56 protein-coding genes, 2 tRNA genes and 1 pseudogene are annotated in these 51,393 nt (G+C 63.4%); 36 read left to right on the top strand and 23 right to left on the bottom strand.

The features are described from left to right. The 6 genes from OXS49_RS13790 to OXS49_RS13765 form a co-directional block, all read left to right on the top strand. A partial coding sequence (locus OXS49_RS13790) for an adenylate/guanylate cyclase domain-containing protein (RefSeq protein WP_346016945.1) occupies positions 1–1,778 on the top strand: 1,778 nt, incomplete at its 5' end. A 291-nt stretch (positions 1,779–2,069) separates the two neighbouring features. After that, on the top strand, positions 2,070–2,780 hold the full coding sequence (locus OXS49_RS13785; RefSeq protein ID WP_267424945.1) for a hypothetical protein: 711 nt from the start codon (positions 2,070–2,072) through the stop codon (positions 2,778–2,780). A 212-nt stretch (positions 2,781–2,992) separates the two neighbouring features. Continuing rightward, complete coding sequence (locus OXS49_RS13780) at positions 2,993–4,105, top strand: MBL fold metallo-hydrolase (RefSeq protein ID WP_267424943.1); 1,113 nt, start codon at positions 2,993–2,995, stop codon at positions 4,103–4,105. Beyond that, complete coding sequence (locus OXS49_RS13775) at positions 4,102–4,767, top strand: hypothetical protein (RefSeq protein ID WP_267424941.1); 666 nt, start codon at positions 4,102–4,104, stop codon at positions 4,765–4,767. The genes OXS49_RS13780 and OXS49_RS13775 overlap by 4 nt, the downstream gene beginning before the upstream one ends. A 1,942-nt stretch (positions 4,768–6,709) precedes the next feature. Further along, positions 6,710–8,326: an SUMF1/EgtB/PvdO family nonheme iron enzyme gene (locus OXS49_RS13770; protein WP_267424939.1), complete on the top strand. Its 1,617-nt coding sequence runs from the start codon at positions 6,710–6,712 to the stop codon at positions 8,324–8,326. A 17-nt stretch (positions 8,327–8,343) separates the two neighbouring features. Then, positions 8,344–8,769 (top strand): DUF4399 domain-containing protein, encoded by a 426-nt coding sequence (locus tag OXS49_RS13765; RefSeq protein WP_267424952.1) that lies wholly within the window; start codon positions 8,344–8,346, stop codon positions 8,767–8,769. Positions 8,770–9,199: 430 nt separating this feature from the next. Here OXS49_RS13765 and OXS49_RS13760 read toward each other — a convergent pair whose 3' ends face one another. After that, positions 9,200–9,595 (bottom strand): acyl-CoA thioesterase, encoded by a 396-nt coding sequence (locus tag OXS49_RS13760; protein WP_267424937.1) that lies wholly within the window; start codon positions 9,593–9,595, stop codon positions 9,200–9,202. Positions 9,596–10,601: 1,006 nt separating this feature from the next. Between OXS49_RS13760 and OXS49_RS13755 the strand changes: the two genes are divergently transcribed. Beyond that, positions 10,602–12,338 carry an AIPR family protein gene (locus tag OXS49_RS13755; protein WP_267424935.1) on the top strand — a complete coding sequence of 579 codons (1,737 nt, stop codon included), beginning with the start codon at positions 10,602–10,604 and terminating at the stop codon, positions 12,336–12,338. A gap of 483 nt (positions 12,339–12,821) precedes the next feature. On the opposite strand, the gene OXS49_RS33635 is transcribed toward OXS49_RS13755, so the two are convergent. Then, the gene (locus OXS49_RS33635) at positions 12,822–13,997 is read right to left on the bottom strand and encodes a tyrosine-type recombinase/integrase (protein ID WP_267424933.1); all 1,176 of its coding nucleotides are present in this window, start codon (positions 13,995–13,997) and stop codon (positions 12,822–12,824) included. Between the two features lie 128 nt (positions 13,998–14,125). On the opposite strand from OXS49_RS33635, the gene OXS49_RS13745 reads away from it, so the two are divergent. From OXS49_RS13745 to OXS49_RS13710, 8 genes are all read left to right on the top strand, one after another. Continuing rightward, positions 14,126–14,202 (top strand) — tRNA-His (locus tag OXS49_RS13745). A gap of 187 nt (positions 14,203–14,389) precedes the next feature. Then, a complete protein-coding gene (hpt, locus tag OXS49_RS13740; protein ID WP_244001855.1) occupies positions 14,390–14,956 on the top strand; it encodes a hypoxanthine phosphoribosyltransferase in 567 nt (188 codons plus the stop codon). Between the two features lie 165 nt (positions 14,957–15,121). Further along, positions 15,122–15,487 carry a response regulator gene (locus tag OXS49_RS13735; protein WP_147940768.1) on the top strand — a complete coding sequence of 122 codons (366 nt, stop codon included), beginning with the start codon at positions 15,122–15,124 and terminating at the stop codon, positions 15,485–15,487. A 30-nt stretch (positions 15,488–15,517) separates the two neighbouring features. Then, positions 15,518–15,817 (top strand): hypothetical protein, encoded by a 300-nt coding sequence (locus OXS49_RS13730; RefSeq protein ID WP_244001853.1) that lies wholly within the window; start codon positions 15,518–15,520, stop codon positions 15,815–15,817. A 315-nt stretch (positions 15,818–16,132) separates the two neighbouring features. After that, positions 16,133–16,387 carry a PilZ domain-containing protein gene (locus OXS49_RS13725; protein ID WP_244001851.1) on the top strand — a complete coding sequence of 85 codons (255 nt, stop codon included), beginning with the start codon at positions 16,133–16,135 and terminating at the stop codon, positions 16,385–16,387. 284 nt (positions 16,388–16,671) lie between these two features. Further along, complete coding sequence (locus tag OXS49_RS13720) at positions 16,672–17,046, top strand: hypothetical protein (RefSeq protein WP_267424929.1); 375 nt, start codon at positions 16,672–16,674, stop codon at positions 17,044–17,046. A 182-nt stretch (positions 17,047–17,228) separates the two neighbouring features. Further along, positions 17,229–17,303 (top strand) — tRNA-Thr (locus OXS49_RS13715). A gap of 172 nt (positions 17,304–17,475) precedes the next feature. Beyond that, complete coding sequence (locus tag OXS49_RS13710) at positions 17,476–17,646, top strand: hypothetical protein (RefSeq protein ID WP_267424954.1); 171 nt, start codon at positions 17,476–17,478, stop codon at positions 17,644–17,646. Positions 17,647–18,012: 366 nt separating this feature from the next. Here OXS49_RS13710 and OXS49_RS13705 read toward each other — a convergent pair whose 3' ends face one another. Genes OXS49_RS13705 through OXS49_RS13695 form a run of 3 tightly spaced genes read right to left on the bottom strand, consistent with a single transcriptional unit; the run spans position 18,013 to position 19,132 of the window. Further along, positions 18,013–18,462, bottom strand: coding sequence for a hypothetical protein (locus OXS49_RS13705; protein ID WP_267424927.1), 450 nt, complete (start codon positions 18,460–18,462; stop codon positions 18,013–18,015). Then, on the bottom strand, positions 18,459–18,698 hold the full coding sequence (locus tag OXS49_RS13700; RefSeq protein ID WP_267424925.1) for a hypothetical protein: 240 nt from the start codon (positions 18,696–18,698) through the stop codon (positions 18,459–18,461). The genes OXS49_RS13705 and OXS49_RS13700 overlap by 4 nt, the downstream gene beginning before the upstream one ends. Then, entirely contained in the window at positions 18,695–19,132 is a 438-nt protein-coding gene (locus tag OXS49_RS13695) for a hypothetical protein (protein WP_267424923.1), read from the bottom strand. Before OXS49_RS13695 ends, OXS49_RS13700 begins: the two co-directional genes overlap by 4 nt. A 112-nt stretch (positions 19,133–19,244) precedes the next feature. Here OXS49_RS13695 and OXS49_RS13690 point away from each other — a divergent pair, with 112 nt between their 5' ends. The 4 genes from OXS49_RS13690 (at position 19,245) to OXS49_RS13675 (ending at position 22,173) form a co-directional block, all read left to right on the top strand. Next, positions 19,245–19,430 (top strand): hypothetical protein, encoded by a 186-nt coding sequence (locus OXS49_RS13690; protein WP_267424922.1) that lies wholly within the window; start codon positions 19,245–19,247, stop codon positions 19,428–19,430. Continuing rightward, a complete protein-coding gene (locus tag OXS49_RS13685; RefSeq protein WP_267424921.1) occupies positions 19,427–19,720 on the top strand; it encodes a hypothetical protein in 294 nt (97 codons plus the stop codon). Before OXS49_RS13690 ends, OXS49_RS13685 begins: the two co-directional genes overlap by 4 nt. An 838-nt stretch (positions 19,721–20,558) precedes the next feature. Further along, positions 20,559–21,059 carry an ImmA/IrrE family metallo-endopeptidase gene (locus OXS49_RS13680; protein WP_267424919.1) on the top strand — a complete coding sequence of 167 codons (501 nt, stop codon included), beginning with the start codon at positions 20,559–20,561 and terminating at the stop codon, positions 21,057–21,059. A 136-nt stretch (positions 21,060–21,195) separates the two neighbouring features. Next, positions 21,196–22,173, top strand: coding sequence for a hypothetical protein (locus tag OXS49_RS13675; protein ID WP_267424918.1), 978 nt, complete (start codon positions 21,196–21,198; stop codon positions 22,171–22,173). 523 nt (positions 22,174–22,696) lie between these two features. Here the strand turns inward: OXS49_RS13675 and OXS49_RS13670 are convergent. The 9 genes from OXS49_RS13670 to OXS49_RS13630 form a co-directional block, all read right to left on the bottom strand. Continuing rightward, positions 22,697–22,975, bottom strand: coding sequence for a hypothetical protein (locus OXS49_RS13670; RefSeq protein ID WP_267424917.1), 279 nt, complete (start codon positions 22,973–22,975; stop codon positions 22,697–22,699). 161 nt (positions 22,976–23,136) lie between these two features. Continuing rightward, a complete protein-coding gene (locus tag OXS49_RS13665) occupies positions 23,137–25,503 on the bottom strand; it encodes a phage tail tip lysozyme (RefSeq protein ID WP_267424916.1) in 2,367 nt (788 codons plus the stop codon). A gap of 162 nt (positions 25,504–25,665) precedes the next feature. Then, positions 25,666–25,896 (bottom strand): hypothetical protein, encoded by a 231-nt coding sequence (locus OXS49_RS13660; RefSeq protein WP_267424914.1) that lies wholly within the window; start codon positions 25,894–25,896, stop codon positions 25,666–25,668. 2 nt (positions 25,897–25,898) lie between these two features. After that, complete coding sequence (locus OXS49_RS13655; protein WP_267424912.1) at positions 25,899–26,231, bottom strand: hypothetical protein; 333 nt, start codon at positions 26,229–26,231, stop codon at positions 25,899–25,901. Beyond that, positions 26,221–27,030, bottom strand: a complete 810-nt coding sequence (locus OXS49_RS13650) for a hypothetical protein (protein ID WP_267424909.1) — start codon at positions 27,028–27,030, stop codon at positions 26,221–26,223. The genes OXS49_RS13655 and OXS49_RS13650 overlap by 11 nt, the downstream gene beginning before the upstream one ends. A gap of 206 nt (positions 27,031–27,236) precedes the next feature. Further along, positions 27,237–27,584 (bottom strand): hypothetical protein, encoded by a 348-nt coding sequence (locus tag OXS49_RS13645; RefSeq protein ID WP_267424907.1) that lies wholly within the window; start codon positions 27,582–27,584, stop codon positions 27,237–27,239. After that, positions 27,584–27,787 (bottom strand): hypothetical protein, encoded by a 204-nt coding sequence (locus tag OXS49_RS13640; RefSeq protein WP_267424905.1) that lies wholly within the window; start codon positions 27,785–27,787, stop codon positions 27,584–27,586. Before OXS49_RS13640 ends, OXS49_RS13645 begins: the two co-directional genes overlap by 1 nt. Positions 27,788–27,791: 4 nt before the next feature. Continuing rightward, a complete protein-coding gene (locus OXS49_RS13635; protein WP_267424902.1) occupies positions 27,792–28,457 on the bottom strand; it encodes a hypothetical protein in 666 nt (221 codons plus the stop codon). A gap of 444 nt (positions 28,458–28,901) precedes the next feature. Beyond that, positions 28,902–29,126: a hypothetical protein gene (locus tag OXS49_RS13630; RefSeq protein ID WP_267424899.1), complete on the bottom strand. Its 225-nt coding sequence runs from the start codon at positions 29,124–29,126 to the stop codon at positions 28,902–28,904. A gap of 380 nt (positions 29,127–29,506) precedes the next feature. Between OXS49_RS13630 and OXS49_RS13625 the strand changes: the two genes are divergently transcribed. Beyond that, complete coding sequence (locus tag OXS49_RS13625) at positions 29,507–29,695, top strand: hypothetical protein (RefSeq protein WP_267424897.1); 189 nt, start codon at positions 29,507–29,509, stop codon at positions 29,693–29,695. Positions 29,696–30,062: 367 nt separating this feature from the next. Here the strand turns inward: OXS49_RS13625 and OXS49_RS13620 are convergent, their stop codons facing one another. The 7 genes from OXS49_RS13620 to OXS49_RS13590 form a co-directional block, all read right to left on the bottom strand. Further along, complete coding sequence (locus tag OXS49_RS13620) at positions 30,063–30,437, bottom strand: hypothetical protein (RefSeq protein WP_267424895.1); 375 nt, start codon at positions 30,435–30,437, stop codon at positions 30,063–30,065. Positions 30,438–30,568: 131 nt separating this feature from the next. After that, positions 30,569–31,831 carry an AAA family ATPase gene (locus OXS49_RS13615; RefSeq protein WP_267424894.1) on the bottom strand — a complete coding sequence of 421 codons (1,263 nt, stop codon included), beginning with the start codon at positions 31,829–31,831 and terminating at the stop codon, positions 30,569–30,571. Further along, a complete protein-coding gene (locus OXS49_RS13610; protein ID WP_267424892.1) occupies positions 31,831–32,064 on the bottom strand; it encodes a hypothetical protein in 234 nt (77 codons plus the stop codon). Before OXS49_RS13610 ends, OXS49_RS13615 begins: the two co-directional genes overlap by 1 nt. Further along, complete coding sequence (locus OXS49_RS13605; protein ID WP_267424889.1) at positions 32,061–32,972, bottom strand: hypothetical protein; 912 nt, start codon at positions 32,970–32,972, stop codon at positions 32,061–32,063. The genes OXS49_RS13610 and OXS49_RS13605 overlap by 4 nt, the downstream gene beginning before the upstream one ends. Before the next feature lie 206 nt (positions 32,973–33,178). After that, positions 33,179–33,394, bottom strand: a complete 216-nt coding sequence (locus OXS49_RS13600; protein ID WP_267424887.1) for a DNA-binding protein — start codon at positions 33,392–33,394, stop codon at positions 33,179–33,181. Positions 33,395–33,480: 86 nt separating this feature from the next. After that, on the bottom strand, positions 33,481–34,104 hold the full coding sequence (locus tag OXS49_RS13595; RefSeq protein WP_267424885.1) for a hypothetical protein: 624 nt from the start codon (positions 34,102–34,104) through the stop codon (positions 33,481–33,483). Continuing rightward, positions 34,101–35,309 (bottom strand): site-specific integrase, encoded by a 1,209-nt coding sequence (locus OXS49_RS13590; RefSeq protein WP_267424883.1) that lies wholly within the window; start codon positions 35,307–35,309, stop codon positions 34,101–34,103. The genes OXS49_RS13595 and OXS49_RS13590 overlap by 4 nt, the downstream gene beginning before the upstream one ends. 683 nt (positions 35,310–35,992) lie before the next feature. On the opposite strand from OXS49_RS13590, the gene OXS49_RS13585 reads away from it, so the two are divergent. The 8 genes from OXS49_RS13585 to OXS49_RS13550 are packed head-to-tail and all read left to right on the top strand — an operon-like array spanning position 35,993 to position 43,325. After that, positions 35,993–37,015, top strand: coding sequence for an ABC transporter substrate-binding protein (locus OXS49_RS13585; protein WP_267424880.1), 1,023 nt, complete (start codon positions 35,993–35,995; stop codon positions 37,013–37,015). Beyond that, the gene (locus tag OXS49_RS13580) at positions 37,012–37,767 is read left to right on the top strand and encodes a 2Fe-2S iron-sulfur cluster-binding protein (protein ID WP_267424878.1); all 756 of its coding nucleotides are present in this window, start codon (positions 37,012–37,014) and stop codon (positions 37,765–37,767) included. Before OXS49_RS13585 ends, OXS49_RS13580 begins: the two co-directional genes overlap by 4 nt. Beyond that, positions 37,764–38,093, top strand: a complete 330-nt coding sequence (locus tag OXS49_RS13575) for a succinate dehydrogenase (RefSeq protein ID WP_244001821.1) — start codon at positions 37,764–37,766, stop codon at positions 38,091–38,093. The genes OXS49_RS13580 and OXS49_RS13575 overlap by 4 nt, the downstream gene beginning before the upstream one ends. A gap of 8 nt (positions 38,094–38,101) precedes the next feature. Beyond that, positions 38,102–38,443 (top strand): succinate dehydrogenase, encoded by a 342-nt coding sequence (locus OXS49_RS13570; RefSeq protein WP_244001819.1) that lies wholly within the window; start codon positions 38,102–38,104, stop codon positions 38,441–38,443. Positions 38,444–38,473: 30 nt separating this feature from the next. Then, on the top strand, positions 38,474–39,346 hold the full coding sequence (locus OXS49_RS13565; protein WP_244001817.1) for a fumarate hydratase: 873 nt from the start codon (positions 38,474–38,476) through the stop codon (positions 39,344–39,346). Positions 39,347–39,356: 10 nt separating this feature from the next. Beyond that, a complete protein-coding gene (locus OXS49_RS13560; RefSeq protein ID WP_267424872.1) occupies positions 39,357–39,968 on the top strand; it encodes a fumarate hydratase C-terminal domain-containing protein in 612 nt (203 codons plus the stop codon). Then, the gene (locus OXS49_RS13555) at positions 39,965–41,689 is read left to right on the top strand and encodes an FAD-binding protein (RefSeq protein ID WP_267424869.1); all 1,725 of its coding nucleotides are present in this window, start codon (positions 39,965–39,967) and stop codon (positions 41,687–41,689) included. The genes OXS49_RS13560 and OXS49_RS13555 overlap by 4 nt, the downstream gene beginning before the upstream one ends. Before the next feature lie 13 nt (positions 41,690–41,702). Further along, on the top strand, positions 41,703–43,325 hold the full coding sequence (locus OXS49_RS13550) for a thiamine pyrophosphate-binding protein (RefSeq protein WP_267424866.1): 1,623 nt from the start codon (positions 41,703–41,705) through the stop codon (positions 43,323–43,325). Positions 43,326–43,608: 283 nt separating this feature from the next. Here OXS49_RS13550 and OXS49_RS13545 read toward each other — a convergent pair whose 3' ends face one another. Next, positions 43,609–44,184: a TetR/AcrR family transcriptional regulator gene (locus tag OXS49_RS13545; RefSeq protein ID WP_267424862.1), complete on the bottom strand. Its 576-nt coding sequence runs from the start codon at positions 44,182–44,184 to the stop codon at positions 43,609–43,611. A 113-nt stretch (positions 44,185–44,297) separates the two neighbouring features. Between OXS49_RS13545 and OXS49_RS13540 the strand changes: the two genes are divergently transcribed. The 3 genes and pseudogenes from OXS49_RS13540 to OXS49_RS13530 all read left to right on the top strand — a co-directional run. Beyond that, positions 44,298–44,996, top strand: a complete 699-nt coding sequence (locus OXS49_RS13540; protein ID WP_244001807.1) for a glutathione S-transferase C-terminal domain-containing protein — start codon at positions 44,298–44,300, stop codon at positions 44,994–44,996. Between the two features lie 58 nt (positions 44,997–45,054). Further along, on the top strand, positions 45,055–45,213 hold the full coding sequence (locus OXS49_RS13535; protein WP_244001805.1) for a tautomerase family protein: 159 nt from the start codon (positions 45,055–45,057) through the stop codon (positions 45,211–45,213). A 12-nt stretch (positions 45,214–45,225) separates the two neighbouring features. After that, positions 45,226–45,429: pseudogene (locus OXS49_RS13530) on the top strand (tautomerase family protein); the annotation flags it as partial. Positions 45,430–45,608: 179 nt separating this feature from the next. Here the strand turns inward: OXS49_RS13530 and OXS49_RS13525 are convergent. Next, on the bottom strand, positions 45,609–46,355 hold the full coding sequence (locus tag OXS49_RS13525; protein ID WP_267424857.1) for a sulfite exporter TauE/SafE family protein: 747 nt from the start codon (positions 46,353–46,355) through the stop codon (positions 45,609–45,611). 474 nt (positions 46,356–46,829) lie between these two features. Between OXS49_RS13525 and OXS49_RS13520 the strand changes: the two genes are divergently transcribed. The 5 genes from OXS49_RS13520 to OXS49_RS13500 are packed head-to-tail and all read left to right on the top strand — an operon-like array spanning position 46,830 to position 51,296. After that, complete coding sequence (locus OXS49_RS13520) at positions 46,830–47,147, top strand: UxaA family hydrolase (RefSeq protein ID WP_267424854.1); 318 nt, start codon at positions 46,830–46,832, stop codon at positions 47,145–47,147. Between the two features lie 7 nt (positions 47,148–47,154). Beyond that, complete coding sequence (locus tag OXS49_RS13515; protein WP_276081773.1) at positions 47,155–48,435, top strand: UxaA family hydrolase; 1,281 nt, start codon at positions 47,155–47,157, stop codon at positions 48,433–48,435. A 58-nt stretch (positions 48,436–48,493) separates the two neighbouring features. Then, positions 48,494–49,435, top strand: coding sequence for a hydroxyacid dehydrogenase (locus OXS49_RS13510; protein WP_267424851.1), 942 nt, complete (start codon positions 48,494–48,496; stop codon positions 49,433–49,435). Between the two features lie 4 nt (positions 49,436–49,439). Further along, on the top strand, positions 49,440–50,429 hold the full coding sequence (locus OXS49_RS13505; protein ID WP_244001795.1) for an Ldh family oxidoreductase: 990 nt from the start codon (positions 49,440–49,442) through the stop codon (positions 50,427–50,429). Positions 50,430–50,486: 57 nt separating this feature from the next. Beyond that, the gene (locus tag OXS49_RS13500) at positions 50,487–51,296 is read left to right on the top strand and encodes a GntR family transcriptional regulator (protein WP_267424847.1); all 810 of its coding nucleotides are present in this window, start codon (positions 50,487–50,489) and stop codon (positions 51,294–51,296) included. The last annotated feature ends 97 nt before the right edge of the window (positions 51,297–51,393 follow it).

Here is a 51,393-nt window from a genome sequence, read left to right as displayed (position 1 = left end):
CTGCAATTCTCGTTGCCGATATCGTTGGTTACAGCCGTATCATGGGCTTAGATGAGGCTGGCACCATCAAGCGCCTGAAAGCACTCCGTCGCGATCTCATTGACCCCGCTACCAAGACGGCTCAGGGCCGGATTGTGAAGACCATGGGCGACGGTCTGCTGGTCGAATTCCCTAGCCCGCTGAGAGCCGTTTCCTGCGCCGTTCGCATCCAACGCGCTATGGCCAACTGGGAGCCGGCCTTGTCCGAGGGCCGACGCTTCAAGCTCCGCTTCGGCATCAACGTGGGCGACGTTGTTGCTCAACCCGACGGTGACCTTTTCGGTGACGGCGTAAACGTAGCCGCTCGGCTCGAACCGCTAGCGGAGCCTGGGGGTCTGTGTGTGTCACGGTCCGTCCATGAACAAGTCCGGGACAAGCTGGCCTACCGTTTCGAGGACAAGGGCAAGCTGGAACTCAAAAATATCGCTCGGCCGATCGGCGTGTTCGCCTTGTCTGCCGATGCCGTCCGCTCTTTGACACTAGCCGACGATGAGGAAGAGGATGAGGAAGCCTCTGAGCCAAGCCAGGGGCAGACACTCGCATCAACGTCCCAATTTCCGCGCCGTCGCGGTCTGGTCCCGATTGCCCTAGCTGCAACGGTCGTCGTAGCCGTTGCGGGCTCCTATGGTTGGTCGGTCACACGTGCAAAAGCGCCTTCTCTTGAGAACACGCTTGCCGTCCAAAACGGCTTACCGCCGAAGCCCCTGCCACCCCTTTCCCTAGTGGTGCTTCCTTTCGCCAATCTCAGCAACGATCCCGACCAGGAATATTTCGCCGACGGTTTGACCGAGGACCTTACCACCGACCTGTCACATCTCGCCGGAAGTTTCGTGATCGCACGTAACACGGCCTTCACCTACAAGGGTAAGGCCGTTGATGTGAAACAGGTCGGGCGAGACCTGGGGGTTCGCTACGCTCTTGAAGGAAGTGTTAGAAGAACCGGTGAACACGTGGTTCTTAATGCGCAGCTAATCTCGACAGAAACCGGAGCACATATATGGGCCGATAGATGTGACGGCGAGCGCAGCCGATTGGGAGAAATCCAGGCCGAGTTTGTAGCGAGACTAGCAAGATCTTTAGACGTTCAACTTAGTCAAGCAGAGGGACTTCGAGTCCTCAGGGATGGAGCTATAAATCCCACGGCTGCCGACCTTAACATGCTTGGCTGGGCTGCTATGAATCGGGCAAGAACGCCCGCGAATACATTAGAGGCTCGCAGTAAGTTCGAGCAGAGTCTGAGCATAGATGTAAATAACCCTCAAGCGAAGATTGGACTTGCGCGAGCCATCTCTCAAGCCGTCAATACAAAAGTAAGCAAGGACACTGTTGCTGATAGTCAGATTGCATTAAAACTAGCAAACGAAGGTTTGGCAGCAAACCCGCAAAGTCCTATGGCCCATTACGCGAAAGCAGAAGCACTTCGAGCAACGAAAGATTTTGAGCTAGGATTGTGTGAAATTGCCGTTGCCGTGGAATATAACCCAAATATGGCAATTGCTCACGCACTCGCGGGAATAACAGAACTTTGGAATGGAAAGGCTGCTAATACCTTCGGGCATGTCGATAAGGCAATCAGACTTAGTCCGAAAGACCCGCTAATTAATGCGTGGGAATATTATATTTGTCATGCCCACACCCATCTAAAGCACTGGGACGATGCTATAAATTGGTGTAACAAATCGGTAGGCCATGTGCCTTACTATTTCTCATATATTGATCTTGCGGTGGCACATGCCTAGTTGGGGCATAAAGAAGAAGCGAAGGAAGCAATTGATAATGTGCTTAAATTGATGCCTGGACTGACATTATCTGCTCTTGCAAAGGCTGATTATTCTCGAAATCCTACTTTCCTGAAAGAATATCAGCATATCGTCGAGGGCGCTCGACTGGCGGGACTTCCTGAAGGCCCGACCGATTAAATTCGGCCCTACACCCCGACGGAGGAGCTTCTCTCTCGACGTGTCTTGAAGCGCGCTAACTACGAAACGATCCGGGCTGCGGTCACTGCCCGGTAGCTCGGAGGTCCCCCTATGGCTCCAATCCCAGAAGCATCAGCAGCCCAGCTTCCGTTCACGGGGCTGGAGATGCGGAATCTTCGTTTAGACCCATGTGCAGCCTACAAAGCGGCGAAGCGGTCGATTCATGAGACCATCAGGGATGGCAAAACGGGTCTAGATCTCTCCGGCTACGGCCTCACTGAGCTGCCCGAGGAAATTGCACAGCTCTACGAATTGAACGTAAGTTTTGATTTCAGGGGCTGCGCACGCCTGACAAAGCTCCCCGCTGGCTTTCGAGCCAAGGGAAGTGTTCTACTCGACAACTGCACTGGTTTGACCGCACTGCCTGAAAGGATGTCCGTCGGAGGCGGCTTATGGCTGACTAATTGCTTGAGCTTAAGTGCGTTGCCCAGTCACTTGTCGGTTGGAAGCCGCCTTCATTTGATTGGCTGCAGAGGGCTGAGGGCCGTTGGGGACGGCCTTTCCGTCGGTGGCGAGCTTGACGCGGCGGTCTGTGAAGCCTTGAGCATGCTACCGGAAAACTTGTCGGTTGGTGGCGGCCTCCATCTCGAAGGTTGCATAAATTTGGCGGCGCTGCCGAATAAGTTATCTGTCGGGGGAGACCTCTGGCTGATGGACTGCGAAGCTCTAACGACATTACCGACAAGCTTATCCGTCGGCGGCTACATCCATTTGGAAGGATGCACGGGTCTGGAAGCTATACGGGCGCGATTTGAGGGCTGACTACGAAACCATCCGGGCGACGGTAACCAACCGATAGCCCTCTAAAATAGCCTGGCGGCGCCTCACGAGGCCGGCCTGGGCTCCCGCAGGGTCGTTGCCAGTGCATCGGCGTGCAGCCGACGGAACGGCGTTACCTTCCGAGGAACGAAAAGCGAACCTCCGGCTTGTCAAAGCTAGACGTCTTCATAGTTGGTCTCAAGGAAACGAGGGCCATGCACTGTGAAATTGAATTCTTGCCGGTAGGGGCAGGTTCGAAGGCTGGCGACGCTATCGTGGTGCGCTACGGCTACGATCATGATTTTAAGCTGATGCTGATCGACGGCGGCCATGCCAGTACGGGCGAGGAAATCATTGAGCATCTGCACGCTAATTTCGGCAAGGATGCATCTCTGGAACACGTGTTGCTGACGCATTCGGACGCCGATCATGCCTCCGGTTTGCGAACGGTGCTTGAGAGGGTCAGTGTCTCAAACCTGTGGCTGCACATCCCTTGGTTGTTGGCTGAAGAGGTCCGACATCTGTTCAAGAACAAGCAGTGGACCGAGGATGGGCTGAGGACGGCCATCAAAGCCGAATACGATATCATCAGCGAGGTCGTAGACCTTGCGCGCACTCAGGGCACGACGCTGCACTACCCGTTCCAAGGCAAGGACATCGGACCCTTTCGGGTCTGCTCGCCCACTTGGCACGCCTACAAGCATCTGCTGCCGCAATTCGAGAAGACGCCCGACCCCGACCAGGCCGCGATCGAAGCGGCCGGCATGTGGATCCGGAAGGAGTCTGCGATCACCAAGATGGTCGAGGCGGCGCGAGCGGCCATTCAGAGTTGGACCACGGAGAGTTGGGACAACGAGCGCCTGCGGGACGGCGGCGTAACGAGCGCCAGCAATGAATCGAGCGTCGTGCTGTATGGCGCTTTCGAGAACGCCAACACGGTGCTGCTGACGGGCGATGCTGGCCTGAACGGCCTAAGGTGGTCGGCTGACTATGCAGATAAGGCGGGGCTGCCCCTCCAACTGTTTAGCTTTGTGCAGATCCCGCATCACGGCAGCCGCCGCAACAGCGGGCCGACCGTGCTCAATCGCCTCATCGGCCCGAAGCTGCCGCAGGGGACAGGTGAGCGGTACTCGGCTTACGTCTCGGCGCCGGTCAACGACGACCAGCACCCGCGGCGTATCGTGCTCAACGCCTTCAAGCGCCGCGGTGGACGCATCTACGCGACGCAGGGCGGAAAGAAGGTTTATTGGGGCGGCTTTGCCCCCCGCCCCGGATATTCGACGGCTACCGGACTGCCGTTTTACACCGAGGTTGAAGAGTATACGTGAGCGGTGAATCGCCCCCAAAATCTCTCAAGGATCAGAATCGCTGGCCACTTTGGCTAACGATCGCAGCCAATTTCGCGCTGTTCTACGTCATCTCCCAATCCGATGCCCTGGCGTCGGTGGGATGGCAGGGCCTTCTTACGGGGGCAGTGAACCTCCTGCCGGTCGGGTTGGCGCTTATCGTCACCTCTGTGGCAAACGGGCTGCTCAGCGCCGCCGTGAAAGCGCGCCTCGTGTTCTTGCGGTGGCATCACGCGCTGCCGGGCAACCGCGCCTTTAGCGCGCACGCGCCGGCCGACCCGCGCATCGACCTCGAACGCCTGAAGAAGGCACTTGGCAAAAAATGGCCGGAGAGCCCCGCGGACCAGAACCGCGCATGGTACCGCATCTACAAGGAGATGGAGGGCGAAGCCGCCATCATCCAGGTTCACCGCGAGTTCTTGTTCACGCGAGATTATGCAGCGTTCGCGCTCCTGTTCCTGCTGGGTTTCGGCACGGCGGCCGTGTTCCTCATCAGCGCCAGGACGGTCCAGATAGGCTACTGCTTATTTCTACTGGGGCAGTTCGTTGTCGTGCGCCAGGCTGCGGCGACATACGGGACTAGGCTGGTAACGACCGTATTGGCACGGAAGGCGGCCAAACCCTCACGCGCCGCACGGAAGTAGCGGAAAATCAATCAACCGGAGGAAGGCGATTCGCTGTCCTTGGACAGGGAGCTAGGAGGTTGACGAATTCCCCCCCCTATCCGACCCACCCCTTCTGATCCTGGCAACGCCCGGAACCAGTCAAACAGATCATCAGACGACAGGCTGTCCTCGTCGCCCTCGGGGTCCGGTGCGGCCGCCTCGTCCTCAACCCTAACCTGGGGATCGGCACTCGAACTAACCCCACCTCTAAGATTTACGCAAATCACGCATACCGCATGATTTCTCGAACTAGAGGTGGATGCTGATTCAGCGCCGATTGGCTTTCAATCGTAGTCTGCCTCCGTGGTTGATAGACCAGACAACAGATGAAGTTTGGGGTGACAAATAGGTGGGTTCGCCCTCAACGCCGATCCATAGACTGCCCGAAAGCAGACGTCTCCGATGTCCGCAACGGGTCATTTTCGTAGTTTGAACGGACCCAAGCCTACCTCCGGTTTTGGGCAGCCCTCGTAGCAGTTTGTACGACTAGGTTGGGTCGGAAGAGGACCCTTAGGGAAGTAGCTTCTGTCAGATCAGCCAGCTATTTTTCTGCCGGCACATGCCACGCCTCGGGGAGAGCAGCGCCGACCTGCGCTGCCTGCTTTGCGCTCGCACCCCACACCACAACCGCAGACGGAAATGGCGCCGGCATGGCGCCGTCTCCAAACTTCAACCGTCCCCGAAGCATGAACACGTCTGCTGGGCCAGCTACGTTCATATGCCACCAACGGGTATCAGTGCGGGCCGGCACAAGGCCAACTACCACAGCACCGCCAGACGCCTCGGCGGCACATTTTGCCACCCATTTGCCGAGTTGGCGTCCATAGGGTGGATTCACGAAGACCTGGCCCCGCCACGGCATCGAGAGACCGTCGTCACTCACAGTCAGCCGAACCCGGGCTTTCACCCGCGCCCGACTAACGTCGGTCGAGGCTGCACATGGGTCCAAGTCAAACCGGCCAAACACGCTTTCCAAGGCTGCTATCAGCTCGCGAGGTGTCTCCCAGCCGTGAAAGATAGAACTGTTGCCGGTCCCGGTGTAGAACCCAGCCGTCGTGCCGATCGGCGCTAAATAAAAGCCGGCACCGACTGTGGCACCGTAGGCTTCCAGCGTCTCCAAGCGACCGGGACCACCTGCTTCCAGCACGGCCAATGTGGTGCGCGATACGTCAAGCATGCGAGCGAGCGCCCGCCGGCTCAATCCGCGACGGCGCCGTAAGGTGGCAAGCGCGGTTCCTGTGGGACCAGCGACAAGGCTGCGACCTCGCAGTTCGTGCTCGACCGACCGCAACACCGTCGACCAGCTTGTGAGCGTGCCCCGCCCCCGTTCCAAATTGCGAACGGTCGCAACGCTGATCCCGGCCGCGTCAGCAAGTTGAAGTTGGGTCATGCATGGGCGCCGCGTCGCCTTAAGTGCCGCCCCAAGCGAGGAAAGTTGGGCCACACGGCGCCTCGCTCCACCCTGAAATGCCTAGATAGTTGGGCCAACGGACACGCTTGAGTCAACTGACCCCACCGGTTGAATACTAATTCCGGTTGCCGAGAGCTCATTCGCATAATTCGCATCCCCGTCCAACCAACTGGTGAGCGATCGTTCGGTCGCAGGCGCCGAGCTGCTCTCCGCTTACCCTTCAGCCAGCAGTATCAAGGCCTGAGTTTATGAACCTACTTACGTTTATTGAACAAATGAGTAGATAGACTATCAATTCTATCTAAACTTCATAGTCGCTAAGTTTCAAGCGGCATTCGACAATCATCAAACAGTCATATTGGATTTAAAAGGCGTAATGAATATATTAATGGCATTCGCCCAGTAGCGTTCGGCATCAAAAACTGATATGTTCGGCTCAAATGAATTTCAATAGCGCAAAATAGGATTTGACACATCTGCGAAATCTGGTGGTCCAGAAAGTCCATCCACATGATCAAAGAAACATCATCTCACCCTTTCGCCAGCACGCGCCGTCTTGCTGCTATCATGTCCGCTGACATCGCAGGCTATAGTCGCTTGATGGGGCATGACGAGGAAGGGACCCATGCTCGATTGACACGCTACAAACGCGACATCGTTGATCCAACCATTACGGAGCACAGCGGATCAATCGTTAAACACATGGGTGATGGTTTTTTAGCCGTCTTCGATAGCCCGCTTGAAGCGACCCGTTGCGCGATTGTGATTCAACAAACGATAGCTGCGCGAAACTCGACAGTATCGGACAAAAATCAATGGTTGCAATATCGAATCGGCATTAATCTTGGCGATATCATTTTCGAAGCTGACGATGTATTTGGGGATGGTGTAAATATTGCCGCAAGGTTGCAAACCGCAGCTAAGCCGGGGGATGTGAACATTTCCGGGGGCGTATACGAGCAAATCAAGAATAAGCTTGTCTGCGGATATCAATCTCTTGGCGATGAGCGGCTTAAGAATATCACTGATCCAGTTCGAATCTACCGAGTTCTGCCTGATCCGTCTGCTGTCGGACAAGCAGAGCCCCGCTTGAAGCGATTAATTCGAACGGCCGTTCCACTCGTTGGTGCTTGCGCACTGACTTTTGGTGGGGGCGCCTGGTATGCCAACCGCAACACTAATACTGATCCAGTGGTCGCATCCGTCACGACTCGCCAAACTGAAATTCCTTTAGCGAATGTTCCGCCGCGGCCTCCGTCGGCTAAAGTCATCGAAGCTGTTTCGTCGGAAGCGCGAGCGGATACCGCTAGCCCCGCCCAAGTGGTTCCACCCCCTCTCATATCGCTTTCAGAACCTCGGATGGTGGCTGCGATCACGCCACCACCCCTACAAAAAGCGAAGCCGTCCTCGCAAACTAAGGGGTCTCGCGAATGTTCCGACTGTCCAGATATGCTCAATCTCCCCGGCGGTGAGTTTCGAATGGGAAGTTCGTCGGACTTCACCGAAAAACCAATTCACCTCGCTGTTGTTGCACCTTTTGCCTTGAGCCGTATACCTATAACATATGCTCAATGGCAGTCGTGCATTGCGGCAAACGAATGCAAATATCGGCCGGAAGGCGGAAGTGATCTTCCAGTCACAAATATCAGTTGGAATGATGCCCAGCAATACGTTGGCTGGTTATCGAAATCAACATCGAGGCCGTATCGTTTGCCAACAGAAGCGGAGTGGGAATTCGCAGCGCGTGCCGGAACTGTCACTGCCTTCTGGTGGGGTGCGCAGATGACGCCTGGCTACGCCAATTGCCGAGGATGCGGAACGCCACACGATCCCGAGAGGCCGATACAGATCGAGTCGCTGCCACCAAATGCCTTCGGCTTACAAGGCATGGGCGGCGGGGTTTCCGAATGGGTCTCGGACTGTTGGCACAGTAGCTACCATGGGGCGCCACGGACTGGGTCTTGGGAGACTCCGAATTGTCGAGAGCACGTCTTACGGGGCGGGTCCTGGCTCAGTGACCCAGACGATGTGAGAGTCAGCAGCCGTGAACACTACGATAGCGGTGTCCGCTATCCCACCCATGGGTTCCGAGTGGCGATCAGCGGAACCGGGGAGAAAAACCGATGAATAATCTGAGTGGTTACATGTGCTTCACTGGAATGATGCTGTTATGCAGCCCAGGCTATGCGCAAACGCCAGCCCCCGCTGATGCGGAACTATACCTCATTTCACCGAGAGACGGCGCAAAGCTTAGGAGTCCGATAACTGTGCGGTTCGGTCTAAAAAATATGGGCGTGACTCACGCCGGCGATACGGCATCAAATATGGGACATCATCATCTTCTTATAGATGTGACAGACCCCATCAATCCCACCGAGGCTTTGCCCGCAAACAAAAAATATCTCCATTTTGGAGCCGGCCAAACAGAAACAAAGATAGAACTTCCTCCAGGGAATCATACTCTTCAGTTAGTGCTTGGCGATGCTAACCACAAACCTTTCAAGCCTGTTGTTTTTAGCAAGATTATTCACATCCGGGTCCTGCGTTCTAACGCAGATGCTGCCTTTTGAAGATTGTTTCAGCATACAAAGTTCTAAACGTGAAAGAACTTCAGACACGCTCTAACTCGTCTGCTAAATCTGAAAGGTAGTTCAGGATGCGGTCGCCGGCCGGACCATCTAAGCACTCAATTTCGATGGTGACGGCCTGAGTTCTTCCCCTGGAAAGCCGCAAGATAGCTTCCGCAGCCTCCCCCGCTTTCCGTTCAGTGTCAGACTCGATTTTGACCGTGCACTCCGGCGCACTGATCACGATGCGACAGAAAACGTGTTCCATGAGATGCAAACGTTGGGGAACGGCTCCGGTTCGCCTGGCCACCTGCGACGTAGGCACTCTCAATACCTTGTTGCCTAACGACATCTGTGTCGGTGCCCGACTGAGGTCAGAGACCTTCGTGATGCGAGTGTTACCTCGCTCAGAGCCAACCTACGTTCTGGCCAATCAGAAATCACGACCGTCCAAAGCGCGAGGCTTTCCGTCCTCGTCTAGAGCCACGTAGGTGAACACGCCCTCAGTCACCTTCTCCGGGTTAGTGCCGGATCGATCCCGCACCCAGGTCTCGACCTTGACCGCTATAGACGTGTCGCCTTCCTCCTGAAGGGTGCAGTAGACACTTACCTCGTCCCCAACCGAGATCGGCCTTAGGAAGCGCATGGCCTCGATGCTCACAGTCACGAACCGGCCCGGGGCGCGTTGAGCGACGAAGGTCCCGCCGGCAAGATCCATCTGAGAGACGGTCCAACCTCCGAAAATGGCTCCGCTTGCGTTGGTGTCGCGTGGCATCGCCACGGTGCGTAAATGAGGACCACCAGGGACGTTCGGGATCTCGTCAGTCATATCTCCCTACTCCGTCCCACGGTGCCGTCCAGGAACCCGCCTTGGCTAGCAGTGCGCCCCGTAATGGACGAACAGGTCAGCAGGGTCTTAGTTCGCGGAGACTCACGCCCGGTGTGCGGTCCAGCTACCGCTGCAGGTCAGCAAACTGCCATCCTGGGTCCGCCACGTGCCCCGGCCGATCTCATCCCCCTCGACCCTTCCCATCACAAGCGCCGTCGTTGCCGCTGTCGAAATCGTCCCTCTCACAGCTCCAGCCTGTGAGATCCCGCCACTGACTGAATACAGGATGCTTGAGGATACGGTCGCCTCACCGCTCGCGACATTCATCTCGAGGCTCAGGGTGGCAGGACATGACCCACTCATAGTGGTGGCGTTGATGGTCCATCGCCCATCATACTTGGCTGGCACAGACACCGGATTGCCCGCCGCTAACGCCAGCGGAGCGCCAGCGAGCCATACCAGGACTGCCGCTGAAAACGCTGTTCGATGCATCATGTGAACCGCTGTCTGTTCCCCCGGGAGACACCTACGTCGGGTAGGTCGCGTAGCAAGGGCACCAAGGGCCGCGATGGGGCGGTCGATAAGCCTCAGACTCGCTCATGCCGGTCAGACATCGGCCCGATAATCGTTTCCAGTTCGGTCCAGCCCTCCAGCTTGGTCCCAGCGCGGCCGTCGGTTCGAATCACATCACAACCTGAAGCACGCAACGCCTCTTGCTGAATGGCCAAGCTCCGTGTTGAACTGCTCACCCGAGCGTAACCGTAGGTAGCGATGAATGCCCCCATCTTGTCAGCTTCAAGATCCGCCCGCCATGCCGTCTCATGAAGCAAATGCGGATCCTAAAAGGACACGCGCCACGGGCCGGAGCGTCTCATTGCTCTGTCTCGAATAAACTTACTCCAACAAGTCACTCAGCAAGCGACCTCGACCTGAATAAGAAGTTGTAGGCAACCTTCCTAGAAATTGCCGTGCAAAGTTGAGATTGAGCCCTTTTAGGAGGCTGTCGGTGGATCCAATCAGCACCGCATTGATGCGAGAGTTTGTCGCTCAGAACGGCCTTGATGAACTCGACGAAGCCAAGCAGTTTGAGCACTTTTCAACATTCGCCGTTATTTCTTCTCGGTTCAGCGATGACTTCGACACGGAAGACTTGGTAACGGGTGGAATATCAGATCTCGGCATTGACGCGTTTGCTGTTATAGTCAACGGTCGTATTATCGACGATGCGGATGGAGTGACAGACCTGCTCAATCTTAATGGCTATCTGGATGTTGAGTTCGTTTTCATTCAGGCCAAGAGAAGTTCTCGTTTCGAGGGATCGGCACTTCTCGCTCTAGGCGACAATTTGCGTAACGCGATCTTTAACGATGAGCCGGCGCTTCCTGTGAGCGACGATATCAAACGACTGGTTGAAATTAGAAGACGGGTTTACGAGTCTGCGGCCCGTTTGAAAGGCAATCCTGAGTGTCGCATTTTCTATGTCACTACGGGTCATTGGAGCAATGACGAATATTTAGTTTCCATCATAAATCGCAAGGTGCGCGAGTTAATGGAAACAAATCTTTTCAAAGACGTGAAATATACGCCGATCGGCGCGCAGCAGCTTCATGAGTTATACAGGAACACAAAAAGTAGCGTCAGCCGGGATATTACGTTCGGTAGATTTGTGGTCCTCCCGACAATTAAGAGTGTTCGGGCCTCCTATCTTGGAGTTCTGCCTGCAACCGAATACATCAAGTTGATTACGGATGAGGACGGCAATATACTGAAGTCCGTGTTTATCGACAATGTAAGAGATTTTCAAGGCGAGAACCCGGTAAACATTGGTATTACTAGCACCATCACAGGCGGTTCTCTGGATCAATTCGCGTTAAGAAATAACGGTGTTACGATTGTGTCCCGCGAGATTTCAACAACCGGAGACGTTTTTACATTGCGCGATTATCAAGTGGTCAATGGATGTCAGACAAGTCACGTTTTGTATGCGCAACAGCAAAGCCTTACAGATGCCTTGCTCATACCTGTTAAATTGATACACACCGATGACGAAGAAATAACGCAGGAAGTTATTAAATCAACTAATAGGCAAACACCGATTGATGAAAATGACCTACTTGCCCTGACACAATTTCAGCGCAATTTGGAAGATTATTATGGTGGTTTTCCGCAAGATCAAAAACTATACTATGAGCGACGGTCAAAACAATATGCGGGACAGCTAGACGTCGAGAAGTCGCGTATTGTTCCCGTAGGGATGCAACTAAAATACTTCGCTTCTATGTTTCTTGATGCCGCGTACCAAGCGGGGCGCTATCAAGGAACGCTTTTGGCCTCTGTCAAGGACCGTGTGTTCAAAAGCGAGCATCGGCCAGAGCCTTACTACACGGCCTCGTTGGCTTTCTATCGATTCGATGCGCTTTTGAAACGACTCGTCGGCGAAGAACGTAAGCTTCGGTCCTTCAAATTTCATCTCCTGAATGCATTTAGGTATCGATATGAGCCATCTGCGCTCCCGCCTGTCGCTGACAAGCGGATTGCGGCATATTGTGCGCACTTGAATGAAATCTTGTGGGATCAGGAACGTTGCCGGGCGGCATTCGAGGTCTGCGCAGACATCATACGCGAGTCTGCAGCAAGTCGCTCTATTCCTCTTGCTCGCGATGCCGCAAAGACAAGGGATCTATCTGAAGAAGTGAAAACACGGGCGATGGCCCAAAATCCGCGCAACGTTGTAAGTGGATGACACTTCTCTTAGAAGTATGTCCTGTCATCTCGGAAATATCGAATCAGGCTTTCGACATTATCGGCTTGCCATTGATCCCTCGCGGTCCTTCAAAGCTTTGGGTTCGGCCCTATCTGCCATCGGGAGGTGATCGTTTTTTTGGGACCCCGGCTATGGTCATCGACCTGATCCTGGCCCTGGAGGGTGACAGATCATCCCCGGCGTTCCGACTAAGTGGGACAGTGATCGCTTCGACGTGGTGCTTCGGTTTGATAGGGCGGTGCCGGACGCTCCCTGGTCCTTTCGCCAACTCGCTACGTCTCTTTATGTGGGGACGGCGACGCCCCATTCTCCGAGCTTGGAGGTTTGAGAGCGGGATATCGGCGGGCGATCCGCCACGGCTCCGGCCTGGCGATGGCTGACACTACTAGACGAACTGCGGGAGGCGCTCAGAACCCGTTAAGGCTTGCAGGTCTGGCCTGTGGGGAGCATCAACAGTGTCGCTCATCCCGGCGAGGCAAGCGCCAGAACGTGTGTGGCCCATAGGTCTAGGGCATCCCGCTTTTCCCGAGCGTAGGTCGCCCGGTTGTAGACCCCAGCGACCCCGGCTTTTGCACCGGATACGTGATTCAGCACAGCTTCTATGACGTGTGGCAATACCCGAAGGTTGGCCATGCCGGTGGCCGCCGTCCTTCGAAGATCGTGAAGTCGCCAGGGTGTCATCGCGATCCCGGATGCGGTGATCCGCCTATCAAGGCGCTCTTTCGAGTTCGACCACCCGCTGAACGCCCCTACACCATGACCGAACATCGGGCGGCGGCCCTCAACCCGTGGCTGAGTCGCCAGGATCTCAAGCACCGGACGGGACAGTGGAACCTCATGCGCTAGACCATTCTTCGTTCGTTCCGAGTGAATGGTCCAGACGGCGGCGCTAAAATTTAGCTCGGCCCTCGCCATCGATCCAACCTCGTCACGACGTTGGCCAGTGAGCAGGAGTAGGCGCACGATCCGCCCGTAAGTGTCATCCCGACACGCCTGCCAAATGGCGCGCAACTCTTCCTCATTCAGCACACGGTCCCGCGCCCTCTCGTCCGCCGGCCGGTTGGTTCCTACGACTGGGTTGCCCTCTGCGAGTCCTTCACCCATGGCCCAAGTGAACATTGCCGAGAGCGCGGACCGGGCGCGAACCGCTTTGATTCGGTGGCCATCGCTTGCGATTGCATTGATTTGTGCGGCGACATGCGCTCGCCTGATCTCATTCACCGGCATGCCTGCCAACGGCTGCCAGTCACGCTTGATATGCCGCTCTACCTCTACAAAAGATCGTGATCTCAGCCGAATTTTGGCCTGTTTCAGATACGCCTCGGCGACGCTGCTGAGTGTCACCGCTACCCCCACCTTGGCAGCAATCTTCTCTGCATGAGGGTCGATGCCGACCTGAACTCCGCTCAGGAGATCGCGAGCGCGCTTTCGCGCCTCATCAAGCGTGAGAGTTCCCACTCTTCCGACGACGACCCGCCGCGTGCGTCCATCCCTGCCGCGGTATTGGATCAGGTAGTTCCGTGAGCCACCCGCGTTCAGCTTCACGCCAAAGCCTTTCAGCGTGTCGTCCCAGGCGTAGAGTTCGTTCTTGCCGATCGGTAGCGCAAGCGCCCCGATGGAGGTTTTGGTGAGCCGCACAGGATCATCTCTAGGAAGCACACAGGAAGCAGGCGCACGACGTGTTTCGCATTTCTTGCGGTTTGCGTCGACCCTTAGACAGGTGGATAATAATTCAGAACAATGACTTAGATACACCCCCCGCCAGTGCCGCCGTAGCTCAGTTGGTTAGAGCACCAGATTGTGGATCTGGGGGTCCCCCGTTCGAGCCGGGGCGGTGGTACCATCCATTCAGCCGGACAGCGCAAGGGGTTGGCGGATCGCCGGCCCCTTTTGCGTTTGGGGTTCGCTCGATGACGCTGGGGTGCCTTGGATGCGCATCCGCAGTTCCCCCCGCGACCCGGGGACGCTAAGACCGCCCCTGAGCGCGGCGGCGGATTGCGTCCCGCGACCGGGTTACCGGGACACATGAGATGAGCATTCCCGAACGGCGCGTGCGAACCCTCTTCGACGAAGCGGCCATCGCCAAGCGCAACGACGAACTCGCCGAGGAGATCCTGGCCGCACGGCCGGAGAACCTCCTGGTCGTGGCGGTGCTCAAGGGCAGCTTCATGTTCGCCGCCGATCTGCTGCGGGCGCTGCACCGGGTCGGGCTCGCCCCCCAGGTCGAGTTCGTGCACCTGTCGAGCTACCGCACCGGAACGGTCTCCAGCGGACAGGTCGAGATCCTGCGGGACGTGCAGAGCGAGGTGCGCGGGCGCGACGTGCTGCTCGTCGACGACATCCTCGAATCCGGGCGGACCGTCGTCTTCGCCAAGGATCTGCTGATGGCGCGCGGCGCCCATCGGGTGCTCACCGCGGTCCTGCTGGAGAAGCCCGGCAAGCGCGCCGTGACCATCGACGCGGATTTCGTCGGCTTCATCTGCCCCGACGTGTTCGTCGTCGGCTACGGGATGGACGCCGCCCACGCCTTCCGGCAGCTGCCCTTCGTGGGCGTGGTCGATTTCGACAGCGGCGATCCCGATCTGTTCGATCCGTAGCGTCCGTCGGGGCGACGCGGCATTTTCGCCGCAGGCGCCGTCGATATGCCTGTATTCGGTGCATGGCGTCTTGACAGGCGGCGGGCAGGTCTGCGTCTGTCGTCTGTCAAGGGCCGACGTCGTCACGACGGGGGACCCGGGAATCGAGGACGTTTACGGGACCCCATGGCGCGCATCCTCCTGGTGGATGACGAAGAGACCGTCCGGGGCTTCCTCAAGCGGGGGCTCGAGATCGACGGACACGCGGTCGTCACCGCCAACGATGGAAGCGACGGGCTCGACCGCCTCAACGAGGCCGATGGCGGCTTCGACCTGATGCTCACCGACATCCGCATGCCGCTCATGGACGGCATCGCCCTGGCGCTGGCGGCCAAGCGCGACTTCCCGAACCTGACCATCCTGCTGATGACCGGCTTCGCGGACCAGCGCGAGCGGGCGCGCGGGCTCGACGCCATCGTCACCGACGTGCTGACCAAGCCCTTCTCGCTCGCGGACCTGCGGGCCACGGTAAGGCGCGCCCTGGCCGCCTGATCACCGGCCCTCACGGCGCGCGAGCGGCCCATGGCCGAACCCCATGGGGCGACCTACGTCCGGGGGCCATCCAGCGAGAGACCGGCCATGGCCTTCCCCGATTCGAACGAACCCAGCGCACAGGCGATCGACGATCTGGAGCTGGTCAACGCCCTGATCGAGCGCAAGGAGGCCGGCGAGCCGGTCGACCCCGATATCCAGGCGCTGCTGACCGACATGGAGCGGCTGGGGCTCACCGGCACCGATGCCTACGCGACGCTCGACGCCTACCGGCCGGGTCCGGCAACCGGGGCCACCGGCGGGGACGACGCGGACGCGACTCCAGCCTGAAGAGCGGCTTACGACCGGGGTCGCGCAGGCCGACGCGTGGCCGGCTCACCTCGGCAAGCGGCACGGCCCGCTCAAGCAGCCTTTGCCGAAGCGGATGCCGGTTCGGCGTAAAGGAGCGCGCCGAGGCAAAGTCGGAGCGCTGTGCACGATTGCGATGCGATCGGGCACGGCCCCTGCCCGAAGCGATCAAGTTGTCAGGACCTGTTGTCACGGCGGTAAGCGTGAAGACAGCTACGCGACGCTGCGTGCGCTGCCTTCAAGCGAACGAAGCCACCGTGGCCTATCTGTCCAACCTTGGGATTCTTGAGGTCGAACATGACAGCCGAACAGCGTCTCTCGGGCAGGACGGATTGCTTCAGCGCCGGGCATATCGTGGTCGCCGACACGGGCAGGCGGCTGCGCTGCCTCGTCTGGAACATGTCGGATACCGGCGCGCTGCTGGAGGCCGGCGATGACGACGCCGTACCCGAAACGTTCACGCTTCTGACCGCGATCGACCAGACGTCGCGCCGCTGCAGGGTCGTCCGGCGCACCGGCGCCCGGTTCGGCGTGGTCTTCGCTGAAGCCTGAGCGCCCGGCCTCATCGGCGGAGCCGCCGGCCGGACCGGGACACGCTCCGCGGGTCCGGGGGCCGATCGAGGCTGGCTCGCGCGACAGCGAAAAAGTTTTGCCTACCAGTATTGTCGTCTCAAGGAACCGCGCGGGCTCACACCCATCTGCGTGTTCCAGGATGCCGCGCGCCTTCTGACGCCCGGTCCTGCGGCGATTCCACGGCCCGATCCGGCGGAAGCGCACGGCAGGACCGCGATCGCCCGAGATGATCCGCCCCACCCCTTCGATCGACAGAGGAGACCATGATCCGACTTCGTGACGCCATGCTTTCGTCCACCCTGTTGCTGGCTCTTGGCGGGGCATCGACATCGGCCCTCGCGGCTGGTCGCTTCGACGGAGCTTGGTCGGTCGTCGCCACGACCGACACCGGGGCTTGCACCGGGCCCTACCTCTACCCGATCGTCATCCGGGACGGGACCGTGGACGATGCCGGAGGGAACGGGGTCGACGCATCCGGCCGCACCACGGCCGATGGCCGGATCAGCGGCACGATCCGGAAGGGCCTTGCCAGCGTGATGGTGTCGGGCCGCCTGCGCGGATCCGGCGGGACCGGGCGGTGGTCGCTGGCCGGCCTCGGCTCGTGCTCGGGCCGGTGGACGGCCCGCCGCACAAGCTAGGGTCCTGCCCCGCCCCCGATCGAGGCGAGGCCCAGGGTGTTGCGCGCCCGTGCCGGGCCAAACGAACGCGCGGCGAACGCAATCCGCCGGGCCGTGCGCCTTGACGAAACGCCCTCAAACGTAGTCAAACCCACGCCTGATGCACCGAAACCGCCAGCTTCTCCAACGGTTTCGGCGCGTCCGCCGGTGTAGCACAGCGGTAGTGCAGCGGTTTTGTAAACCGAAGGTCGGGAGTTCGATCCTCTCCACCGGCACCAATTGGAACAATGACTTAGCTTCATGTTACGCCTGCTAAATGCTCGACGGGATCCGTTGGGGTAACAGGTGGGGTAACGATGGTGCTGTTTCGCGTCGGCCAGAGCCGCCCACGCCGGATGCGCGAGCGACGTTTAATGGCGTAGGTAACATCCTCGAACTGAGGAGGATGCCTTGGTCTACGTGCTCATCATCATGCTGGCCGGATCAGGCTCGGGCTCGGCGATCGGGTCCATCGAGTTCAGCAGCAAGCCTGCGTGTGAAGAAGCGGCAAAAATGATCGCGGAGTCTAACGGCATCTTTTCTGGGGCTACCGCCGTGACCGTGTGTGCCGCTAAAGGCTAAGCTCAGCTTAGCTTTCGCCAGCTTGGCGACTCCTCGTTCGATCAAGGAGCGAAGTTGGCCACTTGAACCGAAGGCAAAACGGAAACGGTTTCCGTTTTCGAAAAGCGAAACCGTTTCGCATTCGTGCTCCCCGGATTTGGGGACCGGCGAAGGGGGTGGCGTTTCGCAACCCCCCTTACCGACACAGTGCCGGCATCGGTGGGAGCGCCGGAACCCCGCTGGCTGTGAGCGGGATCGGACCTCGCCCGACCGCGATCAATGTCCGCAGGCTCCGGGTGGCGTAGTAGTTCGCCCGGCGCAGGTCCCGGGTGGCCTGTCGGACCCGCCGCGTCTGCCACCACGCTACCGTGACGATAAACGGGCTGATCAGGTGCATGCCACGTCATCCTGCGGATGGTAGCAAAAGCCCCGGTAGTCCGGCGGCAGCGCTGTGCCCGTCAGCGAGAGCACCGCCTGCACCAACGCCATGAGCATGAGTTCATCGGCGTCGACGCAACTGGCGTCGCTGTAGGCCTGCTCCTCGGAGAGTGCGATCGACAGGGCCAGTACGCCAAGGCCAGCGAATGTTGTCGGCGGTGGCAGCGTGCAGGCCTCGTTAGCGTAGTGCATGACGGCACCATGCGCTTCTGAAGCCGCCTCGCATGCCGGCGAGAAGTTAGGCGATCCCCATCCCCACTCGGTATCCCGGTGACGACAATAGAGCGCGCGGGCCTGCGCCTCCCGGGAGACGTGAGGATCAGCGGCGACTGCCGGCACGGATGCCAGCGGGGCGGCGAGGATGGCGCCGAGCGCGGCGCGGCGGGTGGAGGCGGTCATCGTCCGTTCTCCCGAGCCGCTTGCTCCTGACGGCGAGCAGCCTCCCACCCTTTTGCCAGGCGCGCAGCGGCGTCTTCGATGGCGCAGCCAAGGGTGTAGAGGCAGTCGGCGGGGGTATCGTCGTGGTGAGCGCCTAGGTGGCGGATCAGCTTCCCGAGCCGCTGGATATCCAACAGCGGCTCCTCGAAGCGCAGCAGCGTGATGCTGAGGTCAGGCTGGGAACTGGGCGCGCTCATGCCGCCCTCCCGCTGTTGAAGTAGTGAGCGCCCCGGCCGGTCCACTCGGCCGCGCAGCCGTCCTGCTCGTCGGGTTCACGATCCACATCTGGTTCGTGGTCGGAGTTTGGCTCGCGGTCCGCGTCGCCATCCATGGCGTCGAGAAGATCGATTAGGCCACCGATCAGATCTTCGAGCTCGGGTCGGGACAGAGCGCGGATGCCGTGTGTGAACTGGGGCGGATCCAAAACTGGATTGGCCGCCTGAGCGAAGTGCCGGTCCAACCCGTCCTGAATGGCCGCAATGGCTTGATTGGCGGGATCGGCCGCCCGCATCGCGCGGATGGCCTGGGTGACGGGGCCCGACTGCCTGCCGAGCCCCTGGCCTAATAAGGGTGGGGCGCTGCGGGACAGGGGTAATAAGGGCGTGCGTGTGCTATGGGCGTGGGTAGCCATGCCGCTCTCCCAAACAGAGTGGTGAGGTTAGGTCCGGTGCGGGAGCTTCCACCTTCCCGCCGGGCCGATCTCGTGTTATCACCAGATCCCGAGCCCGTCAACTCGTGATAACATGAACGTGCCGCGCAAACCTCGCCCAAAGCAGACTGGCACCTTCATCGGCGTGCGCGTGCAGCCTGAGCACCTGCAGCCACTCGACGCTTGGATTGCTGAGCATCCCGAGCCGAAGCCGTCGCGGCCGGAGGCGATTCGCGAGGCAGTGGCAGAGCACCTGAAGGCGAAGGGCTATCTGAAATGAAGCGCAGCACCGTCACAGCCTTGCTGCTCATGGTGGCCAGCCCCGTAGCCTTGGCGCAAGCGCAGCAGGACATCCCCATCCAGCACGACCTCAAGCGCATGGACCGGCTCGACCGGCGCCTCGGTATTCCGGAAGACAGCGGCCGACGTGTCGACCCGAACGTGACGCCTGATAATCCGGAAGGCGTAGTCGGCTTCGACGGACCGCCCTTCAACTACGGTGATCCTGGTGTGATCGGTGATGGACCTCTGCCGCCTGGGTCGCCGGCCGATGATGACGACTGGAATTAGACCGCGGCTGGCCCTCTCGGACTGGCTTACAAGCCAGGGTTACGTGCGGCACCGCGAGGATCCGGAGGGGGTAAGCTGATGCTCCGCACCAAATGGCCGAAGGCGAGGGGCTAGCTGAGGTGAGGACGTCGCTGCTCGCGATGGTGCTCCCTGTCCTCGCAGTGTTGGCGGGAGCCGTGAACATCCTCAACGGTCTGGGCTGTGAACACCCCCAGCTCACGGTTTTGGTAGCCGGACTCTTTGCCGGTGGCGTGGTCGCGGTACTCGCCTGAAGCCATCCATCGACCCGTAGAGGAAGCCTTGAATGCAAAGCGGTCGTAGGGAGGCGAACATGGCTAGGGGGCGATCGAAGCGCAGGCTACCCGACAGCCTGACCCAGCACTTGTCGGATCCAAAAATCATAGCCCTGAAGCCGCGGGCGAGTCGGCGTCGCCCTTACCGCGTGTCCGGATCGGCAGAGAAGTTCGCCGTATCAGCGGTCGCCCTCATCATCGTGGTGTTGGCTGGCGGGCACCTGCTGCACGCTTGGTAGGCTGTGCATGACGTCCTCACGGACTGGCTCGCCGGCCAGGGCTACGCGCGGCACCGTGTGGATCCTGAGGGAGCAAACTGATGCTTCTCATCGAGCATCTGAAGGCGAAGGGCTATCTGGAGTGAGGCTGCCCCTTTGAAGACCGACGCGGCCTTTTCGCCAACATGTGTGCTCCAGCACTTGCATATGGTGAGTCTGACTTACATAGCCCGTGTGTTCTCTGCCTGTTCTCCTGGACAGATTCCATGAAGCCCGCGTAGGCAGGGAGAGAGGTGTTCCGTGGAGCCGGTTAGCCCTATCCCATGCATGCTGCAAAAACCGCAGGTGCATACGTTTGCCGAGGCGGTGGCAGAACACTTGGGGTATATCCCTGCCGAGCCGATTGATCCTATTCTCCAAAAAATAGATGGCCGCCTAGCGTATCGCCCGTTGTTTGGGACTGCGGAAAGCGCTGACTCAATACACGTCGAGCCTTCTGGAAACTTTACCATATTTATGTCTGGAATGACGTCGTCTGAACGCGATCGCTTTACCATAGCGCATGAGTTAGGGCATTATTTTCTACATTTCCCTCTCGTTCGAAAGCGGCATCCGGGCAAGATGATGGTTGCCACGCGCTGGGTTGATGAAACCGACGCAATACAAAGGCGAGCAGAGTGGGAAGCAAACTGGTTCGCTGCGGCTTTCCTCATGCCTGCGGATGCTTTTCGTCAAGCGGCAACATTATGCGACAATGATGTGTCGGAACTGTCTGCTAAATTCGGCGTGAGTTTACATGCCGCCAAGATAAGACTCAGGACGGTGTAATCAAAAGGTTTTTGAATTGCCTGTCTGTCCGCAGTATCGGCTCCGCCTGTTTTTATCAGTCGACTTGGTAGGGTCGACAGCATACAAAGCAGGCAAGGGCAAGGATCTGGTAGAGCGAACAGCGCGGCAGCGATGGGTGGATGAAACCCGTCATTTCTACCGTGAGTTTCCGAAGTCACTTCAGAGAGAATTTGACAAAACGCCCATCAGTGGAGATGCCAGCGAAGGACTTTGCCCGCAGGTCTGGAAGACTGTAGGCGACGAAATAATATTTTGCATTAGGCTAGTCCATTCACAGCATATGGGTCGATGCGTCTGGGCATTCATCAGAACTTTAGAGTATTACTCCCGTTTCCTTGAGGCAAGCAAGATAGAATTAGACGTCAAGGGCGTGGCGTGGACTGCCGCATTCCCGGCACCGAACATTACCGTTCCAATTGCATTGAAGCATGTAGAGGTCGATGCCTCGCCAATAGGCTTACAGGATCATGAACCCATCGAACAAGAGGGGGATAAAGAGCCATCTCGGTTTGAGTTTTTGGGCAAAGAAATCGATGCGGGATTTAGAGTAGCAAAAAATGCGAGTTCAGACAGGCTCGCACTTTCTCTTGAAGCTGCTTATTTGCTCTCTGATATATGTGCACTTGGCGATTACACTTTCGTTTTCACATATGAAGGACGTGAAGCACTAAAGGGCGTGATTGGCGGGCGTCCATACCCTGTAATCTCGATAGACACCGAAAGGCGCTCTTTTCGGAGGGAAGTTCGAGCCTTTGAACAATCAATCAGTGGAGACAAAGAGGCCAAACCTCATCTGTTAAAGACATTTCTCGATGCTTTTATGAAAGATGAGAAGATAGAACCTCCATATCTTTTGCGAAAAAGCGAGGCTTTTGAAGACCACAAACTGCCGGAAACTTATCGCACTTTCAGAAAATTCTGGCTTGAGGAACAAAAAGAGGATGATCAACGCACAAAGGTTGAAGAGCAATCTGAAGATGAGACTGCTCAGCACAATGACAATGCATCCATAACGGAAACCGACGCGGAGTCGTTGGCAGCTATAAAAGCCAGTGCAGATGAGTTATTTAATAGATTTCGAGACCAGCATTGACATACTATAATTTTATTACCCAGAAATCTATAGTTGCGCCCGATCTGCAATTCAAAAGGCTATCCTCACGCCATGCGCACAGCCCTCGCCGCCCTCGCTCTCGTCGTCGCTGCCGGTGGGGTGGAGGCGGCCGATCCGCTGCCGAAGTTCAAACCCAATACCCTCTACACAGATGCCCGAGTTTCGCTTCTGAGCCTGGGTTGGCAACCGGTACCAGCGTCGAACAGATCATGCGATCAGCGCGAGAGCACCTGCCAGACCTACCCTGAGGCCGAGAGCTGCGCTCCGTTCGGATCGGCAGCCTGCTTGATGCTTTGGAAGCGCGGTGAGCAGCTTATCAGCGTCATGACAATCGGCGACAGCGATATCCTGGTTAGGTCCGCTTCTTGCCGCTCTGGCTGCTAGGTGTATCGACCAAGAAAAGCCCGCCGCGGCGAACCGGGCGGGCTGAGGAGGTTCGTGGTCTCAGGAACGAACTGGCGTCTGCTAGAGCAAGTGCCGTTCCGATGATGTGACTATAGGATCACTTCCCGCCGCCGCTGCTGGTGGAACCAAGGCGCGAGGGCTGGCCTTCGTTGCCGGCAGCCGCGGAATCGGTGGCGATGCCATCGGCGGCCCGGCCAGTCGGCGAGTACGTGCCAGCGGTCTCCGCACCGGTCGAGCCGGGCTGGCGCGTCACGACGCCAGGTGCGCCGGGCGGAACGATCACGGTGGTGCTGGTCGGGGACTCAATAACGGCCTGGGCAAAGGCCGGGGTCGCCAGAGCTGCAATCATAGCGGTGGCGAGGGCGAACTTGATCAAGTCGATCTCCTGTCGAGCGTGGTGCGGCAGGAAACTCCTGAAGCGTCTGGCAACCAAGATTGCGCACGATCGATCCGTCGCTTTGCGCACGATTGTACACCGCTGTGCGCCGCCGCACGCCAGACATAAGCGGCAACAGAAGCTTCGCCGAATGCGGCGCCTCAATCCGCCCGCCGCATCTGCGCGCCGCTGCGCTGCACGACATCCTGAAACAGCTTGCCGCTAGCGGTCGTCGCCACCCGGGTCTCGGGACCGGGCTTGTGCACGTTCACAACGACGCTGCCGTTCGCTTCCAGTGAAGGCATGGCCACAACGCCAGCGCGAGCGGCAGAGGCAGCGACCCTGGCTCCGCCGGCTCGCAATCCCTCGGCCTCAGCCTGCTGGGCCTCAAAGGTCTTCCGTGCCGATTCCCTGGCTGCCCAGCCGCCGCCGTCGGCCCGCTCCGGCAACGTTGGGGTGATGGGACTGCCGTCCGCGCGCTGTGCTGTCGGCCCTTGGCCGCGGGATGCATCTCGCTGAAGCTGCCGAAGATTAGGGATCCTGAAGTCGAAAGCCTTTTTCTTATATTTTGGGCTCTCGAACTGATCGATGGCGATCCACATCTTTTCATCTTCGGATTTTGTCCGAAGCATTTTCTGCCATACGCCACGGTATCTGCCGGTCGTCACCTCGTCCCGAAAGTGCTGCTGCTGAGCGCCAACATCATACCAAGGCACGCCCATCCCGGCGGCTTTTCTGCGGAGCGCGTCTGCGCGATCCTTGTACCATTGAGCAGTACCGATCTCGCCAACTGTGCCGATCGATTTTGGGTTGAGGTCGGCGCTGGACTCGCCCTGCATAGTCCCGACCATGGCACGAGCCGTCCCGGCGTCGGCACCAAGCCCACCCTGTTCAAGGGGCCGCTGCATAAAGTCGAGCCAAGACTGGACCCGAGCTTTGCCTTCTGCTGTGCGGGGTCCAGTCCGCCAGCGGTGACCGTGCGTAACAATGGAGCCGTCACCGGCTGATGGCATCGGAGATCCGCCGCCGATAGACGGCACGCTCGGCCGTGGGCCGATCGGCGCGATGCTGGGTTTGGAGCCGCCGAGGCCGTTGAACCGACCGCCACCCGCTGGTCTCTGCTCGCCGCCGTAGCCGGGCCCCGAACCGCCACCCGGCAGGCTTGCGCCGCCCCCGAACCCGCCCGGCCGCCGGAAACCACCACCGCCACCGAACGCCGCCGACTGGATCGTAGCACCACCGAACAGCCCGCCCTGGGTATCCATCGACTGCTTCTGGACCGTCGCGCCGCCGCGGCTCGCCTTCATCTCGTCGGTGAGGCTGTCGACGCTCTTGCGGAGCTTTTCCGACGCCTCGAAGTCCTTCTGCTTCTGATCGGGCGTGCGGCCCGAAAGCCGGGACGCATCACCCTCGGCCTCCTGCAGCTTCTGCCTCAGCTTGGCGGCCTGGTCGCGAGACCGATCCGTGGCTGTGCCGGCGCCCTCAAGACCCTCGAAGTTCTGCAGCTGCCGTTTGATCTGGGCGATGCGATCCTGCTTATCCAGCAGATCGTCGCCCGGCATCGGCGCCAGCTTGCGCGCCAGGGGCCCCGATGCCCCGTCGAGGCCGCGCACGGCCCCGGCGACATTGCCATCGCGGATCGCATGGATGGCTTCCGCGATCTCGTGGAAGGCGTGGGCCATCGACCCGGCGAGCCTGGTTCCTTCCTTGAGGAATTCGGCCGCGTCGTCGCCGGCCTGCTTCCAGTTGATCTCGGCGAGCTCCTTCTTCACGCCCTGCAGGCCCTCGCGCAGCGACTTGGTCACGTCGGCGCGCTGACCTGAAACGAGGTTGTCGGCCCACGTCGTGAGGTCGGTAGCCGGGCCCAGCACCTCCCGGGCGATCGTCTGGCCAAGGCGCTGCATCGAGCTCTTGAGGCTGCTCACCGACCGGTCGAACTTCTCGGCGTTGAGGATGTCGTCGGGGTTGAAGGTCCCGATCTTCTCGCGGGCCTTCTGGAACAGATCGACCACTTTGCCGAGATGGCCGTCCGCGATCCGGGCGAGGTCCTGGTTGCCGAAAAACTGCTGAGCGAAGATGCCCCGCTCGACCGGGTTGCGGATTGTCTCCATGAAGGCGAGCGCCTTCTTGAGCTTCTCACCCTCGTCGCCCGTGCGCTGCAGGTCGGTGGCGAAATCTTGAAAAGCCTTGCGACCCGCGGCGTTCGTGCCCTGATGGATCACCCAGTTGAAGGCGTCGCCCGTCCCCTTCGCGAACGTCCGCATCTGAGCGGCGAAATTCTTGGTGGCGGACGCCACCGCGTCCTGTTCGATGCCGAACCGGCCCGCGACGGCGCCGAACTCCTGGAGGGTCTTGGCCGCCACGCCCGTCTCGCGCGAGAGCTGGCCGAGGCCCGTGAGGTTGCCAGTCAGCCTGTTGAGCGCGGCCGAGATTCCGGCCACGGCCGCACCCGCCGTCAGGCCGGTGACGCCCAGGGCGGCGAACGCCGGGTTCACGACGCTCGACGCGGTGCGCGCCGTCGACTGCATGGCGCCCTCGACGCCCTTGAACCCCTTGGCGAGCGTCTCGCTGTGGTTCGCGCCGGTCCGGGCGGTGTCGAGCAGCTGGGACCGCAGGGCCTTCAGGGGTCCGGTAAACTTGTCCCGAACCTCGGCTTCCATGCGCAGGGCTTCATCGGCCATGGATGGCTCCTATGCCTGTGATGCGGCGGGCGGCGGCGGCTGAAGTGAGGCCGACAGCGCGTCGAAAACCTGCGTGGCCGTCTGGACGGTCGCGAGCAGATAGGCCGCGGTGAGATCGGCCTCGGTCACATCCGGCCACCGCGCCGCGATCGTCTCCAGCACCTCGGCCTTCCACGCCGCCTCGGTGTCGCCGATGCCGGTGCTCAGCAGGTAGTCGGCGATCGCGGCGACGCGGGTCACGGTTACCGGCGGCCGATAGCGGCGCCGAGCTGCCGGCGCTCGGATTCCCAGGCCTCTAAATCGCGTTCGACACCGCGGCGGATTTCGGCATGGCGCTCGCGCTTCTGCGCCTCAGTGAGGACCGGCCGCGGCTGGCCCATCTGCCGCACGGCGGTAGCGTGCCGGAACGAGCGGGCGAGCTGCTCCCGCGCTATCTCGGCCTCACGTTCGCGGCGGATCTGAGCGAGGGTGGCGTCGACCTCGGCCTCGACGTCGGCACGGATGCGCTGGCGTTCACGCTCCTCGACCTCGCCGCGGCGAGCCTGCCAGGCCTGGAATGCTTTTTCAGAAAACACGGTGCTGCTCCACGGTTCGATCGGAATTGCTGAAGCGCGGGCGACCCCAGAACGGGGCTGACCACAGGTAGCTGTCGGGGGCGATGTCGGGCAGGTTCACGAATTCGAGCACGGATCGGTGCTCCACCGCGGGATGCAGCGAGAGGGGCAATTCGATGGTGCGGGTGCGCCGCTCCCACCGTCCGCGGTTAGCGTGCATCTCTGGACAGTCATGAGGCCCAGCGACCAGGCCGGTCTCCCGGTTGACGAAGTAGACTTCTTCCTTCGTCAGGCCTTTGACCTCCGGGAAATACTGGCCGTTGAACGCGGGCTCCAGCATCGTCGAAAGCGGATCTGCACCGTCCGGCAAATTCTTGTTCGCCTCGTAGATCACGGCCCGGCACTTCATCGCTCGGTTCAGGATCTCGACCATCGCCGTTGCGGCCGGCAGGTACTCACGTTCTAGAACACGGCGGCCTTCGGTCAAAGCCTTCTCGGCCTCGGCGTAGGCGCCCCGGCGGCGGCCTTGTTCAACCTGGGCTTCGGCGACCTCGATCTCGCTGGCCAGACGGGTGCACCGCGCTTCAGCTACGGCGACCCGGCGTTCAACGGCACCCAGGGCGGTCTCGTGCTGCTCCAACTGGGCCACATCCTCCGAGCCCAGCACGTCATCGCGTCGCTCCTGAAGATCATGCCGGGCGCGGACAGCATCGGTGCGCTCGGCCTCAGCAGCATCGAGGTCGCGCCGCAGTCGTTCTAACTCAACGGCGTCGACTGCTGATCCTGCTGTCTCTTTCCGCTTCCGGCTCATCAGCGCCATGAGTTCACCTATCCAAATTCGTGTGCGGCTCGTCAGTGCCTTGACCGGCCGTTCGAAAGGCCGCGGAGCCCGGAGGCACTGTTCTCGTTGTTCGACTGAGCCGCAGAGCCGTCAAAAGGGTGCTCCGCTTTCGAGAATGGCAATTCACCAAAGCAACACGGCACGCGCAACACCGCATTCACGGCATTCACGGCATGGCCGTAAAACTATTCGGAGATTTGCCCCAAAAGGGTATTGAGGCGTCGGACCGATACTCGCCACCGACCAGCATACATCTTGCCGACGCCACGTTCACGGCACCACCGCGTGATCGTGTCGGGATGGCGCCCCGCACGGGCTGCGGCTTGGGCCACGGTCAGCAGGCCCGGATGACTTGCGGTGATCGGCCAGTCCTGCGGCTCGATAGCAGCCGTGCCGGTGCCCTGCTGGCATTCGGTCATGTAGGCCCAGACCGCCGATTGCGCCGCCTCAGCTACGCTCTGCGCCGCACGGGCGCGATCGATCAGATCGGCTAGGATCGGGTCCGTGAAGACAAAGTGCTGCTGCACCTCCATCAGCGCGGAAACTCCAGCCAAGTGCGGCGGCGCGGCGGGCGGGCTCGGCGAGCCCTGCCGGTGCTGGGATCGAGAACGAAGCCCGGCTCGGGCGCATCCACCCACTGCCGATCCGTAGCCTTCGGCACCACGATGCGCGCAGGCTCGGCTCTGAGGCTGACGACCTCGACGTAGCGGTGGGCGGGATGTTCGACCTGAGCCATGCTGCTACTCGTTCCCAAAGAGCACATCGGCCACGGCTAGATCGCGATCGAACCGACGCGAGTCCTCCGCACCAAGATCAGACCAAACAGGAGTGGCATCGAGGTACGCCCTCAGGGCTACCGGATCGAAAGAGACCCCCGCTGTCTCAGCGAGAGCCTTCCAATCCGGTTCGCACAATGGGGTTCGCAGCTCGCCCGGTTCATCGAGGTCTTCGAACCATGGGTGTTCCATGATGTGAAGAACGACGTTGGCCGCCTGGATCGTGGGCGAGTGAGCCAGATGCGCCGCGGCGTAGGCCACCTCCAGCGAGCCGCCGGCTTCGAGCACCGCATGCGCGACGATCAGCGGATGCACGCGCACCATGTGCTGGACCGACAATCGGACGTGCGCGTCGTACCCGATCTCCCCCTCGAAAAGTCGGTCGCTCAGAATGGTGGATCGCTGCGGCTTCGGCCGGGTTTGCGGCTTGTCCACGAGCTTGCGCGCCCTGACCACGCCCTTGTCCTCGTAGGTCTGGCTTAACTGAGTCCGGTTGATCCAGTTAAGAGCATCCTCGCGGTTCAGTTTGCCGTCCGAACGTACTGGCAGGCCGGCTTTCACGTATTGGCTGACGCGAGCCTTAGAAATCCGCAGTTCGGCAGCAAGTGCAGCCTTAGTTGTGATGGCCATGAGTCCGCTGCCAACTGTGAAGGGTTAAGTGGTTTTCAGAGGCTGCACCTAGACAGCCAACGAACTTGCGCTGACCCTCGGGCCTGGGCGGCTAAAGGAAGGACCCTGGATGAAATTTCTGACCGGTCACCCTCCATGCGGAGAGCCCCGTTGGGTCCCACCTCTCACCCTCGTCCTGTTTCACCGGACATCAGGTCGAGGCGGGCGACGCTTTCGATGCATTCGCGGCTGATCGCGTTCAGGGCGCCGATGGCGGCGATGAAGCCGGCGCGGCGGCTTCCTCAGTCAGATCAGGCCAGCGCTGCTGTAGGGCCTTCGCTACCTCTCCTGGATCGTCTGGTAGGTCGCGGCTCTTCGTTAGCAAGTAGCTCAGCAAGTTGGGCGAGCCCTGGACGGCGTCGAGCACAAGGTGCTGCGCGAGGTCGAAGGCGGGATCGGTGACCATCAGGCGGCGCGCCTCAGGGCGGCAGCGGGACCAGCCGGACCAGGGCCATCGTCCAGGGTCGGGAGCGCGATGCCGTCGGCCTTCAGCTTCTCCCGCAAGGCCTGACGCATCCACTCGGCGGACGAGGTTCGAGCCTGACGGGCGGCGCGTGCAACGGCATGGTTCAGGCCGGGCTCAGCCCTGAAGCGAACGGGTTCGGAGAACTCGATACGGTCGGCAGACATCTCGGGTGCACTCCGTGTGCAAGTGATGACCCGAGATGTGGTGCGACTTGATCTCTGAAAGCAAGCGGACGACTTGTATTGTCTGATCGTCCGCCGCTGTTCGCTGTTATGCCTAGTTGTTCGCTGTTGTGTTTTGTTATGTCTGGCCTGAGCTGTTCTGCCGCAGGGTAGATCGCTCGGTCAGTGGCCAGCAGCGCCGGCATGACCGCAACCAGCGTGCCGCATCCTGAGCTGAGGCTAAGGGATGGCGTCTGACCTGTCACACCGTCGGCGATGGGAGCGATTAACTGTACTAGACGAAGCTAGAAAATGCATTCGAAGCTTTTTAATGCTGTTTTAATTGATAGACGCGAACTTAGGCATGATCGGAGTCGAACGCCATGATTAGCGTCTCGTCGAACAACTACTTTGCTCTCGTTCGCGCGGCAGAAACCGAAGCTATCCGAACGGGCTCGCCGATGGATGGCAAGCAGTCCGTTGCCGTCACGGTCGACCAGACGGAGCCACCACCGGCACCACCCGTCGCGAACGCCTCTGCGACAGGTCAAATTGTCAACGTGATGGTCTGAAAATCTGGTCACTGGGTATATTATAATCAGTGACCAGATTGCGGCGCCGCGACCTTTGCCGATTGTCATTGTGTACATTGTCATCATTGACAACGCCGTGCCCGTCCGACCTCAACCGAGGTCACTGTGTACATTGTCATCATTGACCTGTGGCGGGGCCGAGACAAAAATGTCGGCGCCGAAAAGATCAGATCCGTGCGCTTGCGAACGGTTGTCGCGCCGGCGCGACAATCACTGTTTACATTGTCATCAGTGATTTCTCCCGGCGCCGGGAGAATGTCTCCGGTCGCACGGCCGGAATTGCTGACAATGCAAACAATTCCTCGGCGAACGAGCCGGACCTTCAGAGCGGCCCGGCCCGAACGAATTAGTCACGGCGCGTCAGAGTGACCTGCCGGATGTTGGTGCAGCTCACGACCTTGATGCCGCCGCCGAGCATTTCGGCTGCCCGCTCCAACACGTTGTCAACCTCGACGAGGTGAACCATCGCGTTCTGGGCTGCGGGTGACGGGGTGTCGTGCTGGCGCTCGTCGGTGGTCAGGGCCTCCTCGGCCTCTCCGAGCGCGCCTTGAGCCTGCTCGATGAAGTTCAGCGCCTTGGCCTTCAGAGCTTCTGCCCGGTCCATAGCGGTCGGCAGTTTGGTGACGTTGCTCATGTCGAATTCCTTCTGCGGGGTGATGCCGTAGGTCCGCACGGCGAGCGGCCAGAGCGACGGCGCCCGGCGCCGCCGCAGTGATCCCAAAAAACGGATCCTTTCGGTCCCAGGGCGGACAAACCGGACATTCCGGACAGATGTCCGCGTTGTCCGGTGTCCGGATCCGGACGGACAGGACAGATCCCTAGGGTTTTGTCCTGTCCGTCCGGTCGCGGCGGTCATTCCGCGGCCTCGATTAGCCAGAGGTGATCGACACCCTTGAGGGCGACCGAGCCGATCAGGCTGCGGCCGAGGCAGGTATCGACGGCACGCTTGAAGGCCTTCCGCTTCGCCTCGGTGCGCTTACTCTCGTCGTCGCCATCCGCAGGGTAGATCGCGCTGAACCCCGTCTTGACGGCCTGCAGCGGAACGGCGCGCACCTCGGCGCCCTCGTTGCCGAACGGCCAGGCACGAACCCCTTCGTCGGCGAGGCTCGACAGCAGGGCTTGGCGGAACACCTTCACGGATGTCGGCCAGCGCTCCTTGCCAGCCGCCATTGCGGCAGAGGACACTCGATCCGTCTGCCACTGGACCACGCAGGTCGTGATTGGCTCCTGATCGTAGTTCTCGCCGACGGTGATCACATCAAGCGCGAACGGGATCTCGTAGCCGCAGCGCGCGCCACGCACTTTCCGGATCGCCATGCGCGTGTTGGAGATCGTGCCGCCCTCGTCGCGGTTCGCCAGTACCGCCAACACCACGTCGGCAGCCGCTTCCTTGGCGGAGGATCCGCGGGTGCCGGTCTCAGTCGTCTTCCCGAAATGGTCGATGCCCAACACGAACGCGCCGGTCTGACGGCTCAACGCCTCCATAGCGTTCATCACCTTCTGCGCCTCGGCGGCGCTGTTCTCGTCACCGAAGCCGGCGGCCGCAGCCACCGTGTCGATGATGATCATCGCGAGCGGGAGATCGAAGGCCTCGCGGAGGTGATCTGCCGCCGCCTTGGCCGTCGCGACGAGCTGCGTGACCGCCTCGGTGCTGAGCAGGCGCGGGCAGTCCTCGATCCAAGCGAACGGCAAACGTTCGGTTGCGTCCCCGCCTACCTTGCCCTGGACAAGGCCGCGGAGCCGGATCGGGATCTCGAAGGCGCCCTCGGACGCTACGAACAGCACGCCGCCGCGGCGCATAACCCGCCGGCCGGCGAACGGCTCGCCGGTCATGATCGATGCGGACAGGTCGAGCGCCGTGAAGGTCTTCCCGGAGCCCCACTGACCGGGCATTAGCCCCTTGCCGGTCTCGCTGATCAGGTCTTGGACAAGCCAGTCCCGATCGGCCTGCGGGTCTGCATCGCCGTGCCACCGGATGTTGATGGCAGCCCCGGTCCGGGGCGGTCCATCGTCACGACGCTTGCTCCGCGGCAGGGCGTCCGGGTCTGGACCCGGCCAGTCGTGAAAGCGATCCGAGTCGTCCAGGGAGGAGCCGTTGTAAGAGCGCTCCGACATCAAGCACCTCCGCGTGAGACAGTGGGGCTGAGGAGCGCTGCGGAGTCCGCTGCGCTGGCGAGTGCGACCGCGGCCTGACGGAGCGCGTACCGAAGGCCGCGGGCGTCGCCGATCGCCGCGAACTCGGTGGCCATCCGAGAATAGGACTCGGCGATCGACGCGGCCTCGGCGACGGCGTCGAAGGTGTGCCCCATCATCGCCGCACGCTCGGGGCTGTGGAACGGCACGTTCATGCTGCACCTCCCGCACTGAACCGGGCGCCCCAGGCGCGGAGGTGTTCCCGCTCGGACTCCTCGGCGACCCGCAGGGCCGTGAGCGCAGCGGCGGGGATGTGCCGCTCGATGACCTCCGTCACCATCGCCTTCAGGGTTCGAGGATGCAGCGCGTCCAACTCGACGCTCTCGCCCTCGAAGCCCTTGGCGTGCCGATTACCCTCCCGTTTCGTTGGCCGGGTCGGGAGCCGGTACTCGGTGATCTGCGCCTCGGTCAGCGCAACCCGCTCCATCGTGAACTCGACGTCGGGGCAGAATTCCCGCAGCCGAGCCTCGATGGTCTTCGGGATCAGGGCGCCGGTCGGGTCGTGGTCGCCGAACTGGTAGAGGTACGTCGGCCGGTCGCGGTACCGCCACTCGATCTTCATCTGCTCCGCGGTCGTATGCAGGAAGGTGAGCGACGGCATGCCTTTCGAGGACAGCAACGGCACGTCGTACACAGACGTGACGTCCCACATGATGCCGGACAGGGCGTCCTTCTCGACCCAGATCTCGACGTAGGCCGGCGCCTCGCGCAGCGCGCTCTTCCGGTAGAACCGGGCGGTGTCCTCCACCGCCTGGGTCATGCTGGTGTAAGTCGAGGTGACGAGGCGGCGTCGGCTGTGATCCACGATCCAGGCGAACGGCAGCTCGCCCGCGACCCGCATCGAAGTCAGCAGCCGCACGACAGTCTGCTGGTATTGGGCTTCGCTCTTCTCAATCAGCCCGCGCTGGACGAGCTGGTAGAAGATCTGCCTCACCGTCATCGGCTGGTCGGCCTCGACGATGTCGTAGATCACCTGCTTGAGGTCGGTGACCTCGGACTTGGACCGGCGAGTCCGCTTTATAGAGCATGCCTGATAAGTCGGGTTGAGGGTGGGGGCGCTCATGCGCGCCTCCAGTTCTCGGGCAGCTCGAAGGCGTGGGCCGCGATGACTGCGGCGACGGCGGGGCTGCATTTCAGGCGCGCGGTGATCCGGCGCGCTTGAAGGTCGAGGTGGTGTGGGTTATCTCTGAGATCGTCAGCCCCTAAGCAGACATTTCCCAGAGCCCTCGGCGTACCAGCGCCGGGGGTTCTGACGTTGTAGGCCATGGTCTATGCGGCCTCCTTCTTTGAAGCCTGTCGATTTTCAAAGGCTTGCAGGTCGGCCAGCCGCCAATAGCGGCGCCCGTTAATTCGAATCGGCTGGGGGAAGCCAAGGCAGCTGTCTTTCAGCCACCGGAAGATCGTCATGTCGCTGACCTGATAGCGGGCCAGGACTTGAGCCGCCGGCAACATGTCTTCGGGTGAGCGTTGGGTGCGAGAGTTCATTGCGCCGCTCCTTTGAGGAACACGCTTCCTATTGATGCTAGATGTTAGGTCGTGTCAGCCAGGAATGGTCAGGAACGGTCAGGAACTCAGCCGCGGTCAATCTTTTCGAAGCGGCGATACAAAGGGCCGATATGGTTTTTCATCGAACCCAGACTGGGTCCACCCTTTTGACCACCGAATAAATTCCACAAATAATCGAATAGTTTTTCTTGGCTTTCCGGAAGCCCGTTGACGTAAATATGTGCGGCCGCCTCAATCAAATACCTTTCCCAATCATAGTCTCCCTTCGCTCCGCCAATTCCTTTGCGGGGAGCTTCTGCCGCAGGCATAGCGGCGGGCGAAACTGTCAGTTCTGCCTCGCACTCAAAATCCGGCCACTGATTAAATACATCGGCCGTACGAAGTCTAACGCGATGAAAATCGCCCATATGATAATGAGTTTGCCCTTTTGAACCTAAATTTGAGCGTTCCACTTGGTGCTCGATCCTGCTCTCGCCCCAGATCACAAACCGAGCGTCACGTAAGTTGCCCGTGTGCAAGATCCTTTCTGGGTACGCGTTGCCGTTCATGTAGTAGTCCGCTGCCATAGCAATTTTGCCGGATCGTAACGCCTCAAGCAGCAAAATCTCGGCGGTTGCTTTGCTCTCTAGAATTTCTGCAAGCCGCCTATGAGCTTGGCTCAAGCTGACCCAATCATTCTGAGCGGTCATTTTGCGGCGTCTCTCACGACTATATTATTGACGTGCGCCGCCCACGCCTCCAGCGCCGCCCGCTTCTCATCGGCGAACTGGTGCCGCTGATAAACACCAACCACGCCCCCGAACGAGCCAGAGGTGTGGTTCAGGACCTTCTCGATCACCGGCAGGTTGATCCCGAGCCGCGCCATGCCAGAGGCTGCCGTACGGCGCAGATCGTGCAGAACCCAAGGCGGTGCATCCGGCAAGGTCGCGTCGAGACGCTTCTTGATCTTGCTGAAGCCGGAGACCGGCGTCTCGCCGGTGGTCGTGAACACGAGTCCGCGGCTGCCGGCGATGCGGCGGACGCTGGCTAGCGCCTTCACGGCCGAGTCGGAAAGCGGCACATCGTGCGCGATCCCATTCTTCGCTCGCTCTTTTGGAATGCTCCAGATCCGCGCATCGAGGTCGACCTCGCGCCACGTCATCTGGCCCACTTCGTCGCGGCGTTGTGCCGTGAGCGCCAGCAGTTTGATCAATGCGCCGAACGGCTCGTTGAGTCGGTCGCATGCCTGAAGGATGGCTCGCAGTTCTTCATCAGACAGGACGCGGTCCCGGCTCTTTTCGGCCGTAGGTGCCCTCACGTCGGTGCAGGGATTGGTGACGATCACCCCGCGCTCAACCAGCCATCCGAACATGCGCCGGACCACCGCGAGAGTCCGGTTCGCAGATACAGGCGCGCCGCGGTCAACGATGGCATCCATCAGCTCGACGACGTCGCGCCGGGCGATCTCCTGGACCCTACGAGCGCGCCAGAGCGGCAGAGCGTGTGTCGCGAGCAGACGTTCGCTCTCCCGCCACGTCTGCTCTTTCGTATTGGCCTTGGCGTAGCGCTCAATGAACAACGCAGCTGCCGCATCGAAGCGATCGCGATTGGGCCCGGGCGTCTCACCAGCCACGCGCCGCACCTCGGCCTTGTCAGCTGCGGGATCACGGCCGGACGCAACCGCAACGAGGGTGCGGCGGGCGATCTCACGGGCGTTCGCTAGGTCGATGGCCGGATACCGGCCGAGGGTGTGCTTCCGGGTTCGGCCGCCCGCCCTGTAGCGGACAGCCCACGATTTCACGCCCGTCGACTGGCAGACGAGATAGAGGCCAGGGATCAGCCCATCCGGGATTTCAGCCCGAACCGGTCCGCCCTTCAACGCCTCGATCCCTCTGACCGTGAGGGCCTTCGGCATGACCTCGCTCCGAAACCGCTGGCCTTCGGAGGGTATCACCAGGGTAACACCGAAGGCACGTTTGGGCCTGGTAGGCTCTGTGATCCACACTAGCCAACACTCCCAAAAAAACAAGCATCAGCAACGGCTTGCAGATCACGTCTACTGCGAGTTTTTGTTAGGTTTTGTGATGCCTTTTCGTCAGTTTTGTAAACCGAAGGTCGGGAGTTCGATCCTCTCCACCGGCACCAATCGGACTCCGGCAGACCCCCGGTCCCTTCCCATCCCACCCGCCGATGCGCAGCGGCGACCGCGCATTGAGCCGAACCTCGTGCTGTGACCGGACGCCAGCCGACATCCGGTCGGGTGACGATGCACGGCGCATGATCATGCCACCGGGGCATCCGCCCGTGCGCCGAGATGACTCCGTGGGTCTCCGGCGAAGGGGTATCGTCGGTGCAGGCACGACGGCTCCGGGCACGCGCGATGCCGAGGGTGCGGTGTATCCCGTTTCAAGCCAGGTCCGCTCCGGCTTCGATCAGTCCTACAAATGATAGATTATCGCCGCCGCTTGCAGTCTCGCACCGCCTTCGGGCAAGTCATATATATGACATAGGAGCGTTGACAGGCACGACCGGGAGCGTATCTTCGGTCCGACGCTGACGGCTCGGCTAAGATCGGCGCGCAGACGGGTAGGAACCGCCATGACGGCACGGGGCAAGATCCGGCTCGTCGGGACGCTCGCGGCCCTGTGGGGAGCGCTAGGCGCCGCCCAGGCCGAGGTCTCGACCGTGCGGCTCGCCAAGCAGTTCGGGATCTCCTACCTGCCGCTCACCGTGATGGAGGAGCAGGGCCTGCTGGAGAAGCAGGCCAAGCAGCGCGGCCTCGACATCAAGGCCGAGTGGCTGCGCTTCACCGGCGGCTCGGGGATGAACGAGGCCCTGCTGTCCGGCAATCTCGATCTCGCCTCCGGCGGTGTCGGCCCGTTCCTGACGATCTGGGGCCGGACGCAGGGCAATCTGAAGGTCAAGGGCGTGTCGGCGCTGAACGCCATGCCGCTGTGGCTGGTGACCACCAATCCAGCCGTCACGTCGATCAAGGATTTTGGGCCCCAGGACAAGATAGCCCTGCCGACCGCCAAGACCTCGATCCAGGCCATCACCTTGCAGATGGCCGCCGAGAAGGCGTTCGGCCCCGGCCAGCAGGGCAAGCTCGATCCGCTCACCGTCTCGATGGGGCATCCGGACGCGCAGACTGCCATGATGGGCGGCCGCTCCGAGATCACGGCCCATTTCGGCTCGCCGCCCTTCCAGGAGATGGAGCTGAAGGACCCGCGCGCCCGCAAGGTGCTCGACAGCTACGACGTCATGGGCGGCCCCCACACCTTCAACCTCGTCTGGGCGACCAGCCGGTTCGTCACCGACAACCCCACGGTCACGGCGGCCTTCAGGGCGGCGCTGGAGGAGAGCCTCGCACTGATCCGCGATGACCCGGCCCGGGCCGCGGCGCTCTGGATCAAGGCGGAGGGGGCGAAGATTTCGCCCGCGGAGGCCGTGGCGATCATCCGCGCGCCGCAGAACGCCTGGACCACCAAGCCCGAGCGGATGCTCGCCTACCTCGCCTACATGAACCGCGCCGGTCTGGTCTCCGCCACGGCCTCCAGCGAGAGCGAGCTGTTCTTCCCCGATCCGAACGCGAGCGGCGCCCCGAAGGCGATCACGCGGTGACGGCGCGCGTCGATCACGCCGCCGTCGGGCCGGGTGCGACCGGGGCCTTGCGGGTGCGTGTCCGGCGGGGGGAGACCGTCGCGGACTTCGTGGTGCCGCGCCGCGCCAACCAGACCGTGCTCGACGTCGTCACCGAGATCCAGCGCGATCAGGACCCGACCCTCGCCTACCGCTTCGCCTGCCGGGTCGGCATGTGCGGCTCCTGCGGGATGACGGTGAACGGGCGCCCGCGCTGGACCTGCCGCACCCGGGTCGCCACCGTGGCGCCGGACGGGGAGCTGCTGCTGGAGCCCCTGCGCAACCTGCCGGTGGTGAAGGACCTCGCGGTCGACATGGAGCCCTTCTTCGAGAAGTGGCGCCGGGCCCACGGCTTCTTCGAGCCGGGCGAGAACCCGCCCGACGACTTCGTGGCGGTCGCGCCGGATTCACCCGCACGCCAGGAGGTCGATGCCGGCATCGAATGCATCGCTTGCGGCGTCTGCTACGCGGCCTGCGATCTGGTGACGTGGAACCCCGATTACCTCGGACCGGCGGCCCTCAACCGGGCCTGGACGCTGGTCAACGACGTGCGCGACCGCGACCGGGACGGGCGGCTCGCCGCGGTGGCGGGCGATGCCGGCTGCCATTCCTGCCACAGCCACATGAGCTGCACCGAGCATTGCCCGAAGGGCTTAAGCCCGACCTTCGCGATCGCCGGCCTGAAGCGCGAGACCGGCAAGGCGGCGCTGCGCCGGTTCTGGAGGCGCGGATGAGCCCGCTCCTGTACCTCGCCCAGCGGGGCACCGCGGCGATCCTCGCGGTCACGGTGGCGGTCCATCTCGGCACGATCCTCTACGCGGTGCGCGGGGGGCTCACGGCCGGGGAGATCCTGGGCCGGACGCAGGGGAACCTCGCCTTCCTGGTGTTCTACGCGGTCTTCGTCCTGGCCGCCGCGATCCACGCCCCGATCGGCCTGCGCAGCATCCTGCGCGAGTGGACGCGCTGGCGCGGTCGCTTCCTCGATCTCAGCATGATCGCGCTCTCAGGCCTGCTCGCCGGGCTCGGCCTGCGGGCGGCGCTGGCGGTGTACGGGGCATGACGCGCAGGATGGTCCGCACGTCCCTCCGCCGGCCGGGCTACGCCGCCGCCCTGATCCATCGCCTCTCAGGGATCGCCCTGGCGCTGTTCCTGCCGATGCACTTCATCGCGCTCGGGACCGCGCTGCAGGGCGCCGACCGGTTCGAGAGCTTCCTCGGCCTGACCCAGAACGGCTTCGTCCGCACCGGCGAATGGGGCCTCGTCTGTGCGCTCGCCGTCCACATGGCGCTGGGGCTGCGGGTGCTCGCCATCGAGTGGCTGCGCTACCGCGAGCCCACCGCCCGCGTCGTCTCGGGCTGCCTCGCCACCGCCTTCGCGGTCGGCCTCCTGTTCCTCCTCAGCGGGGCCTGATCCCCCGCCCCTCGCCAGCGGAGCCCCGCCATGGATCTCGACATCCGCGAATTCGAGGCCGTCTGCCGCGACCTCTATGTCCGCGCCCTGAAGATCCTGCCGCCCGACATCAAGGCGGGCTTCGCCGAACTGCGGCGGTCCGAGACCAGCGCCACCGGCCGCGCCATCCTCGACACGATGGTGGAGAACGTCGCGGTCGCCGAGCGCACGAAGAACATCCTCTGCCAGGATACCGGCATCCCGATCTACAACGTCGTCATCGGCGCCGACGTGCGCGTCGACGGCGCCGCGCTCAAGGCCGCGATCCGGCGCGGCTGCGAGCGGGCGACCAAGGAGTTCTCCTTACGCTCCTCGGTGGTCCACCCGATCACCCGCCAGAACGCGCAGACCTCCTGCGGCATCCGGGTGCCGATCATCCATATCGATTTCGACGACCGGCCCGAGACCCTGGCGGTCGAGATGATCCCGAAGGGTTCGGGGTCGGAGAACGGCTCGTTCCTGCAGATGCTGCTGCCCTCGGACGGGATCGGCGCGGCCAAGCGCTTCGTCATCGACCGGGTGATCGAACTGGGCGGCCGGGTCTGCCCGCCGACCATCGTGGGGGTCGGACTCGGCGGCACCTCGGACCTGTGCATGCACCTCGCCAAGGTGGCGGCGACCCGGCCGCTGCGCTCCGTCTGCGCCGATCCCGAGGGCGCCCGGATCGAGGCCGATCTGTCCCGCGCCGTGAACGCGCTCGGCATCGGCCCGCAGGGGCTGGGCGGACGCTCCACCAGCTTCGCCGTCCATGTCGAGCTCGCCGCGACCCACATCACCCAGAACCCGGTCGCCGTGAACATCCAGTGCCACTCGGCCCGCCGCGCCCGTGCGACGATCACGCCGGGCGGCATCGCGTTCGATTGAGGAGCACCCCGTGGCCCACCACGTCCTCGACATGCCGGCCACTGAGCCCGAGATCCGGGCGCTCCGGATCGGCGACACCGTCACCCTGCGGCGCTGGCTGTTCGGCATCCGCGACGCGACCCTGATCCACATGTTCGACCGGGACCGCCGCACCCGGCTCGACCTGAACGGCCACGCGGTGATCCACACCGCGCCGAACGTCCACCGCGTCCCGGTCTCGAACGCGGCGCCGGTCGGCTACGCGCCGTTCTGCATCGGCACCACCACGTCGATGCGCATGGAGCGCTTCACCGACGCCCTGATGGAACGCGAGGGCGTACGCCTCATCGTCGGCAAGGGCGGCATGGGCCCGGCGACCCTCGACGCCTTCGCCAAACGCGGCGGCGCCTATCTGGCGATCGTCGGCGGCGCGGCGGCGCTGGAGACCACCTGGATCGAGACGATCGTGGACGTCGATCTCGACGATCTTCACCCCGAGAGCCTGTGGCACTTCGCGATCCGCGATTTCGGGCCGCTGCTGGTCGGCATGGATTCGCATGGCGGCTCGCTCTTCGCCGAGGTGCAGCGCGACGTGGCCGCCCGGCGCGACGCCGTCATCGCCTCCCTGGAAGACGCCCGATGAGCCCCGAGCCGGTCGAGACCGACATCCTGATCCTCGGCTCCGGCGGGGCCGGGCTGTTCGCGGCGCTCCACGCCAAGAAGATCGCGCCCGGCCTCGACGTCACGATCGCGGTGAAGGGGCTGCTCGGCAAGTGCGGCTGCACCCGCATGGTCCAGGGCGGCTACAACGTGGCGCTGGCGCCGGGCGACTCGGTCGAGCGACACTTCATGGACACGATCGAGGGCGGCAAGTGGCTGAACGACCAGGCGCTCGCCTGGACGCTGGTCACCGAGGCGCAGGTGCGGATCCGTGAGCTGGAAACCGAGCTCGGCTGCTTCTTCGACCGGAACCCGGACGGCAGCGTCCACCAGAAGGCGTTTGCCGGCCAGACCTTCGACCGGACGGTGCACAAGGGCGACCTCACCGGCATCGAGATCATCAACCGCCTGGCCGAGCAGGTCTGGCGCCGGGACGTGCGCCGCCTGGAGGATCACCGCGCCCTGGAGCTGATCCCGGCCCGGGACGGCTCGGGGCTCGCCGGCGTGCTGATGCTCGACATGCGCACCGGCGCGCCGAAGCTGGTGCGGGCCAGGGCCGTGCTGCTCGCCACCGGCGGCGGGCCGACCATGTACAAGTACCACACGCCGTCGGGCGACAAGTCCTGCGACGGGCTCGCCATGGCGTTGCGCGCCGGGCTGCCGTTGCGCGACATGGAGATGGTGCAGTTCCACCCGACCGGGCTGCTCGCCGGCGCCAGCACCCGCATGACCGGGACGGTGCTTGAGGAGGGCCTGCGCGGCGCGGGCGGCTGGCTCCTCGATGCCACCGGCCAGCGCTTCATGGAGGCCTACGACCCGCGGGCCGAGCGCGCGACCCGGGACGTGGTCAGCCGCTCGATCATGCGGCGGCTGCGCGAGGGCTTCGGCACCCCGAGCGGCGGCGTCCACATCCGAATGAGCCACCTCGGCCCCGAGGACGTGCGCCGCCGGTTCAAGGGCATGGTCGAGCGCTGCGCCGATTGCGGCTTCGATCTCGCGGGGGGGCTCGTCGAGGTCATCCCCACGGCCCATTACATGATGGGCGGCATCCAGTTCGCGGTCGACGGCACCACCGCTCTGCCGCGCCTCTTCGCGGCCGGCGAGGATACCGGCGGCGTCCACGGGGCGAACCGGCTGGGCGGCAACGGGGTGGCGAACTCCACGGTGTTCGGGGGGCTGGCCGGCCAATCCATGGCCCGCGCCGTGCGGCGCGAGGGTTCTTTCGCCGACCCGGACCCCACGGCCATCGAGGCGGGCCTCGCCCGCGCCTACGGCCCGCTCGGCCGGCCGGGCGGGTCGCTGCCGGAGATCCGCGAGGCGCTCTACGAGACGATGTGGGCCGATGTCGGTATCCTGCGGGACGCGGCCGGCCTGACCCGGGCGCTCGCCACCCTCGACGGGCTCTCCGACGCGGTCGCCCGGGCCGGCGCGCCGGACGGCGACCGCCGCTACGCGCTGACCTGGATGGACCGCCTGAACCTCGAGAACCTCGTCCTGGTCTCGCAGGCGGTCGCCCGGGCGGCCCTCGCCCGCACCGACAGCCGCGGCGCCCATTTCCGCGAGGATTTCCCGGAGGCCTCGGATCTCGCGACCTCGCACTACACAGTGGTGCGCCAGCGCAGCGGGGCGCTCGACCTCGCGATGGAGCCGGTGCACTTCACGCATGTGCGGCCCGGCGGCTCGCTCCTCGACGCCGCCGCTTGAGGAGAGCCCGTCCATGCAGACCCTGCGCGGTGCCGACATCGTCGCCCGGACCCTGGAGGCGCTCGGCGTCACCCGGATCTTCACCCTGTCGGGCAACCACATCATGCCGGTCTTCGACGCGCTGCTGGAGACCGGGATCGCCCTCGTCCATACCCGGCACGAGGCAGCCTGCGTCCACATGGCCGACGCCTGGGGCCGGCTGACCGGCGAGGTCGGGGTCGCGCTGGTCACGGGTGGACAGGGCCACACCAACGGCGCGGCGGCGCTCACCACGGCACTGGCGGCGGAGTCGCCGGTGCTGTTGCTCTCCGGCCATGCGGGCCTGTCCGAACTCGGGCGCGGCGCCTTCCAGGAGCTGGCCCAGGCCGACATCGCCCGGCCGATGACCAAGGCCGCCTGGACCGCCGGTTCGGTCGCGGCACTGGCCCCCGATCTTGCCCGCGCCGTCCGGATCGCCCGCGAGGGGCGGCCCGGCCCGGTCCATCTCAGCCTGCCGATCGATCTGCTGGAGACGGCCGTCCCCGCCGCCTCGGTCCGGATCCCGGACCGGGCGGCGGCCGCGATCCAGCTTGCCGAGCCGGCGCCGAATCTCGTGGCCGATCTGCTCGCCGCCCTCGACGGCGCGGAACGCCCCCTCGTCGCCTGCGGGCCCGCCCTGTGCGACGCCTCCGGCCGGGCCGCCATGGCGGCGCTGGAGGAAACCCTCGGCCTGCCGGTCGTCGGCATGGAGAGCCCGCGCGGGATCAACGATCCGGCGCTCGGCGCCTTCGCCGAAATCCTGGCGCGGGCCGACCTCCTCGTCCTCCTCGGCAAGCCGCTCGACTTCACCCTGCGCTTCGGCGCGGCGCCCGCCCTCGCGCCCGATTGCCGCTTCGCCATCGTCGATCCCGATCCGACGCTCCTTGCCCGCGCTCCAGCCGAGCGGCTCGCCGTTGCGGGCCTCGCCGATCCGCGGCCGGTGCTGGCGACTCTGACGGCCCGAGGAGGCCCGCGCCGCCGGGACGCGTGGCACGCCGAGGCGCGGGCAGCCCTCGCCCACCGGCCGGCCGGCTGGGCGGATCTGCGTGGGAAGGACGGGAACCTGCACCCGGTGGAGTTGTGCCGCGCGGTCGACGCCTTCCTGGAACACCATCGGGACGGCACGCTGATCTGCGACGGCGGCGAGATCGGCCAATGGCCGCAGGCCCTCGTCGGCGCCGGGCGCCGGCTGATCAACGGCGTCTCGGGGACGATCGGCGCGTCGATCCCCTTCGCGATCGCGGCCGCGCTGGAGCGCCCCGGCGCCCCCGTGGTCGCGGTCCTGGGCGACGGCACTTTCGGCTTCCACATGGCCGAGTTCGACACCGCCGTGCGCTACGGCATCCCGTTCATCGCGGTGGTCGGCAACGACGCGCGCTGGAACGCCGAGCACCAGATCCAGTTGCGCAGCTACGGCTCCGAACGGACGCGCCACTGTGACCTGCTCCCGACCCGCTACGACGCGGTGGTCCAGGCGCTCGGCGGCTTCGGGGCGCTGGTGACCGGGGCCGCCGACCTCCCGGCGGCGCTGGAGGCGGCCCATGCCAGCGGATTGCCGGCCTGCATCAACGTGATGATCGCGAGCGTGCCGGCGCCCATGATCCGTCGGGCCGGCTGAGGTCTGACCTCTATCAGCTTGGCCTTGGTGATGTCCGGGAAGGGTGGATTGCCGCCTGACCGCTCACGGTGGGCGAAGCATAGAAGCAGACTTTGTTTGCGTGCGTGCTTTAGCACTACTTTGGCAGAAAGGCGTACAGACCTAAGAAAGCGTAGAAGGCGGACAATTATCCGCTTCAACAGCGACCTAAGGTCATAGAAAAGAGCGGCATTCTGGCGTCACTGCCTACCGTCAGGTAGCGCGACGCCGACACCCTGAATGGGACTGCCAAAGTAGTGTTAGATCAGTTCGGCAAGAGTCCCGCCTCCTGATAGCTCCTGACCAACGCGTCGAACAGATTTATGTCCGAACGGCTTCGAGCGATGATCTGAGCTCCGGCTACAGCAGCATAGATGGCACGGGCTCTCGTCTCCCCGTCCTTCGGCTCAACGTGTTTTGCAGCAACAAGCTGCTCGCTTAGCCAGGCCGTATTAACGTCTGCAAAAGACTGGACCTCCTTCAGAACCTGCTCAGGCAACGCGTCATACTCTGTCGCCATGAAGCTGCTGAGGCACATGCGATTGTTGTGCTCCAGAGAGAGGCGAAAAATGCTGGGGTATTGCCGCAGCGCTTCCATCGGGCTTTGCGCATCCGTTGAGATAGCTTTAAGATCGCGGGCAATGTCTTCCCTATAGCGGCGCGCGACGGCCTCGCCGAGGATGGCCTTGTTGGCGAAGTAGTAGGTGATGCTGGCGGCCTTGATGCCAACGGCCTCCGCGAGGTCGCGGAAATTGATGCCGCCGTAGCCATAAGCCATCGCGGCTTCCCGCGCGGCCACGAGGATCGCCTCACGCACATCCCTCTTCAACGTCGCTGCCATTCTCGACCTCCACCTGTCATATGGCAGACAGGGGTTGACGGCACAAGAGATTGCCCCTAGCTTGCTGTCTGTCATATGGCAGACAGGCTAAATTTCAGGGAAGCGAGACCACGATGTCCGACAAGCTGAAGCTCTTCACCTCCCCCTCGGCTTTCCCGAACCCGCAACGCCTGCGGATCTTCATGCACGAGAAGGGCATCGCCGGTCACTTCGACGAGACGGTCTACGACATGTCACCGGTCGGCGAGCAACGGGGTTGGAAGCACCTGAAGATGAACGCTTGGGGCGAGACACCGACCCTCGCGCTCGCCGACGGCTCTTACCTGAGCGAGACCTCCGCCATCGCCCGCTACCTCGACGACACGTTCGAAGGCCGCAAGATCATGGGCGAGACGGCGCACGAGCGTGGCCTCGATCAGATGTGGGACAATCGGGTGTGGGTGCACATCCTCTATCCCATCGTCACGGCATTCCATGTCCTGCATCAGGGCCTGGGCCCGAAGCTCGAACTGACCAGCAATCCAGCCTGGGGCGAGCACTCCCGCAAGGTGGCACTGGCGCATGCCGGCTTGGTCGATCGGCATCTCTCCGACGGCCGCGCGTGGCTGCTGGGAGGCGATCAGCCGACGTTCTCGGACATCACGTTGGCGACGGCCATCGCGTTCTCCAAGTTCCCGGTGAACGCCACGCCGCTCGATGAGCGTTTCGAGCATCTCGATGCCTTCTGGCAGCGCTGGCAGTCTCGGCCGACCTTCATCGCCGCCTATGCGGACAGGAGCAGCGGCGTGCCGGAGATCGACAACCGGACGTGAGCGCCGAGCGGTCGGTCCCGGCCGGGGTCCGACCGCAATCCCGCCCGAGGAGGTCATCATGCCTTTTGCACGTATCGATTTGATCCAGGGGAAAAGCCCCGCGTACCGCGCTGCCGTGGCGGACATCGTCTATCGAGGCATCGTCGACATCCTCGAAGCGCCCGATGGCGACCGCTTCGTCGTGATCGGCGAGCACGAAGCGGATAACCTTGTATAGGATCCGCAATTTCTTGGCTTCAGGCGGTCTCCGGACTTCATTTTGATCCAAGTCACGAGCACCGTCGGAAACAAGAAGGACACCAAGTTCGCCTTCTACCGTTCTGTTGCCGACGCACTGAAATCTAAATTGGGGATCCGACCTGACGACATCATGATCAACATGGTCTTTGTCGACAAGGAGGATTGGTCGTTCGGTGATGGTCAGCCGTGGTAACGCCGCCGGATATCACCTTGGCCCACAAGTGCAGGGACGCCGATTCATGACCGCTTTGGGGAAGCGCCGACGGTCATCGTAACGGCCGGCATGGCTCGATAGCAGCCATCTCACGCGCAAGCTGATCGGGTTCAGACCCCAGACGCTGGCCTCCGAAACAGGCATCGGTCCGCCCGCGCTCAGCCAGGCAGCAGACCGGGCAGCGCCAGCGCGGTGGTGGTGAGCCCGATCGCCGCGAGCAGCGCGAGGACCACGGTGCGGAAGCGCTGCTGGTCGATCCGGGCGAACAGCGCGAGCCCGGCCAGCACGCTCACCAGCACCACCGGCAGCGCCAAAGCGAGATCGCCGACGAGGTCGGGCGGGATCGGGTCGAGGGCGACGAGGATCGCCAGCGCCCAGACCTGCATCACCAGGGTGAAGGACTGGTAGACCGCCCGCTGGGTGCGGGGCTCCCAACCGCGTACGAGGCTCCAGGCCGTCGGCAGGGCGCCGGACAGGCCCGCGATGCCGCCCAGCACCCCGCCCAGGAAGCCGATCGCGCCGTCGCTCCAGCGATTGCCGAACCCCACCCGGTACTCGGCGCGCAGCAGACTGACGCCCCCGCTGTAGACCACCAGGAAGGCGCCGATGGCGATCTTGATGTGGCGCGGATCGAGATCGTGCAGCAGGTGGATGCCGATCGGCGCGCCGACGAGGCCGGGCAGGATCATCGCGAACGCGGTGCCCCGCGGCGGCCAGGTCCGCAGCCGCAGGATCGAGATCACCTGCGCCAGGATGCTGCAGACGAGTACCAGCGCGGTCGCCTCGACGGGCGTGCGGATCGAGAGCAGCGTGCCGGAGGCGATCAGCGCGAACGCGAATCCCGTCAGCCCCGACACCAGGCCGGCACAGCCGACGCAGAGGACGAGGAGGAGCGTGTCGTTCACCGGGCGCGCCCTGCCCGGCCGATGGCAAACGCCTGGGCAACCGCCATCCTCATCCTCCCGTCCGGCGCCCCGCCGGGGCGGGCTCCTTTAGTCTATATCTTATATAAGACTTGGCGTGCGAGGCAAGCTGCGAGCGTCGTGCCCTGTTCCTGGGGAAGTACCCCGACGGACCCGCGCTGGTGGCGTCAGTCGCGTGCTGGACAGGCTGTCCGGATCTGCCGCGCGCGCGCCCCGCCTTTTGAAGCTTTCAGACCCACACAGTGTGGGCCGCGATACGGTTGCAGAATACGGCGCGGGTCCCCTCTCCCGCACGGGAGAAGAGGCACGTCGCGCCTTGCAGGGCCGGGTGCCCCGAGCCCCGAACCAATGAAATCACCGCCGCCGCACAATCGGTCGTTGACGCCCAGCATCTGATAAGTCTTATATAAGATACGTCGCCACCCAGAAGCCGACCACCACCATCAGGAGGACCGCATGAGCAGCCACGCCGCGTCCGGCGAGGGGCACCGCAAGCCGCATCTTCTCGCCCATTCCCCCCAGGACAACGTCGCCGTCGCGGTGATCGAGGGCCTGAGCGCCAACACCGACGCCTTCGGGGTGATCACCGAGAACGACACCACCTTCGCGGTCCAGGTCCGCCACGACATCCCGATCGGCCACAAGGTGGCACTCACCGACCTGAAGGCCGGCGACACCGCCATCAAGTACGGCCAGGACATCGGCAAGGTCATCCAGGACGTCGCCAAGGGCGAGCACGTCCACGTTCACAACGTCAAGACGAAGCGCTGGTGAGGTGACGATGTTTAGGCAAGCCGCTCCGCTCGAACACGAGATCGCCAGCCCCTTCGTCGGCGGCGCCCCCGATCAACTCGCCACGAAGGCGCTCGCGACCACGCGCGCCTCGGAGACCTACACGTCCGCCACCTTCATGGGCTGGCGCCGGGAGAACGGCCGGGTCGGCGTGCGCAACCACGTCGTGCTCCTGCCGCTCGACGATCTCTCCAACGCCGCCTGCGAGGCCGTCGCCAACACCATAAAGGGCACGATGGCGCTGCCCCACGCCTACGGCCGGCTCCAGTTCGGTGAGGATCTGGACCTCCACTTCCGCACCCTGATCGGCATCGGCTCGAATCCGAACGTCGCCGCCGTCGTGGTGATCGGCATCGAGGACCAGTGGACCAACCGCGTGGTCGAGGGGATTGCCAGGACGGGCAAGCCCGTCGTCGGCTTCGGCATCGAGGGCCACGGCGACATCGCGATCGTCGCCACGGCGAGCTACCAAGCCAAGCGCTTCGTGCAATGGGCGACCGAGCTCCAGCGCGAGGAATGCCCGATCGCCGACCTGTGGGTCTCCACCAAGTGCGGCGAGTCCGACACCACCACCGGCCTCGCCTCCTGCCCCACCGTCGGCAACATGTACGACAAGCTGATCCCCCACGGGATCTACGGGGTGTTCGGCGAGACCTCGGAGATCACCGGCGCCGAGCACCTCTGCCGCGAGCGGGCGATCAGCCCGGATATCGCCGACAAATGGTACACGATGTGGAAGGCCTACCAGGACGACGTGATCGAGGCCCACAAGACCGACGACCTGTCCGACTCGCAGCCGACCAAGGGCAACATCGTGGGCGGTCTCACCACGATCGAGGAGAAGGCGCTCGGGAACCTGGAAAAGATCGGCCATGAGTGCCGGTTCATCGACGCGCTGCAGCCCGCGGAGGCGCCCGCCAAGGGGCCGGGCCTCTACTTCATGGACACGTCCTCGGCGGCGGCCGAGTGTGTCACCCTGATGGCGGCGGCCGGCTACGTGGTCCACACCTTCCCGACCGGCCAGGGCAACGTGATCGGCAACCCGATCGTCCCGGTGATCAAGATCACGGGCAATCCCCGCACCGTGCGCACCATGGGCGAGCATATCGACGTCGACGTCTCGGGTGTGCTCAGCCGCGAGATGACCATCCCGCAGGCCGGCGATGCGCTGATCGATATGGTGGTGCGCACCGCCAACGGCCGGCTCACGGCGGCCGAATCCCTCGGCCACCGGGAATTCGTGATGACGAAGCTCTACCGTAGCGCCTGACGCCGAGCCCGGCGCCCGCGCGACGGGCGCCGGACCGACAGGGGAACGAGGAGAGACCATGCCCAAGGTCGTCATCAGCGAGTTCATGGACGCGGCGGCGATCGCCGAGGACCTTGCCGGCTTCGACACCCTGTACGATCCCGGGCTGGTCGACCGGCCGGACGCGCTGGCGGCGGCGCTGGCCGGCGCCGACGCGCTGATCGTGCGCAACCGGACCCAGGTGCGCGGCGCCCTGCTGGAAGCCGCGCGGGATCTCAAGGTGGTGGGCCGCCTCGGGGTCGGGCTCGACAATATCGACGTGGCAGCCTGCCGGGAGCGGGGCATCGCGGTCTACCCGGCGACCGGCGCCAATGACGGGGCGGTGGCCGAATACGTCGTGGCCACCGCGATGCTGCTGCTGCGCGGCGCCTACGGGGCGACGGCGCGCGTCGCCGCCGGCACGTGGCCGCGCAACGCCCTGATGGGCCGCGAGATCGCCGGCCGGCACCTCGGCCTCCTCGGGTTCGGCTCGATTGCCCGGGAGACCGCCCGCCGGGCCGCGGCTCTGGGGATGAAGGTCGCGGCCCATGATCCGTTCGTCGATCCCGGGGATCCCGCCTGGAGCCCGGACCACGGCCCGGTCCGGAACCGGGATCTCGATGCCCTCATCGCCGGAAGCGACGTGCTGTCCCTGCACGTGCCGCTCACCGACGAGACCCGCGGCCTGATCGACGCGGCCGCCCTCGCCCGAATGCCGAAGGGCGCGATCCTGATCAACGCGGCGCGGGGCGGAATCGTGGACGAGGCGGCCGTCGCGGACGCGCTGCGCGCCGGCCATCTCGGCGGCGCGGCGCTGGACGTGTTCGACCGCGAGCCCCTCGACGCGCAGGCCGGCGCCGTCTTCGCCGACGTGCCGAACCTGATCCTGACGCCGCACATCGCCGGGGTGACCCAGGAGTCGAACGTGCGCGTCTCGTCCGTCACGGCGCAGGCCGTGCGCCGCCACCTGACGGAGCGCTGAGCCGATGCCGGCCCTGCCCCTGCCGGAGGCCGAGGATCTGGCCGCCCAGGCGCTGATCCGCTGCGGCACCGCCGGGGCCGCAGCGCGGAGCGTCGCCCGGGCGCTGGTCGGCGCCGAGGCGGACGGCTTGAAGGGCCACGGCCTGTCGCGGGTCGCGCCCTACGGTGCACAGGTGCGGGCCGGCAAGATCGCGGGCGATGCGGTCCCCCGGGCGGACCAGCCGCGGCCGGGCCTGCTCGCCATCGATGCCGCCCACGGCTTCGCCTACCCGGCCCTCGACCTCGCCCTGGAGGCGCTGCCCGGCCTCGCCCACAGCCAAGGAATCGCGGCGGCCGGCCTCCGCCGCTCGCACCATTGTGGCGCGGCCGGGCGGCCGGTGGAGGCCCTGGCCGAGCAGGGCTGCGTCGCGCTGCTCGTCGCCAACACGCCGGCCGCCATGGCGCCCTGGGGCGGGCGGCAGGCGGTGTTCGGCACCAACCCTCTGGCCTTCGCCTGCCCGCTGCCGGGCCGGGCGCCAATCGTGATCGACCTCGCCCTGTCGAAGGTCGCCCGGGCCAACATCGTCGGGGCGGCCAAAAACGGCGCGCCGATCCCCGAGGGGTGGGCCCTCGACGCCGAGGGGCGCCCGACCACGGATGCCAGGGCCGCCCTCGACGGCACGATGGTTCCGCTCGGCGACGCCAAGGGTACGGCGCTGGCCCTGATGGTCGAGTTGCTGGCCGCCGGGCTCGTCGGCGCGCGCTTTGCAGGGGAGGCCTCGTCGTTCCTCGACGCCGCGGGCGACCCGCCGGGCACCGGCCAGCTGATCATCGCCCTCGACGCGGCGGCGCTCAGCCCGGACGCGCCGGAGCGCTTCGCGGTGCTGGCCGCGGCGATCGAGGCGCAGGACGGGGCCCGGCTGCCGGGCAGCCGCCGGCTGGCCCTGCGTCGCCGGGCCGCCGAGGCGGGGCTCGAAGTCGCCGATGCGCTTTTGGCCGAGATCCGGGCCCTGTAAGGCGGAGCGCCCGTATTGCCCCGCTCGGCGGGCCGACGTAAGCGAGAGGAGGGCGCGGTGCTGGACACAACCTTCGACGCTCTGCCCGCAGATGGGGCTCAGCGTCGTCACACGATGGAACGGTCAGGCGAAGGGCAGGCAGGTGCGGGACGCCCCGGCGGCGTTGGCTTCCGGCCCCTGTACCGACAGGTCTACGACACGCTGCTGAAGCGCCTCGCCGACGCGGTCTGGCAGCCCGGCCAGATGCTGCCGAGCGAGGGGCAGCTCGCCGCCGAACTCGGCGTCAGCCAGGGCACGGTGCGCAAGGCCCTCGATGCGCTGACCGCCGACAGCCTGCTGGTGCGCCGCCAGGGCCGCGGCACCTTCGTGGCCGACCACGACGACAAGCAGAGCGTCTTCCGCTTCCTGAAGCTGCGCCCGGACAATGACGGGGTCGGCCTGCCGACGAGCCGTGTCACCGGGATCGCGGAGGCCGCCGCCAGCGCCGACGAGCGCGGGCGGCTCGACCTCGTGCGCACCGCCCGGGTGGTGCGGATCGAGCGCGTGCGCGCCGTCGATGCGCGGCTCTGCGTGGCCGAGACGATCAGCGTGCCCGCAGCGCTGTTCCCGGGCATCACCGTCCTCGCGTTGCCCAACACGCTCTACAGCCTGTACGCGACCCGCTATGGCATCACGATCGCGACCGCCAACGAGCGGTTGAAGGCAGTGGCTTTGGGCGCCCGCGAGGCGGAGCTGCTGCAGGCCCCGGCCGGCGCCCCCGCCCTGGAGATCGACCGTATCGCGATCGACCTGGAGGAGCGCCCGGTGGAATGGCGCCTCTCGACCTGCCTGACGCAGGAGGTCCACTACCTGTCGGTCCTGCGGTGACCGGGGCTGGCGCGCTCCCCGGAGCTACCACGCGCCCTCCCTCCCCCCTCTGCGGGGGAGGGTGGCCCGACGGGCGCTCTCTGCGTCAGCAGGGGTC

This window comes from Methylobacterium sp. GC_Met_2, assembly GCF_026540795.1.
GTDB lineage: Bacteria > Pseudomonadota > Alphaproteobacteria > Rhizobiales > Beijerinckiaceae > Methylobacterium.
This window is presented reverse-complemented; position numbering and strand designations above follow the sequence as displayed.

Excerpts from the sequence above, each read along its gene's own strand:
- OXS49_RS13785 (WP_267424945.1), top strand. The coding sequence starts at position 2,070 with ATGGCTCCAATCCCAGAAGCATCAGCAGCCCAGCTTCCGTTCACGGGG.
- OXS49_RS13780 (WP_267424943.1), top strand. The coding sequence starts at position 2,993 with ATGCACTGTGAAATTGAATTCTTGCCGGTAGGGGCAGGTTCGAAGGCT.
- OXS49_RS13770 (WP_267424939.1), top strand. The coding sequence starts at position 6,710 with ATGATCAAAGAAACATCATCTCACCCTTTCGCCAGCACGCGCCGTCTT.
- OXS49_RS13765 (WP_267424952.1), top strand. The coding sequence starts at position 8,344 with ATGTGCTTCACTGGAATGATGCTGTTATGCAGCCCAGGCTATGCGCAA.
- OXS49_RS13760 (WP_267424937.1), bottom strand. The coding sequence starts at position 9,595 with ATGACTGACGAGATCCCGAACGTCCCTGGTGGTCCTCATTTACGCACC.
- hpt (WP_244001855.1), top strand. The coding sequence starts at position 14,390 with ATGAGCATTCCCGAACGGCGCGTGCGAACCCTCTTCGACGAAGCGGCC.
- OXS49_RS13735 (WP_147940768.1), top strand. The coding sequence starts at position 15,122 with ATGGCGCGCATCCTCCTGGTGGATGACGAAGAGACCGTCCGGGGCTTC.
- OXS49_RS13730 (WP_244001853.1), top strand. The coding sequence starts at position 15,518 with ATGGCCGAACCCCATGGGGCGACCTACGTCCGGGGGCCATCCAGCGAG.
- OXS49_RS13725 (WP_244001851.1), top strand. The coding sequence starts at position 16,133 with ATGACAGCCGAACAGCGTCTCTCGGGCAGGACGGATTGCTTCAGCGCC.
- OXS49_RS13720 (WP_267424929.1), top strand. The coding sequence starts at position 16,672 with ATGATCCGACTTCGTGACGCCATGCTTTCGTCCACCCTGTTGCTGGCT.
- OXS49_RS13705 (WP_267424927.1), bottom strand. The coding sequence starts at position 18,462 with ATGACCGCCTCCACCCGCCGCGCCGCGCTCGGCGCCATCCTCGCCGCC.
- OXS49_RS13700 (WP_267424925.1), bottom strand. The coding sequence starts at position 18,698 with ATGAGCGCGCCCAGTTCCCAGCCTGACCTCAGCATCACGCTGCTGCGC.
- OXS49_RS13695 (WP_267424923.1), bottom strand. The coding sequence starts at position 19,132 with ATGGCTACCCACGCCCATAGCACACGCACGCCCTTATTACCCCTGTCC.
- OXS49_RS13690 (WP_267424922.1), top strand. The coding sequence starts at position 19,245 with ATGAACGTGCCGCGCAAACCTCGCCCAAAGCAGACTGGCACCTTCATC.
- OXS49_RS13685 (WP_267424921.1), top strand. The coding sequence starts at position 19,427 with ATGAAGCGCAGCACCGTCACAGCCTTGCTGCTCATGGTGGCCAGCCCC.
- OXS49_RS13680 (WP_267424919.1), top strand. The coding sequence starts at position 20,559 with ATGCTGCAAAAACCGCAGGTGCATACGTTTGCCGAGGCGGTGGCAGAA.
- OXS49_RS13665 (WP_267424916.1), bottom strand. The coding sequence starts at position 25,503 with ATGCAGTCGACGGCGCGCACCGCGTCGAGCGTCGTGAACCCGGCGTTC.
- OXS49_RS13650 (WP_267424909.1), bottom strand. The coding sequence starts at position 27,030 with ATGGCGCTGATGAGCCGGAAGCGGAAAGAGACAGCAGGATCAGCAGTC.
- OXS49_RS13645 (WP_267424907.1), bottom strand. The coding sequence starts at position 27,584 with ATGGAGGTGCAGCAGCACTTTGTCTTCACGGACCCGATCCTAGCCGAT.
- OXS49_RS13640 (WP_267424905.1), bottom strand. The coding sequence starts at position 27,787 with ATGGCTCAGGTCGAACATCCCGCCCACCGCTACGTCGAGGTCGTCAGC.
- OXS49_RS13635 (WP_267424902.1), bottom strand. The coding sequence starts at position 28,457 with ATGGCCATCACAACTAAGGCTGCACTTGCTGCCGAACTGCGGATTTCT.
- OXS49_RS13630 (WP_267424899.1), bottom strand. The coding sequence starts at position 29,126 with ATGTCTGCCGACCGTATCGAGTTCTCCGAACCCGTTCGCTTCAGGGCT.
- OXS49_RS13625 (WP_267424897.1), top strand. The coding sequence starts at position 29,507 with ATGATTAGCGTCTCGTCGAACAACTACTTTGCTCTCGTTCGCGCGGCA.
- OXS49_RS13615 (WP_267424894.1), bottom strand. The coding sequence starts at position 31,831 with ATGTCGGAGCGCTCTTACAACGGCTCCTCCCTGGACGACTCGGATCGC.
- OXS49_RS13610 (WP_267424892.1), bottom strand. The coding sequence starts at position 32,064 with ATGAACGTGCCGTTCCACAGCCCCGAGCGTGCGGCGATGATGGGGCAC.
- OXS49_RS13605 (WP_267424889.1), bottom strand. The coding sequence starts at position 32,972 with ATGAGCGCCCCCACCCTCAACCCGACTTATCAGGCATGCTCTATAAAG.
- OXS49_RS13600 (WP_267424887.1), bottom strand. The coding sequence starts at position 33,394 with ATGAACTCTCGCACCCAACGCTCACCCGAAGACATGTTGCCGGCGGCT.
- OXS49_RS13595 (WP_267424885.1), bottom strand. The coding sequence starts at position 34,104 with ATGACCGCTCAGAATGATTGGGTCAGCTTGAGCCAAGCTCATAGGCGG.
- OXS49_RS13590 (WP_267424883.1), bottom strand. The coding sequence starts at position 35,309 with ATGCCGAAGGCCCTCACGGTCAGAGGGATCGAGGCGTTGAAGGGCGGA.
- OXS49_RS13585 (WP_267424880.1), top strand. The coding sequence starts at position 35,993 with ATGACGGCACGGGGCAAGATCCGGCTCGTCGGGACGCTCGCGGCCCTG.
- OXS49_RS13575 (WP_244001821.1), top strand. The coding sequence starts at position 37,764 with ATGAGCCCGCTCCTGTACCTCGCCCAGCGGGGCACCGCGGCGATCCTC.
- OXS49_RS13570 (WP_244001819.1), top strand. The coding sequence starts at position 38,102 with ATGGTCCGCACGTCCCTCCGCCGGCCGGGCTACGCCGCCGCCCTGATC.
- OXS49_RS13565 (WP_244001817.1), top strand. The coding sequence starts at position 38,474 with ATGGATCTCGACATCCGCGAATTCGAGGCCGTCTGCCGCGACCTCTAT.
- OXS49_RS13555 (WP_267424869.1), top strand. The coding sequence starts at position 39,965 with ATGAGCCCCGAGCCGGTCGAGACCGACATCCTGATCCTCGGCTCCGGC.
- OXS49_RS13550 (WP_267424866.1), top strand. The coding sequence starts at position 41,703 with ATGCAGACCCTGCGCGGTGCCGACATCGTCGCCCGGACCCTGGAGGCG.
- OXS49_RS13545 (WP_267424862.1), bottom strand. The coding sequence starts at position 44,184 with ATGGCAGCGACGTTGAAGAGGGATGTGCGTGAGGCGATCCTCGTGGCC.
- OXS49_RS13540 (WP_244001807.1), top strand. The coding sequence starts at position 44,298 with ATGTCCGACAAGCTGAAGCTCTTCACCTCCCCCTCGGCTTTCCCGAAC.
- OXS49_RS13535 (WP_244001805.1), top strand. The coding sequence starts at position 45,055 with ATGCCTTTTGCACGTATCGATTTGATCCAGGGGAAAAGCCCCGCGTAC.
- OXS49_RS13520 (WP_267424854.1), top strand. The coding sequence starts at position 46,830 with ATGAGCAGCCACGCCGCGTCCGGCGAGGGGCACCGCAAGCCGCATCTT.
- OXS49_RS13515 (WP_276081773.1), top strand. The coding sequence starts at position 47,155 with ATGTTTAGGCAAGCCGCTCCGCTCGAACACGAGATCGCCAGCCCCTTC.
- OXS49_RS13510 (WP_267424851.1), top strand. The coding sequence starts at position 48,494 with ATGCCCAAGGTCGTCATCAGCGAGTTCATGGACGCGGCGGCGATCGCC.
- OXS49_RS13505 (WP_244001795.1), top strand. The coding sequence starts at position 49,440 with ATGCCGGCCCTGCCCCTGCCGGAGGCCGAGGATCTGGCCGCCCAGGCG.